The sequence below is a fragment of the Hydrogenophaga sp. 5NK40-0174 genome, assembly GCF_040372165.1.
Classification (GTDB): Bacteria; Pseudomonadota; Gammaproteobacteria; order Burkholderiales; family Burkholderiaceae_C; genus Hydrogenophaga.
Map to the genome: position 1 here is coordinate 676,750 of NZ_BAABWG010000003.1, position 55,551 is coordinate 732,300.

The following is a 55,551-nucleotide window of genomic DNA, read 5'->3' on the forward strand; positions in this document are numbered from 1 at the left end:
TCATAGTCCAGCGAAATCATGGAGAGCACGACATCTTTGGCCAGTGGGTGTGCCGAGCGGATGAACGACTCGGTACAGCACGTGCACTCAAGACCATGCAGCCACAGCACCGGGGTGCGGGGCTTGTTTTCCATGGCATGCGCAATCTGCGGCACAAACGAAGGGGCCAGTCCAAGCGACGTGGCCGTGAGCGAGCAGTACTTCATGAAGCTGCGGCGCGAGATGCCTTTGCGGCGCAATACCTCGTAAAAGGTTTCCATCAGGGAGTCTCCAGTGCGTTATCAGGGCGGACGATCAATCACATGCGGGGCATGGGATCCAGACCGCCCACGGGCAGTCATCCATCCTTCCAATTGCAATAGGCAGGCCACTTGATGGCTCATCAGGGAAACCACGGGGGGTGGTTTCCAAGCCGTTGATTTGTATGTATTTATTTCCGCCGCGTTTTCGCTCTGCCGCGGGGAGTCATGCGAAGATGGTCATTCACATTCCGGTGATCACCACAAAACGGAAGGTGTATGACCAGTTTCCAGTTGCCACGGTCGACGTGTCACGGGCGATGGCCGGAATGTGTGCGGCGCAGCATGACCTGAGAGCCGTCCGGATGAGGCTCAGGCAAAGAAAAACCCGCAAGATTGAAGGCTTGCGGGTTTGTGTGCGCTCACATCAAGCGCTTCCGACCCTGAGGCGCCTGATCGGTGATGAGGCGGTCGCTCGCTGACCGCCGGGGTGGTCAGTGACCTGCCGCGAGTTTGACACTGGGGTCGAGCTGGTAAACGGTGCCGCAGTAGGGGCAGCGGGCCTGACCGGTGTGGGACAGGTCCAGATACACCTTGGGGTGGCTGTTCCACAGCTTCATGTCGGCTTTGGGGTTGGGGCAGAAAACGCCGCCATTGGGGTTGAGATCGGCTGCGCCGACCACAACGGAGGTGTTTGTATCGCTCATGAGAGGTTGTTCCAGAGGTCCAGGTGTCGCGCAGAAGCTCAGACGGTAGTGAGCCAGTCGGCGTATTTCGGATTGCGGCCACCAACGATGTCGAAGAAGGCCGACTGGATCTTCTCCGTGATCGGGCCACGCTGGCCCTCGCCCAGCTGGATGCGGTCGAGTTCGCGAATCGGAGTCACTTCCGCAGCGGTGCCGGTGAAGAAGGCTTCGTCGGCGATGTAGATCTCGTCGCGGGTGATGCGCTTTTGCACGATCTCCAGGCCCAGATCCTTGGCGATGTGGAATACCGTGTTGCGGGTGATGCCGTTGAGGGCGCCAGCCGACAGGTCGGGTGTGTAGATGACGCCGTTCTTGATGACGAAAATGTTCTCGCCCGCGCCTTCGGAGACAAAGCCGGCTGAGTCGAGCAGCAGGGCTTCGTCGTAGCCATCGTCGGTGGCTTCCATGTTGGCCAGGATGGAGTTGGTGTAGTTGCTCACCGCCTTGGCCTGCGTCATGGTGATGTTGACGTGGTGGCGGGTGTAGCTGCTGGTCTTGACCCGGATGCCGCGCTTGAGGCCTTCTTCGCCCAGATAGGCGCCCCAGGACCATGCAGCGATCATTACATGGATGGTGTTGCCCTTGGTGGAGACACCCAGTTTCTTGTCACCGACCCAGACCAGTGGGCGGATGTAGGCGCTCTCCAGCTTGTTCTCGCGCACCACGGCACGCTGGGCTTCGTTGAGCTCGTCCTTGGAGAAGGGGACGGCCATGCGCAGGATCTTGGCGCTGTTGAACAGGCGGTCCGTGTGCTCTGGCAGGCGGAAGATGGCGGTGCCCTTCTCGGTCTGGTAAGCGCGAACACCCTCAAACGCACCACAGCCGTAGTGCAGTGTGTGGGTCAGGACGTGGATCTTGGCATCGCGCCAGTCGATCATCTGGCCGTCCATCCAGATCTTGCCGTCACGGTCGGACATTGAGGGAATTACGGGGCTCATGCTTTCACTTTCAGGCCATGGGCGCTGGCGTGGCGCCACTCTGTTGCAAGGGGGGACGGCTGGTTATGCGCCTGTCCAACCTCTCATTCTATGCTGGCAGAGCAGGTTTGCGCGCGATCTAGCGACCGGCTTTGAGGCGTCTGCCGGAGAGTCGGGTCAAAACCGGGCGTTCCAGCCAGTAATAACTGATGCTGGCCAGCACCAGGCTCCCGACCAGACTGATCGCCAGGGCCTGCAGGCTGCCCATTGGCGTGTCCCATTCATGGGTGATCAGCCGGGGCAGCATGCGCTGAATCGGAAAGTGCCACAGATACAGGCCAAAGCTGATTTCTCCGAGCCACACCAGTGGCGCTGCACTGACCCAGGCGGTCAGCCGGCTCGGCTTGAGCATGCAGGCCGTCATCAGCGCAATGGGCACCGCGAGAGCGACCTCGAACATCAGCATGTAGAGGTGATCCTGGATCTGGAACGCTCTCAACTGGTAATGAATGGCCGTCAGGACCACGCCGCTGACCATGGCGATCACAAGCCATTGGTTGCGGGACGCTTCAGTCTGGGGTGGCTGCCAGTGATTGAGCGCCATGCCGCAGGCAAACAGGAACAGCATGCCGGGCAGCACGCCCCGAATGAACAGCAGCGAGATGGCGTGAGGGCTCTGCATCAGGTGCAAGCCGGCGAGTCCGGCACGCCATCCGACCGTGATGGCGAGGCAGGAGAGCACAAATACCCAGATGCTGGTGCGCCGGTACCACCAGAGCATCACCGGCAGGAACAGGTAGAACGACAGCTCGATCGGCAGTGTCCAGTAGACGCCGTTGTAGATCCGGGCGCCGCCCGGCAGAGGGCTGAGCCACAGCATGGCGTTGCCAATGGCATTGGAGAGCTGGAAGTCCTTCATGATGCCAAAGCCCAAAACCACGGCCAGCAAGATGATCACCTGCACCCAGACGGCCGGGTAGATGCGCAAGGCACGTCGCCACCAGAAGCCGGCAAGCAGGCGGGGAGCCAGTGGCTTCTCCCATAGCGTGGCGGCCAGCAGATAGCCCGAGAGCACAAAAAACCAGGAGACACCCAGCCAGCCATACCGCAGCGGCAAAAAGAGGTCGACCTGCCCGATCAGGGGGAGGCTGATGTCCGCCATCGCTTTGGACAGTGCCGGGTAGGTCGCTTCCCAGTGAAACAGCAAGACAGCCAGCGCTGCCAGGCCCCTGAGGCCATGGAGAACAGGAACAAAGTTCATTGCCCGCCAGCCCCGCTCAGTCCAGGCTGCGAGCCAGTTCCATGGCTTCTTCGATGCGGTCTACCGCGTGAATGGTCAAGCCCTCGAAGGCCTTGTCATTTTTCTTGGGCGCGTTGGCCTTGGGCACCACCGCCACCGAAAAGCCGAGCTTGGCGGCTTCTTTCAGGCGCTCTTGCCCGCGGGGCGCCGGACGCACTTCGCCGGCCAGACCGACCTCGCCAAACGCCAGAAAGCCTTTGGGCAAAGGCTTGCCGCGCAAACTGCTGGTGATGGCCAGCATCACCGCCAGGTCGGCCGCCGGTTCGCTGATGCGCACACCGCCCACAGCATTGACGAACACATCCTGGTCCATGCAGGCCACGCCCGCGTGCCGGTGCAGCACCGCCAGCAACATGGCCAGGCGATCGCGCTCCAGACCGACCGACAGGCGCCGAGGCGATGGTCCGCCGCTGTCGACCAGTGCCTGAATCTCCACCAGCATCGGGCGGGTGCCTTCCAGCGTCACCAGCACGCAGCTGCCGGGCACCGGCTCGCTATGTTGCGAAAGGAAGATGGCACTCGGGTTGCTCACACCCTTGAGGCCTTTTTCGGTCATGGCAAACACGCCAATCTCGTTCACCGCACCAAAGCGGTTCTTGATGGCACGCACCAGGCGGAAGCTGCTATGCGTGTCGCCTTCGAAATACAGCACGGTGTCGACCATGTGCTCCAGCACGCGCGGCCCGGCCAGCGCGCCTTCCTTGGTCACATGACCAACCAGCACAATCGCCACGCCGCTGCTTTTGGCGGCGCGCGTCAGGTGGGCCGCACATTCGCGCACCTGGGCCACCGAGCCTGGGGCGCTGGTGAGTTGTTCTGAATAGACCGTCTGGATCGAATCGATGATGGCGATCGCCGGCTTTTGCGCGTCCAGCGTGGCGAGAATTTTCTCCAGCTGGGTTTCGGCCAGCACCTTGACCTGCGAGCCGTCGAGGCCCAAGCGCCTGGATCGAAGAGCGACCTGGGCGCCGCTTTCTTCACCTGTGACGTACAACGTGCCCCCACGCTCCGCCGCTGCGCGGGTCGCTGCCCCCCTAGGGGGCTGATCTGCCTTGGGGCGGCCCGGCGGAAGATCGCTTGTTGATCTTCCAAAGCCGTTGCGCTCTAAGGCATCCACCGCCTGCAACAGCAAAGTCGATTTGCCAATCCCCGGGTCGCCGCCGATCAGCACCACACCGCCTTCGACAATGCCGCCGCCCAGCACACGGTCGAGTTCGCCAATGCCGGTGGGCGTGCGTTGCACGTCGGTCGCCTCAATGTCGGCCAGCGTGGTCACGGCACTGGCAGGCGCCAGGGCGGCGAAACGGTTCTTGGACGCGCTGGCAGACCCCGTTTCCGCCACGGTTTCCACCAGCGTGTTCCAGGCACCGCAAGCCGGGCACTTGCCCAGCCATTTGGGGCTGGTGCCACCGCAATCAGTGCAGCTGTAAAGCGTTTTTTCTTTGGCCATCCTGCGAGCCTACCACTGCCGAGCAGGGTCTATCGCAGCCCCTGTGCCAGGCTTTGGGTAATGGCAGCCGCCGTCGCTTCCCGGCAGGCGCTGACGTTCTGGCCGGCCCAAAGCGGCGAAAAGTCGCCACTGCCTTTGGCTTCCCAATGGCTGCGCAGTGGTGTCATGCCAGCGCTGGCCAGTGGAAATGCCGGGGCAGCCTCGCTCATGGGGCCGAGCTCGCGCATGACCCGGTTGACAATGCCGCGCGCAGGGCGGCCGGAGAACAGCCGGGTCAAAGCCGTGTGCCGTGCGGCGTCGCTTTGCAAGGCGGCGCGGTGCACTGCACTGGTGGTGGCTTCCTTGCTGCACAAATAGGCAGTGCCCACCTGCACGGCTGAAGCGCCCAGGGCAAGGGCGGCCCGCACGCCCGCCGCATCGGCAATGCCGCCCGCGGCAATCACGGGAACGTCAACCGCCGCCACGATTTGCGGGACCAGGGCCAGCGTGCCGATTTGCGATGACAAGTACGTGTCCGACGAGAAGTAGAGATCTGCCGCTGGGCCGCCCCAAGGCAGATCAGCCCCCTCGGGGGGCAGCGACCCGTGCAACGGCGGAGCGTGGGGGCGCAAAAAACTGCCGCGGTGGCCGCCGGCCTCATTTCCTTGAGCAATGATGGCATCGGCCCCGTTTTGTTCCAGCCACAGGGCTTCGGCCACCGTGGTGGCGGTGGACACGACCAGGCAGCCGCACAGCTTGACCCGTTCGAGCAAATCAGGGTGGGGCAGGCCAAAGTGAAAACTGACGATGGGCGGCACGTAGCGCTCCACCAGCACGCAGGCGTCGTGGCCGAACGGTACGCGGGAAGCGTCGCCATCGAATTTGGCCAGGTCGATGCCCGCCTCCTTGTAATAAGGCGCCAAGGCGGACTGCCACTGACCCATTGCCGCTTCATCGGGCGAGGGCGTGGTATGGCAGAAGAAATTGACTGCCCACCAATCCTGCAGCTTCGCTTTTTGCCGCATGGTCTCCAGCGTGGTGGCCAGGGCGGGCAGCCCCAGCATGCCGGCGGGCACGCCGCCCACGCCACCGGCCTTGCATACCGCCAAAGCCAATCGCGTGTCCTGCGCGCCAGCCATCGGGGCCTGAAAGATGCGGGGTTTTTCGAACAGATGGTGAAGAGCGTGCTCGTTCATGGTGAATCCATCATGCCATGCCGTCTTGGGCTTGGAAGATGTGTTTTGCCAACGCGAGCAGGTGGGTCTGGCGTTTCCTTCTGAAAACATTTAATATATTAAATAAATCAGAAAACAGAGACATGAGCCGTTCACCTTCCCCGCCATTTGTTCACCGCAACCTGCCCCGCCTGCTGCTGGAAGCGCGCGAGGCGGTGATGCAGCACACCCGCCCCAGCCTGCGCGAGCATGGCCTGTCCGATCAGCAATGGCGTGTGCTGCGTGTGCTGGGCGAGCATGCCCGGGAACCCGGCGGCGTGGAGACAGGGCGCATTGCCCGCGAGGCCTTTTTGCTCGGTCCCAGCCTCACCGGAGTGCTGGCCCGCATGGAGCGCGATGGCTTGATCGTTCGCAGCCGCTGTGCAGATGACGGCCGCCGCACGGTGGTGCGGGCCACGCCAGAGGGCTTGCGCCTGGTGCGCTCCCTCTCGGCCACGATTGAGACCCACTACGCCTGGATGGAAGAGCGCCTGGGCAAGGCCCGCCTCGCGCAGCTCTACGCCCTGCTGGACGATGTGATTGCACTGGAAATCCCTGATGCGACGGGTGAGAGCGCTCAAGGGGCAGACGAACACGAAGACGCGGCCTGACCCAAGCGTTTGGCCAACAAGATTTTTTCGGAGACACCGATCATGACGATGACCTGGTTGCCGCACTACCTGCCTGAAGGCACCGTGTACGGCGTGTTGCTCAACTTCCAGCGGGAAACGGCCCTGTGGGCAGACCGCATGAACCAAGACCCCTACAAGGCACCACCCAAGGCGCCGGTCCTCTACGTGAAAACGGCGAACACCTTCACGCCCAGCGGGCACGATGTGCCGCTGGCGGCCGACGTGCCAGAAGTGGAAGTGGGGGCCGCCGTGGGCCTGATCATGGGCGAGCCCGGCCAAGGGCCGGTGGCCTGCGCGCTGTTCAGCGACTTGGCCGTTCCGCACGAGAGCTATTTCCGCCCACCGGTGAAGTTCCGTTGCCGCGACGGCTTCCTGGGTGTTGGTCGAGATGCCATCGCGCTGGCCGCTGTGGGTGGGCTGGAAGGTTTGCAGAAACACCTGTTGGAAGTGCGCGTCGATGGCGTCCTTCGCCAGACGGTCCAACTCGGCGACATGGTGCGTGAAGCCAGTGTCTTGCTCGCTGACGTGGCCGAATTCATGACGCTGCAGCGCGGCGATGTGCTGCTGCTGGGCAGCGATTGCCTGGCGGATGGCTCGCGCCCTCGCGCCAAAGTGGGCGACACCGTGGAGGTGAGCGCGGCAGGCTTCAAGCCTGTGGTGACCCACTTTGTGGCTGAAGAGGAGGTGACGGCATGAAGCGCGCACGCATTGCCTGGGCCGGCGCCGTTCATGACGCCATTGAAGTCGCTGATGCCCCTGACCAGCTCGAACTGCTCACGCCTGCCTTGCGCGGCACCCGGGTACCCATGGCAGAGGTGGTCTGGTTGCCGCCGCTGGCGCCCATGCCGGCACACCGGCCGCGGACCGTCCTCGCGCTCGGCCTGAACTACGCCGACCACGCCAAGGAACTGGCATTCAAGGCGCCAACCGAGCCACTGGCTTTTGTCAAAGGCGAGGCGTCGCTGATTGGCCACCGTGCCACCACCGTGCGCCCCGCTGGTGTGAAGAACATGCACTACGAATGCGAGCTCGCCGTGGTGATTGGCCGCAAGGCCCGGCGCGTGTCCAAGGCTGACGCACTGGACTATGTGGGCGGCTACACCGTGGCCAACGACTACGCGATTCGTGACTACCTGGAAAACTGGTACCGCCCGAACCTGCGTGTGAAGAACCGCGACACCTGCACGCCCATCGGCCCCTGGTTGGTGGATGCGGCTCACGTCCACGAACAACTCGGCGGCCCTGGAAATTTGCGCTTGCGCACCACGGTAGACGGCAAGGTCACGCAAGAGGGCACGACCGCCGCCCTGATCTTCGATGTGCCCACGCTCATCGAATATTTCAGCGCCTTCATGACCTTGCAACCGGGCGACCTGATCCTCACCGGCACGCCCGATGGCGTGGTGGATTGCCCCGCCGGCTCTGAGGTGGTGACGGAAATCGAAGGTATCGGCCGCCTGGTGAACTTCATCGTCTCCCCCGCGCAGTGAACACAGATCACAGATTCTTCCCGGACATTGACTGACATGACCCAACGCATCGACCACCTCATCAACGGCCAGACCGTGGCTGGCAACACCTACTTCGAAACCACCAACCCCGCCACCCAGGGCGTGCTGGCTGAAGTCGCCTCCGGCGGCGAAGCGGAGGTGAACGCTGCCGTGGCGGCTGCCAAGGACGCGTTTCCGAAATGGGCCGGCTTGGCCGCACCTGAACGTGCAAAGAAAATCCGTGCCCTGGGCGACCTGATCGCCAAGCACGTGCCAGAAATCGCGCGCACCGAGACCGATGACACCGGGCAGGTGATCGGCCAGACCGGCAAGGCGCTGGTGCCTCGCGCGGCCGACAACTTCTACTACTTTGCCGAGATGTGCACCCGCGTGGATGGCCACACCTATCCCACGCCCACGCATCTGAACTACACGCTGTTCCATCCGGTGGGTGTGTGTGCGCTCATCAGCCCATGGAATGTGCCCTTCATGACCGCGACCTGGAAGGTGGCGCCCTGCCTGGCCTTTGGCAACACGGCCGTGCTCAAGATGAGCGAGCTCTCGCCCATGACGGCGGCGCGTCTGGGTGAGCTGGCACTGGAGGCCGGCATCCCCGCGGGCGTGCTCAACATCGTGCACGGCTACGGCAAGGAAGCGGGCGAGCCGCTGTGTGCCCACCCGGACGTGCGCGCCATCTCCTTCACCGGCTCCACCGCCACCGGCAACCGCATCGTGCAAAGCGCTGGACTGAAGAAGTTCAGCATGGAGCTCGGCGGCAAGAGCCCGTTTGTGATCTTTGACGACGCCGATCTGGACCGAGCACTGGATGCCGCCGTGTTCATGATCTTCTCCAACAACGGCGAGCGTTGCACAGCAGGCAGCCGTATCCTGGTGCAGCAAAGCATTTACGCCGACTTCGTCGAGAAGTTCGCCGAGCGCGCCCGAGGCATCGCCGTGGGTGACCCCCAGAATGAAAAAACCATCATCGGCCCCATGGTCAGCCAGAACCACCTGGCCAAGGTCCGCAGCTACATCGAGCTCGGCCCCAAGGAAGGCGCCACCATGGTTTGCGGCGGCATTGATCGCCCGTCCTACGCCGCAGAGCTGCCCGACCGTGTGAAGAATGGCAACTACGTCTGGCCCACCGTCTTCGCTGACGTGGACAACCGCATGCGCATTGCACAGGAAGAGATCTTTGGCCCGGTGGCCTGCCTGATTCCGTTCAAGGACGAAGCGCACGCCATCGAACTGGCCAATGACATCCAGTACGGCTTGTCGAGCTACGTGTGGACGGAGAACCTGGGCAAGGCGCATCGCGTGGCCGCTTCGATCGAAGCCGGCATGTGTTTTGTGAACAGCCAGAACGTGCGCGACCTGCGCCAGCCCTTTGGCGGCACCAAGGCATCGGGCACTGGCCGTGAGGGCGGCACCTGGAGCTACGAAGTGTTTCTGGAGCCCAAGAACGTGGCGGTGTCGATGGGTTCACACCACATCCCGAAATGGTGACACCCCCGCGCCGCCTGCGGCGTCACCCCCTCAAGGGGGCGGCACGTGCGGACCGGGAAACCCGGATCTGCCGTGCCCTCGGATTGGCGGGTTGGCGTGCGATAGCAGTTGGCGTGTTCGCCGGTTGTTGGCTTGGGCATGAGCTGGTCGATGAATAAAGGAGACTGATATGGGCAAGGTTGCACTGGTGGGAAAGATCACCCACGTGCCTTCGATGTACCTGAGCGAGCTGGACGGACCGCGCAAGGGCACACGCAAGGATGCGATTGACGGGCACAAGATCATTGCCCAGCGTTGTCGCGAGTTGAACGTGGACACCATCGTGGTGTTTGACACGCATTGGCTGGTCAACGCGAACTACCACATCAACTGCGCCAGGCATTGGTCTGGCACGTACACCAGCAACGAGCTGCCGCACTTCATCAGCAACATGGGCTACGCCATTCCGGGCAACCCTGAGCTGGGGAAATTGCTGGCCAAGGTGGCGAACGAGTTCGGGGTGGAAACGCTGGCGCACGACGCCACCACGCTGGCGCCTGAGTACGGCACGCTGGTGCCCATGCGCTACATGAATGAGGACGAGCATTTCAAGGCGATCTCGGTCTCTGCCCTGTGCACCTCGCACTACCTGAACGACAGTGCGCGCCTGGGCTGGGCCATGCGGCGCGCAGTGGAGGACCACTACGACGGCAATGTGGCGTTCCTCGCCAGTGGTTCGCTCAGCCATCGCTTTGCCCAAAACGGTCTGGCGCCCGAGTACGCCTTCAAGATCTGGAGCCCGTTCCTGGAGCACCTGGATCAGGAAGTCATCCGGATGTGGCTGGCAGGTGAGTGGAAGGCTTTCTGCGAGATGCTGCCCGAGTACGCCAGCAAGGGCCATGGCGAAGGCTTCATGCACGACACCGCCATGATGCTGGGCGTGTTGGGCTGGAGCGAGTACCAGGGCCAGGCCGAGATCATCACGCCGTACTTTGGTGCGTCCGGCACGGGCCAGATGAATGCGTTGTTCCCGGTCACGCCGGTGACGGGCAATGCCATTCCGAAGGCGCAAGCTTCGTCGGCAGATGGCTACACCGCCGTCAGCACACGCCTTTGACCCACGCACTCGCATAGACAACGAGGAATCCGCCATGCCTCATCTGGTCATTCTCTACTCTGGCAACCTGGACAAGCCGGCACAAGAAGGCGGCACCGACATGGGCGCGCTGTGCCGCTCGCTGGCCGACACCATGCTGGCCCAGCGCGACGAAGACGGCATGCTGGTCTTCCCGCCGGGCGGCACACGCGTGCTGGCCTACCCCGCAGCACACTGGGCCATTTCGGACGGTGGCGCAGCCGGCCTGGCAGTGGGCAAGGGCGGCGACTATGCCTTTGTGTACATGAATCTGCGCATGGCGCGAGGGCGAAGCGCCTGGGTGCATGAGCAGGCAGGTCGCGCGCTGGAAGCCTGTGTGAAGGCGCATTTTGCCGAGCAGTTTGAGCGCCGGCCGATTGGCGTGACCTTGCAGATCGATGAAGGCGCGGAAGTCTTCGATGCCAAGAACAGCTCCCTGCACCCGCTGTTTCATCGCGACTGAGGCCCCGGGCTATCCCGAAACGGTTTTCCCTTACCCAAGTGACCCATGCTGGACAACGCACTCATTGAACAACTGGCCGCCGAGCTGCAGCAGGCGCAAATCACCCGCACGCAGGTAGAGCACTTCTCCAAGCGCTTTCCCGAGATGACCATCGAAGACGGCTACCGCGTGGGTCGGGCGTGGGTCGCACTGCAGGTAGCCAATGGCCGCAAGATCATCGGCCACAAAATCGGACTGACCTCACGCGCCATGCAGATCTCCAGCCAGATCGACGAGCCCGACTACGGCACCTTGCTCGACGACATGTTCTATGCCTGTCAGCCGGGGCAGGTGCTGGACATTCCCATGGAGCGCTTCATCAAGCCGCGCGTCGAGGTGGAGTTGGCGTTCGTGCTCAAGAAGCCGCTGCGCGGCCCTCATGTCACTGTGGAGCAAGTGATCGACGCCACCTCGTACATCACGCCCGCCATTGAAATCATCGATTCGCGCATCGAGCAATTTGACCGCGACACCAAGGCCATGCGCAAGGTGTTCGACACCATCAGCGACAACGCGGCCAATGCCGCCATCGTGCTGGGTGGAGAGAAGGTCTCGCCCGATGTGCTGGATCGACCCTGGTGCGGCGCCATTCTGCGACAGAACGATGTGGTGGAAGAGACGGGTCTGGCTGCAGGCGTGCAAGGTGACCCCGCCATCGGCATCGCATGGCTGGCCAACAAGCTGGCCCCCTGGGGTGAATCCCTGTCTGCTGGCGAAGTGGTGCTGGCCGGTTCGTTCACCCGCCCGGTGGCGGCAGCGCAGGGCGATGTGTTTGAAGCCGATTACGGGCCGTTGGGGGTGTTGCAGTTCCGCTTCGTGTAGAGAGCTGACCCCCTGCGCCGCTTTGCGGCTTCCCCCCGGAAGGGGGGCACACCTTGGACCGGCGAAGCCGGATCATCGGTGTGTTTGGGTTGAGTGCTTTTGGCCCTCGCAGGTCCAATGGCGAATGATTTGGTGGGGGCGTTCCAGTCAACCCTGGACGGTAGCCCGAAGAAACGACAGGAGACAGAACCATGGCAGACGCATTTCTCAAACCCGCCCGCTTCAGCGATGAAGAATGGCAAGCCCGTGTGCAACTCGCGGCCTGCTACCGCATCTTCGCGCACCTGGGCTGGGAAGAGCTGATCTACAACCATATCTCGCTGCGGGTGCCGACAGAAAAACCTGGTGAGTGTCACTTCCTCATCAACCCCTTTGGCTTGCACTACACCGAGGTCACAGCGTCGAATCTGGTGAAGGTCGATGCCGATGGCAACATCATTGGCAACGACGACTGGCCCATCAACCCGGCGGGCATCACTTTCCACGGCGGTATCCATGCGGCCTTGCCGGATGCGCATTGCGTGATGCATGTACACACCACGCCCACCATGGCCGTGTGTTGCAGCGAAGAGGGGTTGAGCTATACCAATTTCTATGCGGCGCAGTTGTGGAACCAGGTGGCCTATCACGACTTTGAAGGCATCACAGTCCACCCCGAAGAGCGCGATCGCATTCTGGCCTCTGCCGGCGACAAGCGAGTGCTGCTCTTGCGCAACCATGGCCCGGTGGTCATCGGGCAATCGCTGGCCCATGCGTTCAATCTCATGTGGCTGGTGCAGCGTGCCTGTGAGATCCAGCTGGCGTCCTCAGCTCTGGGCGCCTTGCGGCAGATTTCCGTGCCAGTGCTGGAGAGCTGTGTGCGCGACTCGCTCAACTTCAACCCCAAGTTCGGCGCGGGTGAAGATTCCTTCGCCGCCTTGCAACGACTCATTGACCGCATCGACCCGGGGTACCGCGCATGACCATCCCTTCCTCATCCTCTTGCTCCGCTGCGCCTGGGCTGCAACGCGTCGCCATTGTTGGCGTGGGCGCCATCGGTGGATTGTTTGGCGCATGGATGGGCACACGATTGCCCGCAGGACAGATTGCGCTGTCGGCCTTGGCCAGAGGACAAACGCTGGACGCCATCAAGTCCCGGGGCATTGTCTGGACCGACGACGCAGGGCAAGACCACAGTGCGCCGGTGAACGCATCGGACGATGCAGCGGTTTTGGGGCAGCAAGACCTCGTCATCGTCTCAGTCAAAGGCCAGGCCATGCCAGGCGTGGCCGCGCAAGTGCGTCAGCTGATGGGCCCGCATACGGTGGTGCTGGTGGCGATGAACGGCGTGCCGTGGTGGTTCTTTCAAGGGCTCGGGGGCGAAGCCGACGGCTGGCTGCTCGATGCCGTTGATCCGGGCAGTCGCACGGCAGCCGCCATTCCGGCCAGCCAGGTGCTCGGCTGCGTCGTGCACGCCAGTGCGCAGGCGCCAGCGCCTGGTCATGTGGCTCGCGTCAAGAACAACCAGCTCATCATTGGCGAACCTGCGGGAGGGGCGTCTGATCGTGTGAGCGCCGTGGCGGAGTTGCTCAGCGCCTCGGGTTTTGACGTCAAGGTATCAGACCGCATCCAGCGCGACATCTGGTTCAAGCTCTGGGGCAACATGACCATGAACCCTGTCTCTGCCATCACCGGAGCCCCGTGCGACCGCATTCTGGACGACGAGCTGGTGCGCGGCTTTTGCAGTGCAGTGATGCGCGAAGCCCAGGCCATCGGCGCGCGCATTGGTCTGCCCATTGACCAAGACCCGGAAGAGCGCCATGCCCTGACGCGCAAGCTCGGCTCTTTCAAAACCTCCATGTTGCAAGACGTGGAAGCAGGGCGCTCCATCGAACTCGATGCACTGGTGGCTTCCGTGCGCGAAATCGGTCAACGTCTGGGTGTGCCCACCCCATCCATGGACGCACTCATGGGCCTGACACGTTTGATGGCGCAGGAACGCGGCCTCTATCCACAGCCGCAGCCACAGGCATGATGTCTTGATGCAGGGCGTACACTGATTGATCACTCGCGAAGTCCTCGCCATTCCACTTCATTCACGCTTCTCTGAACCATGAAAATCGCTCCCAATGTCTTTCGCAATGCCATGCGCAACGGCGAAGCGCAGATCGGCTACTGGTTGGGTTTTGCCAGTGCCAACGTGGCCGAAGCCATGGCTGGCTGCGGCTATCACTGGCTGCTGATCGATGGCGAGCACGCACCCAATGATCTGAATGTGACGCTGGAACAGTTGCGTGCCGTGGCACCTTACGCCACCCACCCCGTGGTGCGCATCGTCGAGGCCAATGTCGCGCTGGTGAAACGCTACCTCGACATCGGCGCGCAGACATTGCTGGTTCCGATGGTGGATACGCCCGAGCAGGCTGCGCTCATGGTGCAAGCCATGCGCTACCCGCCCGAAGGCATTCGCGGCATGGGCTCCGCGCTGGCACGTGCGTCGCGCTGGAACCAGGTGGACGACTATCTCAACCAGGCCAACAACGAGATGTGCCTGCTGGTGCAGGCCGAAACCGTCGAAGCCATGGGCAACCTCAAGGCCATTGCCGAGGTCGATGGTGTTGACGGCGTTTTCTTTGGACCTGCAGACTTGTCGGCCAGCATGGGATACCGGGGGCAACCCAGCCATCCCGAGGTCAAGAAAGCCATATTGGATGGCATTGCCACGGTGCGTGCGGCGGGCAAGGCGCCGGGCATTCTGGCGGCCGACCCCAAGCTGGCGCGCGAATACCTGGATGCCGGTGCGCTCTTCGTGGCGGTGGGCGTGGACACCACCATGCTCGTCAAGGCTGCAACGGCGTTGCGCCAGCAGTTTGTCCAGACGGCGGAAGATGCCGCTGCCGCACCTCGCGCTTCTGGCGGGTACTGAGCGCCGGTCCCTGTCCGGAAGGTCTGGGTCCTGATGTACAGTTGCAAGCGATCGAGCCTGGGCGTGAGAGAGACAAGGCGTCGTCCAGCCATGTGAACGACTTGCGCCAGGCACCCCGTCCGCGCCCTATGGAGACTGGTCACTTGCGCATCCTGCTCGCCGAAGATGAAACCGAACTGGGCACATGGCTGGTCAAGGCCCTGGGCAAGTCCGACTTTCAGGTCGACTGGGTGAACGATGGCCGGATGGTGCGTCGCAGCCTCAAATCCACCCGATACGACGCGCTCATTCTGGATCTGGGGCTGCCGGGTTTGAGTGGGCAGGATGTGCTGACAGATCTCAGAGAAGCGGACGAACGGCTGCCTGTCCTCATCCTCACCGCGCGCGATTCCCTGATGGAGCGCGTGAGTTGCCTGCACGGCGGGGCAGATGATTTTCTGGCCAAGCCTTTCGACATGGCCGAGCTGGAGGCGAGGTTGATTGCCCTGATTCGCCGTTCGCGCGGCCAGGACCACCCGCGTTTTGCGTGCGGACCCCTGGTGTACGACAGCGCATCCAGACAGTTTCGCCTCAGACACGAAGCGCTTGTGCTCACACCCCGCGAGCAAGCGGTGCTGCGCGCGCTGATTCAGCACCCGGGCGAGCCACTGTCCAAGCGGGAGTTGCTCGATCGCGTGTTTTCGGACGAGCAGGACGTGAATCCGGAAGCCATTGAAGTGCTGATCCACCGTTTGCGCAAACGCCTGGATGGCTCGCCGGTTCGCATCGCCACTTTGCGGGGGCTGGGCTACCAGCTCGAAGCCTTGCCATGACGGCAGGCGCCTGGGCCCGGGCCAGCATCCGCCGGTTTCTGCTGGTTCTGCTCCTGCCGGGACTGGTCGCCGTAACGGCCAGTGAACTGTGGCTGAGCTGGCGTACCGCCACAGACGCCGCTGATGCTGCCTATGACCGTTCGTTGCTGGGAGCTGTCAAGTCCATCGACTCCAGTATTTCCACCGCCAGTGGCGGGCTTGGCGTCGAGTTGCCTTATCGCATGCTGGAGTTTTTCGAACTGACGGCGCAAGGGCAGGTGTTCTACCGGGTGGCCACTGAGGACGGCCTGGTGGAGATTGGCAGCACCGACCTGCCTGCACCGAAGCGCAAGCTGGTGACCGGCGTTCCGCAGTTTCATGAGGCCGAGTACTTTGGCCAGGCGGTGCGCGTGGGCAGCTATGCCAGAGAGTTGAGCCCGCCTCTGGCAGGTCAGTCTGGTACGCAACGCGTGGTGATACAGGTGGCGGAAACCATGGAGGTGCGCAACGAGTTTCGTCGTGCCCTTGTGCTGCAATCTCTGGCGCGCGATGTGCTGCTGATGCTGGCGGCCACGGGGTCACTCGCGCTGGCGATCACCTGGGCGATGAGGCCATTGGATCGGCTGCGTGAGGAAGTCGCAGCGCGTGATCCACAAGACCTGACGCCAATGAACGATGCGGGCGCGCCAGCCGAAGTGCAGCCGCTGGTGCAGGCCATCAATCACCATGTGGCCCGCCACCGTGAACAGACCGAAGCGCGTCGCCGCTTCATCGACGACGCCTCGCACCAGTTGCGCACCCCACTGACCACGCTGGCCACCCAGGTGTCCTATGCCCAGCGGGAGACCGACCCTGGAGCCGTGCGTGAAACGCTGGACACCATCAGGGAGCAGCTGGACGAAACCATCCGTCAGACCAACCAGATGCTGTCGCTGGCCCGAGCTGACAGCGCGCCGCCACAACACCAGGAGTTTGATGCTGTCGATCTGGCTGAATCACTGATGCGCAAGTGGTGGAGGACGGCGCGTGAGCATGGTGTGGATCTGGGGCTGGATGTTCCCGGTCAGCCATTGCCCGTCAGAGGTGACGCGGGCCTGCTCGCAGAGGCGTTGTCCAACTTGCTGCACAACGCCATTCGACATGGTGGTGCCGGCTGCCATGTGACATTGATGGTGCGTGCCGAGCCGGACGCCAGCGTGGTCATCAGCGTGACAGATGACGGACCGGGCTTGCCGGCCGACGAGCTGCCCCGGGCTGGTGAGCGGTTTTTCAGAGGGCGGTCAAACGCGGTGCCGGGCTCCGGGCTGGGCCTGGCGATCGTGCGTACCGTGGCCGAACGCCACGGAGGGCAAATGCGGGTGAGCGCCGGTGTGGCGGGGCGAGGTCTGGCGGTGGTGTTGCATCTGCCAGCTCGGTAGCTTCCCACAGCGGTCTCGGGTTAACCCGTATCTTTTGGCCGTTTTTCTGAAAGCCCATTGAAAGTACCGATTCCCTACAGTGCCCTCGTCGCACCGTTTCGGGCGAAAGACAAACACACCCACGAGGAGACACTTTCATGAGCATTGCTGCCAAGTTCATCGCCGCCGCCGTATCGGCCACCGCCATGGTGGCCGTCACCAGTGTGGCGGCCAATCCGCTGGAAAAGACCGAGTGCATTGCACCGGCCAAGCCCGGTGGCGGTTTTGACCTCACCTGCAAACTGGCACAAAGTGCGCTGCAAGACGGCAAGTACATCGACAACCCGATGCGCGTGACCTACATGCCCGGTGGTATCGGCGCAGTGGCCTACAACACGGTCATTGCCCAGCGACCCGACGATGCCCACGCCATCGTGGCCTTCTCCGGCGGCTCCCTGTTGAATCTGGCGCAAGGCAAGTTCGGGCGTTACTCGGAAAACGATGTGCGCTGGCTCGCTGCCATCGGCGCAGACTACGGCGCGGTGGTCGTTGCTGACAGTTCGCCGTACAAGTCCCTCAATGATGTGCTGGCCGCCATGAAGGCCGATCCCACCAAGGTGGTGCTCGGCGCAGGTGGCACCGTGGGCAGCCAGGACTGGATGAAGGCCGCACTCGTGGCCCGCGCTGGCGGCGTCAATCCCAAGACCATGCGATACGTTGCCTTCGAAGGCGGCGGCGAAGCGTTGACAGCCTTGCAAGGTGGCCATATCCACGTGTACAGCGGCGATGCGGCCGAAGCCATGCAGCAGATCAAGGCTGGCGCCAAGGTGCGTATCCTGGCTGTGATGAACGACAAGCGCCTGCCGGGCGACATGGCCGATGTTCCAACGGCTGTCGAGCAAGGCTTTGACGTGCAGTGGGCCATTATCCGTGGCTTTTATGTGGGTCCCAAGGTCAGCGACGCCGACTACAAGGTGTGGGCAGACACCTTCGCCAAGATGATGGCAACCCCTGCCTACGACAAATTGCGAAGCGACCGTGGGCTGTTCCCTCTGGCCATGACCGGCGCACCACTGGATGCCTACGTCAAGAAGCAGGTGGGCGAGTATCGCAAGCTGGCCGAAGAGTTTGGCCTGAACGTGGTGCCGGCCAAGTAAGCACTGCTTCTCTCCCAGGAGTTTCATCACCATGAGTGACCGCGTCCTCGGCGCGGTGTGTGTTGTCGCGTCCGCCGCCATGGCGTGGGCCGCGCAAGACTATGCCGCTGCCATATCCTACGAACCGGTTGGCCCCCGGGCATTCCCGCTGCTGCTGGCCTGCGGCCTTGGCCTCTCGGGTCTCTGGCTGGTGCTGAGACCCAGCGCCGGCGCCCAGGCCTTTCAGTCTGTTCCCTGGAGGGCCACAGTCCTGTGCGCTGCGGCCGTGCTCGGCTACGCCATGCTGTTCCAGTGGCTGGGCTTTCCGCTGGCCACTGCCATGATGGCCTTGCCCGTGGGCATGGCCTTCGGCGGCAGCTGGAAGCAGTCACTGATCGGTGGTGCAGCCCTGGGTGGCGTGCTCTATCTCTTGTTCGACAAGCTGCTGGATGTGGTGCTTCCCGCCGGTCCACTGGCCACCCTGTTGGGAGGAGGCTGACATGGAAGTCCTTCAACACCTGATCGACGGATTCGCTGTCGCGCTCACGCCCACCAATCTGCTCATTGCCGCCTTTGGCTGTTTTGTGGGAACGGTTGTGGGCCTGTTGCCTGGGCTTGGCCCCATCAATGGCGTTGCGATTCTCATGCCGCTGGCCTTTGCCATGCGCTTGCCGGCAGAGACTTCGCTCATCCTGCTCGCTGCGGTCTACATCGGCTGCGAGTACGGCGGACGCATTTCTTCGATTCTGCTCAACGTGCCGGGCGATGCGGGAGCGATCATGACGGCCATTGACGGCAACCCCATGGCCCGCAATGGTCTTGGCGGGGTCGCCTTGTCCATCTCTGCCTGGAGCTCGTTCGTCGGGTCGCTGATCGCCACGGCAGGCATTGTGCTGTTCGCGCCCTGGCTGGCGAGCTGGGCGCTGTCCTTCGGCCCGGCCGAGTACTTCGCGCTCATGTGTTTTGCCTTCGCCTGCATCGCTGGGCTCATGGGAGAGGCGCCCGTCAAGGCGGGCCTGGCAGCCATCATCGGTTTGTCCATGTCCTGCATCGGCCTGGATTCCAACTCCGGGGTCTACCGGTTCACCGGTGGTGACGTGCACCTCTCCGATGGCATCCAGTTCGTGGTGGTGGTCATTGGTGTGTTCTCCATCAGCGAGCTGCTGCTCATGCTGCAGGAGCAACACAAGAACACAGGGCCCATCACGCAGACCGGGCGCATGCTGTTCAACCTGAAGGAACTGACCCACACCTGGTGGGGGACGGTTCGTTCCAGTGTGGTGGGCTTTGTGGTCGGCGTCCTGCCCGGCGCAGGTGCCACCATCGCCAGTGCCATGACCTACTCCATGGAGCGCAGGCTGACAGACACCGAAGGCACCTTTGGCAAGGGCGACATCCGGGGTGTCGCAGCGCCCGAAGCCGCCAACAACGCATCGGCCACGGGATCGTTTGTGCCCATGCTCACGCTGGGCGTTCCCGGCTCGGGTACCACGGCTGTCATGGTGGGGGCGCTCTCCCTGTACAACATCACCCCGGGGCCAGCACTGTTCAGTCAACAGCCAGGCCTGGTGTGGGGACTGATCGCATCACTGTTTCTGGCCAATGTCATTCTGGTTGCCCTGAACATTCCCCTGGTCGGCGTGTTCACCAAGGTGTTGAGTGTGCCCAACTGGCTGTTGGTGCCGGGCATTGTGGCGGTGAGCAGTGTCGGGGTGTATGCCGTGCATGCCACCACGTTCGATCTGATGCTGATGACGGGCCTGGGCTTTGCTGCCTACCTCCTGCGCCAGCAAGGCATCCCCATGGCGCCATTGATCCTGGGCTTTGTGCTCGGCGACATGATGGAGCAGAACCTGCGCAGGGCACTGTCGATCAGTAACGGAGATCCGGCCATCCTGATCGAAAGTCCGATCGCCATCGGCCTTTGGGTGGCGGCGATCATCATGCTGGTGGTTCCCTTGACCATGCGACTGCTCACGCGCCGTCGGAACGCACCCGTGCCTGCTGACCAGGTCAAGCCGGCATAACGGCGCTGCCTGGTTTCACTGCACACTCGGAGCGCAGTTCAGCGCCGGGGCTTGCGTCTGGTTTCAGCCTTGCCGTTGCTCTTCGCTCCTGCCGGCGCCTTTGTCTTCTTTCCAGCTGAAGACGGTGAGGCGGTGGCATTGGCACTGGCGCGGCATGCCTTGACCACTGCAGCACAGAGCGTGCTCAGATCCTGAGAGGTATCGCCCACGCGCGTCGTCATCAGCACGGGCGAGACCACGCCCAGGTTGCTGATGGGGCGATAGGTGATGTCGTCGCGCGTGAGGCGCTGCACCGATTGCGGCACCACCGATGCACCCATACCTGCGGCGACCAGACCGATGGCCGTTTGCAGTCCGTTGGTTTCATAGCTGTGGAGTATGGGGAAGCCATGGGCGCGGAACTGCGTGGCCACCTGGTCTGCAAAGCTGGGACGCGGTGTGGCCGGGTACAGGATGATGGTCGTCTCTGAAAGCTGTTTGAGCGAGAGTGACTTGTAGCGGGCGAGCGGACTGCTCGCTGGCAGAGCAGCCACCATGGTCTCTTCAAAAATCATGGTGTTGAGCAGGCCATCGGCGTTGACAGCGAGTCGTCCAAAGCCCACGTCAATGCGGCCCGCCTGCAATGCTTCGGCCTGTTGCACCGAGGTGAGTTCCTTGAGCACCACATCGATGTCGGGATTTTGTGCCATGAAGGCTTGCACCACCTTGGGCAGGGCGCCGTACAGCATCGACGGTACAAAGCCCACCCCCAGCCATCGCCGTCGGCCCGCGCCCAGGCGTCGTGTGGCTTCGCACATCTCTTCGATGCGTGCCAATACCTGGGTGGACTGCTCAAAGAAAAATGAGCCTGCACGCGTGAGTGCCAGCGGGCGTGAAGACCGGTCGATGAGCATTACGCCCAGCTCGTCTTCCAGCTGTTGAATCTGCCGCGACAGGGGTGGCTGCGCGATGTGCAGCTGCTCGGCGGCGCGTGTGAAGTTCAGCGTATTGGCCAGAACTTCGAAGTAGCGGAGATGTCTGAGTTCCACAATACCTCACAGGTATAAATAGAGAGCCATTCGATATTGGACACCCTTTTACCTGCATGTGATCATTTCTGCCGGCATCAAGTGCATCCACTTTCATGCACGACAAAGATTCTAGGAGACACAAACATGCAAGGTGAGATTTCCCGCCGCACGCTGCTGAAATCAGCGTCGGCCACCGCGGCTGTGGCCACTCTCGGCGCCACCAGCCTGGCCCGTGCGCAAACAGCCGGCACCATCAAGATTGGTTACGTGAGCCCCAAGACCGGGCCACTGGCCGCCTTTGCCGAACCCGATGACTTCACGCTGGCGCAAGTGCGCAAGGCGGTTGCCGGCGGCATCATGGTCGGCGGCAAGAAGTATGCAGTCGAGATCATCTATAAGGATTCACAGTCCAGCCCCAACAAGGCCGGTACGGCCGCCGCAGAACTGATCTTGCGCGACGAGGTGGACCTGGTGGTCGCCTCCGCCACGCCAGCCACCACCAACCCGGTGGCCGACCAGTGCGAACTCAACGGCGTGCCTTGCATCACCAACGATGCACCCTGGCAGCCCTACTTCTTCGGCCGCAAGGGTGATCCGAAGCAGGGCTTCGAGTGGACCTACCACTTCTTCTGGGGTCTGGAGGACGTGATCGGTGCCTTCACCGGCGTATGGGACAAGAGCGGTGCCAACAAAGTGGTTGACGCGCTGTGGCCCAACGACGAAGACGGCAACGCCTGGGGCGATGCCAAGCTGGGCTTCCCGCCTGTGCTGGCCAAGAAGGGCTTCAAGGTCGTGGACCGTGGTCGTTTCCAGTCCCCCATCAACGACTTCTCTTCCTTTATCTCGGAATTCAAATCGCAAGGCGTGGACATTGTCACTGGGGTGGTGCCGCCACCGGACTTTGCCAATTTCTGGAACCAGGCCGGCCAGCAAGGCTTCAAGCCCAAGATGGTCACCGTGGCCAAGGCCACCGAGTTTCCTGCTGCCATTTCTGCCTTTGGCGATCGCGCTGAAGGCCTGACGGTCGAAGCCATGTGGACACCAGGCCATCCGTTCAAGTCCACTATGACCGGCCAAACCTCCAGGGAGTTGGCCGACGCCTACATGAAGGCCACGGGTCGTCAGTGGCTGGTCACGCTGGGCTTCAAACAGGCTTTGTTCGAAGTGGCACTCGATGTGCTCAAGCGCGCTGCCGAGCGCAGCCCGGAGGCGATTCGCGACGCCATTGCCGCCACCGATATGACCACCACCGTGGGCAAGGTCAACTTCAAGAAGGGTCCTGTGCCCAACGTGGCCAAGACGCCGCTGGTTTGCGGCCAATGGCAAAAGCGTGGCAAGGGTCTGGAACTCGTCGTGGTGGACAACACGCTGGCGCCTGAGATTCCCAAGCAAGCCGACCTGCTTCCGATCAAGTACGCCTGATCGGTCGAACGGAATATCCAGCACAAGAAAGAAAGCGGTTTGTTGTGAGTGCTACTCCGCTACTGAAGTTGGCGGCGGTCAGCAAGCGCTTTGGCGCCGTGACCGTCACCAACGATGTCAGCCTGTCAGTCAGGGAAGGTGAAACGCTAGGGATTCTGGGGCCGAACGGTGCGGGCAAGACCACGCTGTTCAACCTGATCTCGGGCGACGTCGCCGCCGATGGGGGGCGCATCGAGTTCGATGGGAAGGACATCAGTGACCTCAAACCCCACCAGCGCTGCCGCGCGGGGATTGGGCGGAGCTACCAGGTGCCCCAGCCGTTTGGTCACATGAGTGTTTTCGAGAACCTGGTGACGGCAGCCTGCTTTGGCGGCGACCAAAGCGAGAAGCAGGCCTGGGCCACGGCCGTCGAGGTGCTGGAGAAGACCGGCCTGAGCGATCAGGCCAACCAGCCCGCCGGCGGCCTGACCTTGCTCAATCGCAAACGCCTTGAATTGGCGCGTGCCTTGTCGACTCGTCCCAAGCTTTTGCTGCTGGACGAGATCGCGGGTGGCCTCACGGAGCACGAAGCACGCGAGCTGGTCGATGAGCTCAAGCGCATCAAGGCCGAAGGCGTGACCATGGTCTGGATCGAGCACGTGGTGCATGCGCTCCTCTCGATTGCCGATCGCTTGTTCGTCATCAATTTCGGCTCCAAGCTTGCTGAAGGTGAACCGCAAGCAGTGATGAACGACGAGGACGTTCGCCGTGTCTACATGGGGATGGAAGCATGACGGGCGATGTGCCAACTGCAATGAACAACCCAGTCGTCCTCACGACCCATGGCCTGCAAGCCTTTTATGGCGACGCGCAAGCCTTGTTCGGTATCGACTTCGAGCTGCGTCGCGGCGAAGTGGTGGCCATCATCGGCGCCAATGGTGCTGGCAAGAGCACATTCCTCAAATGCCTCACAGGATTGGTCAAGGCTGAACGCGATGCCATTCGCTATGCCAAGGAGGGTATCGGTGGCATCCCGCCGGGCGAGATTGTCAAGAAAGGCATCGCCATGGTGCCCGAAGGGCGTCGTCTGTTCCCCAGCCTCACCGTGGAAGAAAACCTGTTGATGGGGGCTTTCGCCGGACGCAAAGGCAGCTGGAACCTGGAGCGCCTGTTCGCCATGTTCCCCATCCTCAAGGAAAAGCGGGCACTGCCTTCGGGTGCGTTGTCTGGTGGCCAGCAGCAAATGGTCGCCATTGGCCGCGCGCTGATGAGCAACCCCGACGTGCTGCTGTGCGACGAGCTCTCGCTCGGCCTCGCCCCCATTGTCATCAAGGAAATCTACGACGCGCTGCCATCCATCATCGGTGATGGCATGAGCGTGGTCGTGGTCGAACAGGATGTGAGCCTTGCACAGCAAGTCTCGCAACGTGTGTATTGCTATCAGGAAGGCCGCGTGTCGCTGGAGGGAGCGAGCCAATCGCTGACCCGCGAGCAGATCAGCGAAGCCTATTTTGGTGTCTGAACATGATGGAAGTTTTGGTTCAGGGCATCTTGCTCGGCGGTCTGTACTGTCTGTTCGCGCAAGGATTGTCCGTGATGTTCGGGGTCATGCGGCTGACCAATATTGCACAGGGCGATTTCATCGTGCTGGCAGCATTTGTCGGCGTGGCGCTGGCCGCCCAGTTCGGTGGCGGCTTCATGCTCGCCTTGTTGGCGCTGTTGCCCGTGAGTTTTGTCATTGGTCACCAGTTGCAGGCCCGCGTGCTCAATCCCACCATGGGCAAAGATCCGTTGCCATCACTGGTGGTGACCTTTGGTTTGTCCATCGTCATCCAGAACGGCTTGCAGGAAATCTTCTCGGCCGACCCGCGCTCGCTACCGTCCGACGGGCTCAACACCCAGAGCTTTGAGTTGGCTGGCATGTACATTGGCGTGCTGCCCGTTCTGATTTTTGTGGCGGCGCTGATGTGTACCGGTTTCTTGCAATGGCTGTTCTCCAGCACCAAGCTCGGCCGTGCGTTTCGTGCAGTGTCGGATGACCGGGAGATTTCCGAGATCATGGGCTTGCATGCCAAGCGCATCTACGCGCTGGCCACCGGCATTGCCTTCGTGCTGATCGCCATCGCCGGCTGGTTCCAGTCATTGCGCACCACGGTCGCGCCAACGGATGGCCCCATGTTGCTTTTGTTCGCCTTCGAGGCCGTGATCATCGGCGGCATGGGTTCGTTCTGGGGAACGCTGGTTGGCGCCATGGTGCTGGGCGTGACGCAGCAGATCGGCTTCCGCCTGGATCCGGGCTGGGGCCTGTGGCTGGGTCACCTGGTGTTTTTGTTGGTCCTCGTGGTGCGTCCGCAGGGTCTCTTTCCCAAGACGCGAGGCTGAAAGCAAATGGATTTCAAGGTTGTTCGTGGCTCACGGGCCAGCACGGTTGCATTGGTGCTGGCACTGGTGTGGCTGGTGTTCGCGGCGTCTTTGCCGCTGTGGGGCTCTTCCGCATGGAAGCGCGAGTTCGTTGAATTCTCCTGCTACTTCATCTTCGCGATGATGTGGAACCTGCTGGCCGGCTATGGCGGCATGGTGTCGGTGGGTCAGCAGGCCTTCTTTGGACTGGGCGGCTACGCCATGCTGGTGCTGGCCGACTTTGCGGGCATCAACCCCTTTGTCTCCATCGTGCTGGCCGCGCTGGTGGTGGCGGTGGCCGCTGTGCCGGTGTCGTGGGTGGCCTTCCGTTTGCAGGGCGGCTACTTTGCAGTGGGTACCTGGGTGATTGCCGAAGTGTTTCGCCTCAGCGTGGCCAACGTCTCGGCCATCGGTGGCGGATCGGGCACCAGCTTGCAGGCGCTTCGAGGCATCAGCCGCATGACGCGCGAGAACACCACCTACTGGATGGCGTTGGCCTGCGTGGTTCTGTGCATCGGTGGCGTCTACCTGTTCCTTCGCAGCAAGGAAGGCTTGGCTTTGCAGGCCATCCGGGACAACGAAGTGGCCGCCGAAAGCCAAGGCATTGCGGTGGGCCGCATGAAGCTGGCGGTCTATGTGGTGGCCGCGATGGGCTGCGCGCTGGCGGGGGCACTCTACTTTGTCAGCAACATCCGCATCAGCCCGGATGCCGCCTTTGGTGTCAACTGGACCGCGTTTGCCATCTTCATTGTGGTCATTGGTGGCATCGGCCGCATCGAAGGGCCCATGCTCGGTTCCGTGATCTTCTGGCTGCTCAACAAGTTCTTTGTCGACTACGGCACCTGGTATCAGCTGGGCCTTGGCGCTCTGGCCATTGTGGTGACGTTGACCTTCAAGCGCGGCTTGTGGGGGGCGCTGCAAAGTCGCACCGGTCTGAACCTGTTCCCGACGCAGCGACGGCTGCAATTGCCTTCCAGCAATTGACTTCATGTCTCCTTATCCACCCTGTCGGTCCCTAGACCTTCAGGGTGTTTTTTATCAACGAACATGGCCCGCACGGTGCATCAGACGCCGGTGGGAGACAAGCATGCCCTCGTACAACATCACCATTGAAGACACCCGGGAAACCTATCCTTGCGCAGATGAGCGCGATTTGCTCAAAGGCATGGAACGCCTGGGCAAAAAGGGCGTCCCCGTGGGGTGCCGCAACGGTGGCTGCGGCATTTGCAAGGTGCACATCGAGTCGGGTGAATTTCGCACCCGCGTCATGAGCCGCGCGCATGTGACTGCTGAAGAAGAGCAGGCCGGCACCGTGCTGGCGTGTCGGGCTTATCCGCTCAGCGATGTGCGCCTGAGTGTGATTGGCCTGATGAAGAAGAACGTGTGCCGCACGAACGCTTGAGGCAATGAACCCGAGGTGTCTTCTCAATCCCGGGTGAACTGGACAGGCGCCGACTTTTTGGCATGGCAGTGTTCAGGTGGCCACTTGCAATGGCGAGGTCACCGGGATCATAAGGTAGCGTGAATTGTCCACCACTTCCAGAATCCAGCGCCCCTTGTCGTTGCGTTGCCATTGACCACCCACGGCAGGTGTGGTGCAGACATTGCGGTTGGGGTGCCGGTCGCGCCAGTTCACCGGCCCCACCACGGTGTGGACCCTCAGGCGCTCGATGGTTTGGCGAACGTCTTCGCGCGAAGTCGATGGCGTCTCCCGGAAAATGGCTGCCGCCACGTCTACCAGTGCGTGGGAGAAGCCCAGTGCCTGCACCCATGGCTTGCCGGTCTTCTCCTCGTATTCCTGTGCCACCTGCTCGGCCTTCTGGCCGGTAAGGGTGGAGCGGAACGGCCATGCAGGGGACCACCACACTTCGTTGGTCAGCGTCAGGCCGGGGCGGTGCACTTGCGCTGCCGTCTCCGGGAATACAAAGGCCTTGGCGATGGAGGCCATGGCGGGCTGGTAGTCCACCTTGCGCGCTGCGTCAAAGAAGGCGATGGCCGCCGGCGGCGGCAGCACGCCAGTGACCATGCGCACGCCGTCGCGTTTGAACTGCAGTGCCAGTGCAGACCAGTCTGGTTGCGCCAGGTCCACGCGGTACGGCACGGACAGCGACAGCCCCTTCTTGTCGAATGCGCCCGGAAAAGCTTTCAGAAAGGCGTCTGCATCCAGATCGTTGCCGTACAAACCGCCGACGGTCTTGCCCAGGCGAGCTTTGGCCAGCAAGCTGGAGTACACGTCCGCGAAATCCTCCAGGCCACAGAAAAAGTGGAAGGTCCAGTCGAATCCTTTGGTGGGCGTGGCACCCCGTCCGTAGTACCAGGCCTGCCAGGGCGCGTTGGCTGTCACGCATGGCATGGCGGCGGCTTCGCACACGTCTGCCACCGGATTGCACATTTCCGGCGTGGCCGTGGCCACCACCAGGTGAGCGCCAGCGGCAATCGCTTCCTGCGCGAGTTGTGCGGCGCGTGGCGGTGAAGACGCTGCGTCCACCAGCGTCAATTCGATGCGACGCTGGCGGCCGTCGGGTGCCGGCACGCCTGCCGAGAGCATCGGCGCCAATGCCTGGCTGACGTATCGGTCACTGACGCCGAACGGGGCCAGTGGACCGGTTTGCGGACTCACCCAGGTGACTTTGATGACGTCGATCTCTGCCGCGGCAGACAAAGTCGGGCAAGCGGCGGCTGCACCAGTCGCGGCGGCACTGATCAGGGCGTGACGGCGCGTCCACCCTGGGGGCTGAGTTTGGTCGGTCATGTTTGTCTCCTGATGTTTGTGGTCGGCACCCGTGTCTCCAGGTGTCCGGCCAGACCGATGGAAAGGACCCCTCCCTCCCGGCAGCAGTGGTGTTCTGCTGCTGTTTCTATGTCATTGCCGCAGCTATCGCTTCAAGCGGCACGACGCTCCAGCAGGGCATCGCGCTCTTTGGCCATCGTCATGGCGGTGTCTTCGATCATGTCTTCCTGGCCACCGACCATCTTCTTGCGGCCGAGCTCGACCAGGATGTCGCGGGCCGAGAGCTTGTACTTGGCCGCTGCGCGCTTGGCGAACAGCAGGAAGGAGCCGTACACACCGGCATAACCCAGCGTGAGCGCATCGCGATCAATGCGAATGGGGAAGTCCATGATCGGGAAGACCAGGTCTTCGGCCACGTCCTGGATCTTCCAGACGTCCACACCGGTGATGACGTTCATGCGGTCGAGCACCGCCACCAGCACTTCCATCGGCGTGTTGCCCGCGCCAGCGCCCAGGCCAGCGGCTGCCGCGTCGATGCGGGTGGCGCCACACTCGATGGCGGCAATGCTGTTGGCCACACCCATGGCCAGGTTGTGATGGCCGTGAAAGCCCAGCTCCGTCTCCGGCTTGAGAGCCGCGCGCACAGCGGCCAGGCGCTCTTTCACGCCTTCTGGCAGCAGGTAGCCAGCCGAGTCCGTCACGTAGATGCAGTTGGCGCCGTAGCTCTCCATCAGCAGGGCTTGCTCCACCAGCTTCTCGGCACTGGCCATGTGGGCCATCATCAAAAAGCCAACGGTGTCCATCTCCAGCTTGCGGGCCATGGTGATGTGCTGCTCCGACACATCGGCCTCGGTGCAGTGGGTGGCGACGCGAATGGTGTTCACGCCCAGACCGTGGGCCATCTTGAGGTGGTCAACGGTGCCAATGCCGGGCAACAGCAGCGCAGACACCTTGGCCTGCTTCATCAGCGGGATCACGGCCGAGAGGTATTCCTCATCGGTGTGGGCCGGGAAGCCGTAGTTGACCGAAGACCCACCCAGCCCATCGCCGTGGGTCACTTCGATCAGCGGCACGCCGGCAGCGTCCAGGCCGCTGGCAATGCTCTTCATCTGGTCCAGGGTCATCAGATGACGCTTGGGGTGCATGCCATCGCGCAGCGTCATGTCATGCAAAGTGATTTTCTTGCCTTCAATGCTCATGATTCATTTCTCCAGTGTCTGAACTCAGTCCTGCTCAATGTCGAAAGAACGGTGGACTGAAGAAGCGCCAATGCGTGGCAGCCGTGGAACCGGCTTTGCCGGTCCAAGGGAGCGTCCCCCTCCCGCCGAAGGCGAGAAAGAGAGGGGGAAGACGCGAAGCGGCGCAGGGGGTGTTTCATCCTCACAGCTTTATCGTTCCAGCGAGGATTTCTTCAGCGAACATTTCGGCTGTTCTGGCAGCGGCGGCGGTCATGATGTCCAGGTTGCCGGCGTACTTGGGCAGGTAGTCGCCCAGGCCTTCCACTTCCAGGAAGACAGACACACGCTGACCATCAAACACAGGGCCGTTGACCAGCTTGTAGCCCGGCACGTACTTCTGCACCTCGGCGATCATGTCGTGGATGCTCTTGGTGATGGCCGCCTCATTGGGCTTGCCAGCAGACTCGTCCACCAGGCAGTGCACGGTGTCGCGCATGATCAGTGGTGGATCGGCAGGGTTGATGATGATGATCGCTTTGCCTTCCTTGGCGCCGCCGACTTTCTCCACAGCACCGGCAGTGGTGCGGGTGAACTCGTCGATGTTCTTGCGGGTGCCGGGGCCAACCGATCGGCTGGACACCGTGGCCACAATCTCGCCGTAGGCCACAGGTTGCACGCGAGAAATCGCAGCCACCATCGGAATCGTGGCCTGACCTCCGCACGTCACCATATTGACGTTGAAAGCCTGGCCCCCACGCTCCCCCGCTGCGCGAGGTGCGCTGCCCCCCGAGGGGGCTGAGCCGCCTTGGGAGCGGCCCTGCGCCGGCTCGCTCATGAGCTGTTTCAGGTTCACGGGCGGCACGCAGTAGGGGCCGATGGCCGCGGGCGTGAGGTCGATCATCATCGCGCCTTGCTCGATGACCTTGCGGCTGTTCTCGGCGTGCACGTAGGCGCTGGTGGCGTCAAAGACAATCTGCACGCCGTCGGCCTTCATGTGGGGCACCAGACCGTCCACACCGTCGGCGGTGGTCTTGATCCCCATTTCCTTGGCGCGCTTGAGGCCGTCGGACTGCGGGTCGATGCCCACCATCCACACCGGCTCCAGCACGGGGCTGCGCTTGAGTTTGGCCAGCAAGTCGGTGCCGATGTTGCCCGGCCCGATCAATGCGCATTTGATTTTCTTGTCACTCATGATGCGATGAACTCTTGAACGATGATGTCGAGAAGGAATGAATTGAAGGTAAGGCGAGGAAAACGCATACAAGTGGCAGTCAGCGCAACCGGCGAAGAAGCGCCCAACCTCCAGGGCACCGAAGATCCGGCTTCGCCGGTCCAACGGTGCCGCCCCCCTCCCGCCGAAGGCGGACCAAAGAGGGGGGGCCGCGCAGTGGCGCGGGGGGTGGCGCTTTCAGCGCCCCAAGTCTTTCGCCGTCTTCCCCGCAATGCCCCAGTTGGTTTTGGGCACCTCGTCAATCCAGACGCGGATCGCCTCTTGCGGCGCACCAGTGGCTTCCACCAGAGCGGTGCTGACCTTCTCAATCACGGCGCGCTTTTGTTCTTCCGTGCGGCCTTCCATCATGTAAATCTGTGCGAATGGCATGTTTGATTGACTCCTTGAATGTTGTGTCTATGGGGCTGTGCTGGCCTGGGTTGAATGGAGTGATGTGCTCAGACGAAACGGAGACTGGTGCTGCCCATGCCCTGCACGCGCAAGGTGACGTTGTCGCCCGCCTGGACGGGCACGGCTTCTGTGATGCCGCCGGAGAGGATCAGGGTGCCGGCCGGAATGGCCTGGCCCCTTGCGCCCAGGTGGTTGGCCAGCATCGCAATCGCGGTGGCAGGGTGGCCCAGCACGGCAGCGCCCGCGCCGAAGGAAACGGGCTCGCCGTTCTTTTCCATCACGATGCCCACCGTGCGCAGGTCCAGTCCGTCCAGGCGCGTCGGCGTGCCGCCGATGACGAAACGCGAAGCCGAGGTGTTGTCGGCGATCACGCTCTTGAGGTCGAACTTGAAATCGCGGTAGCGGCTGTCAATCACCTCGATGCCGGGAATCACAAAGTCGGTGGCTTCGAGCACGGTGCCGATGTGGCAGCCCGGTCCGCTCAGCGACTTCCTGGTCACGAACGCTATCTCGGGCTCCACTTTGGGATGAATGAGCGAACGCGTGTCGCACTCGCCACCGTCGGGGACGATGTAGTCGTCCGTCATGAAACCGAACACGGGCGACTCCACGTCCATTTGCTTCATCTTGGCAAATGAGGTCAGGCCAGCCTTTAGCCCGGCCAGCCGTCGGCCACGGCCGAGTTTGCGCTTGAGGATGCGCTCCTGAATCGCATAGGCATCGTCCCAGTCCATGTCCGGGTGGTCGTTGGTGATCTTCTCGGTGTCCTTGGCTTCAAGCTGGCAAGTCTCCAGCCGTTCAGCGAGCGCATCGAGGATGTTGGAATCAAGTGTGGTCATATTCGGTTCAGATCAGATCAGATCAGGTCAGATCAGGTCGGATGAGGTTCAGCGGGTTCGGCAGCGTCAGGCAATCGAGCGAACCACACCGCCATCCACGCGCACGGCAGCGCCATTGGTGGCCGCAGCGAACGGGCTGCACAGAAAGGCAACCGTGGCGGCCACTTCGGCCGGCTCGATGAAGCGTCGCAGCAGCGATGAAGGCCGGTCGTCGGCAAAGTAGCGGCGCTCCACCTCTGCCACCGTGATTTGCTGCTCGTTGGCCAGCCGGTTGAGAAACGCCACCGATCCGTCGGTGCGTGTCGGGCCCGGCAACACCGCATTGACCGTCACGCCCGTTCCCGTGGTCAGCTCGGCCAGGCCGCGCGACACAGACAACTGCGCCGTCTTGGTCATGCCGTAGTGCAGCATCTCCGTCGGCGGGTTGAGTGCCGATTCGCTGGAGATGAAAACAATGCGGCCAAAGCCGCGACTCTTCATGGCCGAGAGCGCCTGGCGTGAAAGGCGAACGCCGCTCATCACGTTCACATCAAAGAAACGCTGCCACACGGCGTCTTCTGTGTCGTCGAACTCACCGGGCTCGTAAATGCCCAGGTTGTTGACCAGAATGTCGGCCTGGGCGTTGGCTTCCGCCAATGCGGCACAACCTTCTGCCGTGCCCAGGTCAGCCAGCACGGCCGAGACCTTGTCTGCACCACCTTGCGCGACCAGCGCTTCCTCTGCAGTGCGCAAGCGCTCGGCATGATGGCCGCAAATGGTGACGTGCGCGCCTTCTTGCAGCAGGCGTTGTGCAGTGGCAAATCCAATGCCGGCTGTGGAGCCGGTGACGACGGCGCGGCGTCCTGAAATCTGAAGATCCATGGGTGATCGGTCTCCAGGCAATCAGTGAAAGCGAACCGAGCAATCGCCCAGCCCGCCAATGCTCACCCGGAAACTGTCGCCCTTGGCAGCAGGGGCCATGGCGGCCAGCGCACCCGAGAGCACCACTTCTCCAGCCTTGAGGCCACCGCCCAGCGAGCCCAGTGTGTTGGCCAGCCAGGCCACTGCATTCAGCGGAGAGCCCAGCGCAGCAGCACCTGCGCCGGTGTAAAGCACTTCGCCGTTCTTTTCCAGCACCATGCCGCAGGTTTGCAGGTCAATGTCCATGGGGCTGACCGCCTGGCCTCCGAGCACAAACAAGCCGCACGAAGCGTTGTCGGCCACGGTGTCAGCGATCTTGATCCTCCAGTCGCGAATGCGTGAATCCACAATCTCAAAACACGGCATCACGCATTCGGTCGCGGCCAGAACGTCGGCCACTCCCACACCCGGGCCGGCCAGGTCGCGCTTGAGCAGGAAGGCAATCTCCCCTTCCGCCTTGGGCTGGATCATGCGGCTGGCATCAATGGACTCACCCTGGTTGACCACCATGGCATCGGTCAGGTAGCCGAAGTCTGGTTGGTGCACGCCGAGCATGTTCATCACGGCGCGAGAGGTCACGCCAATCTTCTTGCCGATGATGCGTTCACCGTCTTGCTGACGCCGCATCATCAGGCGCGCCTGAATCTGGTACGCCTGCTCGATGCTCAGGTCAGGGTGCTGGTCCGTCAGCGGGTCCAGCGGCTGGTTGTTGCGCAGTGCCTGGTAGAGCGCATCGCCCAGCGCGTCGAGGTTGGCCATTGAAATGCTTTCCTTTTCTTTTGCTTTGCTTTGCTTTTGCCTTCTCTCGCACGCGGTCACTCGGTCACGCGCGCGAGAGGGGGCGGGAGATCAGGTCACCACCGTGAGGAATCGTTCGTTGAGTTCACGGGTGTGATAGAAGATGCCGCGTCCGATTTCGTCCCAGGTCCAGACCACCGTGTCCATGTCCGGGTAGTAGTCGTAGCCGCCGCAGAAGGTTTCGAATCGGTTGCCCGATGGGTCGAAGGCGTAGATGGTGGTGCCGCGCGTGATGCCATGGCGCAGCGGGCCGATGTCGAGCGACGCGCGGTGAATGGTGAGGATGTCTGCCGCCTTGAGCACCTGCTCCCAGGTCTCCAGATAGTAGGAGGCATGGTGCAAGGTGTCGTCGCGCTCGTCGCGCACGAAGGCAATGTCGTGCGCCTTGTTCGAGCAGGAGAGCCACACGGCCATGTCGGTCTTGCCGTCTTCCATCAAGATGCGCTCCACCAGCGAGAAGCCCAGCACATTGATGAACAAATCGCGGCTGCCATCCAGATCGCTGCCGTGGATCTGCCAGTGGTCCAGACGCACAGGCGAGATGCCTTTGCGGCCGTCGATGATGGCTTCCGGGTTCAGGTTGCCCAGGCCGTTGCCCACCTTGGTCTTTTCGGCATAGAGCTCGAAGGTATGGCCCGTAGGTGCCTTGAAACGCACGCGCTCGCCGGTTTCCAGCAGCTCGCCCGCCGGAATGCGCTCGGTGCTCACACCATAGGCCTTGAGGTCGGCTTCGAGCTGGTCCAGCGTCTTGGCGTCGCGCACCTTGAAGCCATAGAAGTCCATGCCCGCACGGTCGGCCTGGCGCAGCACCACGCTGTGGTGATCAAATTCGTCCAGTGCCTTGAAGTAGGAACGGCCCGAGGCATCTCGCCCCATGGCCTGCAGCCCCATCACATTGGTGTAGAACTTCTCGGACTCTTCCAGGTCCAGCACGCGCAGCTGGCAGTGGCCAGGTCGCATCACGCCGCAAATTGCCATCTTTTTTGTCTCCTTTGGTATGGGGTTTGTCTGCGGCATCGGGCGCCGCATCGCCAGACAACACTGGCACGGTGCAAATCATCCCGGCTCTGCAAAAGTGTGTCCAATACTGTTGGGGCCTGCCAAAATACCTCAGAGGTATGAACGCCCGGAACCGCAGACAACACTTCTCACGCCATGTCTTGCATGCCCGGGTGATGGCTCAAACAAAAATGCCAAACAAAAAAAAGGCCGACTCCTGTCGAGTCGGCCCTTTGTGTTGCCAGCTTCGTTCAGACCAATTCAATTCCTGTCAATTGAATGCTCATCAGAACGCGATCAGTCGCTGGCGCAGCATGTCTCACCGCAGCGGTTTGTCGTTCACGGTGAACTGGCCGTTCTGCAGCTTCAGCTCGGCCACATAGTCACTGCCATTCTTGGCCAGAAAGCCTTGCTGCTCCAGCTGGGCGCTCATGCCAGAGCTCAGCTTCTCAAGCCTGGGCATGACGCCTTCGGCAATGCGCACTGTGCCGTTGCCCTGCAGCTGCTGCATCAGCGAATACGGGAATGCGTTCATGTCCACCTGCTCGGGCAGGCCGAAATGCAGGTCGGCAGCCACTTTGCCTTCCGGCATCTTGAAGCTGAGCTCATTGATGTTGAACTTGGGAGAGCGCTCGACAATCGCCTTGAACTCGTTGAGCATGGCTTCCGGTACGGCTGCCGGATCTTCAGTGTTTGTCTTCTGGATGCGCAGCACGGCTTGCGTGTCCACGTTCTCGAACGTGTATTCGAGCACGAAGTCTTCCAGCGCCACATCCGGCCCGGTGACTTCGCTCACCTTGACCACCTGGGCCGCCGTGAACGCGGTGTCGTTGCCGTCAACGTCGGCCCTGAAAGACATATCCTTGAAGGAGAACTGCTGGCCCTGTGGCCCCGTGATGCTGAGTTGCTCCATGTCCATGCCGCTGGTGCCAAACCAGAGGCCATGCGCCTTGTTCATGTCGGCCTCGATCCGGGCGTCCTTGAACTGCACCGAGTCGCCCTTGGCACCCTTGAGGCTCAAGGTGCCCATTTCGCCCTGGGCCTTGACGGCGTTGCCGTCATCGTCGATGTCGAACTCGATGTCCACGGCATGCAGCCCCAGCAGCGTGCCCTTGATGTCCTTCTGGAATTTGTCGACCACATAGATGGCCTTGCCGCTGCCACCGCCCAGGCCCACTTGCGAGAAGAGGGTGCCGGGAATCTCGACGGTGTCCTGGCCAGACTTGAGCTCAAAAGTGGACTCGCTCACCGCTGCCAGGGGCAGGAAAGAGCCGCCGCGCGAACCCAGCGCCGAGAAGGCGATGGGGCCATGGTGAATTTTGGAGTTGATGATCAGGTCCACCTCTCCATCGGTCGCAGTGCCCGGCCCATCGTTGGGTACGTGAGGCATCCGCTCGCTCAGCACCTCCTCGCTGATCCTGATGTGGTGCCTTCCCTCCGAGCTGAACCAGCCTTCGTCCAGCTTTTCTGTCTCCACCACCGCGCCTGGCAAGGTGGCTGCCACCTGCTGCCGGATCGCTTCGTCATAGGCCTTGGCCCCACGCGAACCGATGACCTTGGGCAAGATCAGCAACGCGCCGGCCACAACGACCACAACCCCTGTGAGTAGTTTTTTCACTATCCGCTCCCAAAACCATCGAGCATACCAAATGCCCGGAGCAGAATAATGAATTGTGATTACGTGTGCGAGGCCGCCGCACCACCCCCCGTCGCCAACACCAGCACCCGCCGATAGCCTGGCTGCACCTCCATGCGCTCGGCCGTGCCGTTGGCCTGCAGCAGCGCATGTGCCTTCGGCAGTTGCCAGCAAGGCAGACTGGTGAACAAGTGGTGCTCAAGGTGAAAGTTCACCCAATAGGGCGCCAGGAAGGCGCGCTCCAGCCAGTTGGCGTGTGTGGTGCGTGCCTGACGCAACGGGTCCGGCTGCGGTGCGCCCACCATGGCGTGCTCGGCGATGTTGCGAATGCGCGTGACCAGCGGCAGCCAGCACACCATGGGCAGGGCCCACATCGCCCACCACACCCAGCCCCAGCCCGCCGCTGTGAAGGCGGCCATCCCGATGGCATTGCCCACCCAGAAGCGCAGGCTGCTCGGTGCCACTTCCTGTTCCTTGAGGTGGCCTTGCGCGTTGACCCTGGCGTCTGCGTTGTCATGCCTGGCCGGTGAATCGGAGCGCCAGCTCAACACCCAGCGCTTGAGCTCCGCCACCGAAGGCAGCACCCGCTGCTTGAAAAATGTCTGGCCAGACAGGTCGCGCCACAGCTTTCGCTTGAGCGAGGCCCGTGTGATCGGGAACGGTTTGGACAGCACCAGATCCGGGTCCTCCGGCTGCTGCACAAAACGGTGGTGCTTGAGGTGATACGGGCGGTAGACATCGAGCGCATACGAACACAGCCAGCGGCCCACCCAATCGTTGACCTTGCGGTTCGGGTGCAGCAGCGCATGGGCGGCATCGTGCATCAGAATGAACAAGCCCAGCTGCCGCGTACCGATGACCATCACGCACAGTGGAATCAGCACCGGCCAGGTGGCGCCCACTGCCATGGTGATGCCGATCACCCCCCAGCAATGCGCCACCAGCCACAGTCCGCGCCAGCGCGAACGCTCGCTCAAGGCCCGCCATTGCGCAGGCGGGAAAAAAGCTTCGGGGTTGGCTCGTGGGGCGACTGGCATGTTGAAACCATTTTGCGAGCCGCTTCAATGGGAAGCAGTGGGGGAATCCCGGGTCTCGGGCGCGGGACGTGGCCGCACGTTGACGCTGTTTCTCTCCGATACACGAATGAGGTAGGTGTCGACCGCGGTGTAGTACGAAATCATCTAAACTGACGCTTTTCCGTATTCACCTGCGCCCTGGCCATGATGAAGCGTCGGGGTGCAGATCGACCATCCATATGCCTATCCATACTTGCTCACACGTCACCACTGGTGGGGGCTGGCTCCAGCGGTCTCGCCACCTGATCGCGCTCGGCCTGGTCTCGCTTTCTTTTTCATTCGTGCTCTCGGCGTGCAACATGCAACAACAACAGGAACAACCAACACCATCCGCATTCGATTCCGCTGCCTGGAAAGCACAGCGCGGCGTGAGCCCTGTGGACAACAAGCGCGTGCAAATGGTCTCGGCGCTTCAGTCGGCTGTTCAGGTGGGCATGAAACGTTCGGAAGTCATTGCATTGCTTGGCGAGCCGGACTCAAGCGATGCGGCGTCTGGCGCAGACAAGTACCGCCTGGGCCTGGCCATGGGGCCTGACGAGCAGTTTTACGAGATCCGCTACGAGGCCGATGTGGTCAAGTCGGCGGCACTGGGGCAATTCTGAACTGCGCTCGTCGAAAGGGCGGGTTGAGCAGATTGACCAAGAGGGAGGCATCAGAAGACCATGGCAGACGAAACGCAAGAAACAACTGGCGCACCGGCATCCGCGCGCCCCGACCTGAGCACGGTTCGCACGGAGTACCAGGTGCCGGCCGACGAGGTGGTCCAATACCGGCCACGGGTCTTCGGGGCAGTGGATTTGCCTTTCACTGAAGACTACGAGGTGAGCGTCACGAAGACGGAAGCGCAGCTGCTGGATCAGTTGACCTTCGATCGGGGCTTGCTGGGCCTGCGCGAATTTGAAGGTATTTCCAAGGAAGCCTTTCGGCAGGCCGAATCGGAGTATCCCGACAACACCGTGCCCGCGGGCGTGCCTGCAGACCGCGAGTGGGAGTGGCAAGGCAACGACGGACACCGCGACGCGTTTCGCCACACCTACTGGAGCGCTCGTCTGAGCCAGGAATACGGCCCCGAGTGGGCACGGGCATTCACCACCGCGCACGAGGGGTTGCCGGGCAACATTGCCAATCGCGAAGCAATGGACCTGTACAACAACTCGGTGGGAATCGAGATCGGCGCTCAGCACCCAGATGCCTCACCCAGTGAGCTGGCTGCGCTTGTTCGCGAAGCCGTGACGCAGGGCAAGAGCGTTGTGATGGACGGCAGTGGAAACCTGGAGTGGAGTGATCGCGTCCGCGTGGGCGAACACGGCCTCTCACCCAATGATGTCATTGGCCCGAACCTGCCCACACCCCAAGTGGTTTCTACCAAGTTCGCTGCACTGGAGCCAGAGCTGCAAGCACCAGGTGCGCAGGGCGTCCAGCACGCCTCAGCCAATACCCATGCCAGTGACTTGTCGCCCTTGGCGCAGACCCTGTTGACGGACGCCGAGAGACACGTTCGCCAGTTCTGCGAAGCAAATGGTCTGCCCTGGGATCAGGGCATGGAGAACTCGGTGGCTGCGCTGGCATGCCGCGCGGGCGAGGGGGGCATGACTGGAATTGACCATCTGACAGTGCGTGACGGCAACATCCTCATTTGCCAAGACGATGGCTATGGTCTGAAGACCGAAAGTATCCCAGCCCAAACGGCAGCCAACACCACGGTCGAGGAATCCATGCGTGGCTTGAATGACGTGGAACGCCTGGCCGCGGTGGAGCAGGCGCAGCGCGATACTGCGCTGGCGCAGGACCGAGACGAACCCTCATATGCAATGGCCATGAACGCCTGAGTTGGGTGGGGGCGCCTTCGTGCGCAGGGGAAGACTGGTGGAGCAGTCAGCCAGCCGCAGCGCCGGATCGGCTCAGTCCAGCGTGATCAGCGGACGAATGGCTCTGAGCAGCTTCTCGCCAATCCCCTTCACTTCCACCAGACGCTTGATGTCCTTGTGGGGGCGGGTGGCCACGATTTCCTTGGCCAGCTTGGGTGAAACGCCTTTGAGGGATGCAATCTCATCCACAGTCGCGGTGTTGAGATTCACCGGAGCGCCCGGCACAACGCTTGCCTTGCTCTTCTTGCCAGCTGTCTTCGCTGCGCTTTCAGCGAGTTCGGCGGATTCGGCGGGGCTTGAGGCTTTGGCGGCAGGCACTGTGGGCGGAACACCGGGCTTTGCCTTTGCTTCTACCTTCGCCTTGGTGTCCGCTTCTGTCGCTTTGGTCTCGGGCAAACCCACGTCCACCTGAAAAGGCACCGGGAAATACACAACACTGCGCGTGGTGTAGCCGTGGCCGTTCCACTCCCTGAGCAGCAGCGACATCTGCCACGCGCCCGGCAATGGCTGCTCGAACAGCAGGTCGTAGCGGCAATCAGGCACGAAGTGCTGGCCACTGATTTCGCCAATGGTGGTGGCCGCCACGCGTTTGGCACCCGGCTGCCCCTCTGGCTCCACTCGGTCCAGTGGATGGTGCAGCGCCCACAGCTCCACCGCCAGAGAGCCGCTGAGGTTTTCAATGCCGCGCAGGTTCCGGATGGCCCCCACACGCACCACCACACGGTCAGCGTTCACTGAAAACTCGCAGCTCCCGTCCAGCACAAGGCTGTTGTCCAGGTCGAGATCAAGAGGGAAAGCTGAATTCATGGCGGTCGGCTCCTGATGCGGGTGTGTGTCGGTGCGGCCAAGACAAAACAAAACAAGACATGACAAATCAAAACTAGACAAGAAAAACAGAACCACGCGTACGCGCGTCCCTGCGCTTGCCTTACGGAGTTATAGCCTGAATCGAAGTGCCAATGGAGCCGAAATACGCTGCAACGCCTGACACGCAATGACACGTACCGGTGTTCAGTTCGTCCAACTCGTCCAGCTCGTCTGACCGGTTCCTTGGCTCCGCTGTACGTCTACGGCTGATACCGCGCCGAGGTGATGAACTCTTCAAAGCTCTCGCACCAAACAATCACGGTGGCGTACTTCGCTGGGTCAATCCCCGCTGGCACCGGTACCACAAAGTTCTTGAACGTTTGCACATCGCCCACCTGCACCATCACGCTTTGCGCTTTCAGGCGTTTGAAATCGGCCTCGGTCTCCACAAACTCGGGCGAGAGGTAGAGCTTGTAGTTCGGCCCCGGCGCTATTTCGCCCATCAGCGCAATCGCGCCAGGCCCGACCGACACCGTGCCTTCACCCCAATGCAGCGCGTCACTGTCTTTCCTGTTGCGGTCAAACTTGGCTTTGAACTGCGCTTGCGCCATCACGGTGTTCACCTCGCTCGCAGTGGGCGAGGGCGGTGCAGTCAGTATGGGCAGCGCATAAATGCCACCGGCAAATCCAACGGCAGCAAAGGCGATGTGGGAGACGAGGAGCAGCAGGGCTTTGGTGAGGCGCATGGCGTGGGTTGTTCGGTTGTCGGGCCCCTATTGTGCAAACAGACGTGCGAACAGATAGCTTTGGCACCCAGGCCCTTCGCCAACCGCCCGGCACCCTTTCGGCTTAAAGGTCGCACCTACCCGTCAACATTGCCGATCTGTCGCCAGTAAAAGTGTTTCTCATTATTGACATTAATGGCCAAATGTTCATAATGAGAATCAAATGTCTGCAAAAATCCCAACGCCTACCGACAAAGCCGCCCAGCAACTGAAGCTTCTGGGTGAGCAAATACGCGCGCGGCGCAAAGCGATGAAGGTCAGCAGCACCGCCACCGCAGAGGCCGCCGGGATCTCGCGCGTGACCTTGCATCGCATTGAAAAGGGCGAGCCCAGTGTCGCGGCTGGCGCTTGGGCGAGCGTGGCAGCGGTCCTCAACCTGGTGTTGGATGCATTGCCCGCTGAAGCGGCGCTTGAGCGAAAGCGGGCCAACCGCTACCCACCTTTCACCGCAGGCGGTGGTGAGGATGGTGCAGAAGGCACAGAACAGGGCCTTGATCAATGGATGCCCGTGCGCATTCGCCTGGCGGACTATCCGCAACTGCGCGCCTTGGCCTGGCAGGTCAACGCCTCTGAAAGCCTCAAGCCCCGCGAAGCCCTGGACATTTATGAGCGCAATGCACGCCACCTCGATCTCGCGGCCATGACGCCCGATGAAGCGGCTTTGCTCGCTGCCTTGCGAGAAGGGCTGGGCGAGCCGCCTGCCCGGCGCTAGTGCCTGGCGAAGCCAAGAAGACAAGAAGACAAGAAAAAGAGAAAGTTTTGTTCCAGCGCCCCCATCACCAACGCATTGCACATGTCTTGCAAGCACTCGATGCCGAGTTGCTCAAGGCGCACGGCTGCCTGTTTGGTGGTGGCACCTGCATTGCCCTTCGGTACGGCGAATACCGGGAGTCTGTCGATATCGACTTTCTCGTCTCCGACACCAACGGCTACCGGGAGTTGCGCCAACGGCTCACCGGGCAACAAGGTATCCAGGCCATCGTTCGGCCGGGTGCCATGCCACTCGAGACAACACGTGACATCCGGGCAGACCAATACGGGCTGCGCACCGTCGTGCGCATGGACCATATGGACATCAAATTCGAAATCGTGCGGGAGGCGCGAATTGCATTCGACGCGCCAGGCAAAGACGATGACGTCTGCGGTATCGCTACCCTCACGCCAGTCGATCTGGCCGCCAGCAAGCTGCTGGCCAATGCCGACCGCCTGGGCGACGACGGAAGCTTCAACCGCGACGTCATCGACCTGGCCATGATGAACCTCAGGCTACCCGTCTTGCGCAAAGCCTTGGCCAAAGCAGAGCAAGCCTATGGCGCATCCGTCGCACGCGACCTGGCCAAGGCCATTGCCCGCATTCAAGACCGCCATGGTTGGCTGGAACGTTGCATGCAGGTCATGTCCATGACCTTGCCGCAGGCCGTGGTGTGGCAAAAAATCCGTTCGTTGCGAAGGTTGGTGCCGACGCCGGACTCTGCTGAAGGTGGAAGCTGAGCGCCCGGCTACATGAAGATGCCAGCGCGGTTTCAGACTTGCCCAAAGTTTGCATGATTGGGGCAAAAGACAAGACTTGACCCTCGGCAACTCGCACGAGGCAGAGAGCGAGACCGCTAGGCTTGATCGCATCATTTGTCTTGTGCCAGTAGATGTCCACCGTGCGGATTGTCGATCACCATCTTCCATCCCCCGTCGGGTTGCCTGCGCAGAACCGCTATGGAAAGTCCCGATTGTTCGACAGCCTGGCCGTCAGGGCCATGAGCCTTCATCTTCCACGGCGCGATATGTACCGCGATATCGCCACTCACGACAACTTCGTGCCCGGCAGGGTAGGTGAACTCAGGGCTCATCGCTGCCATTCCTGCGAACATACGCTTTAGCTGAACTGCATCTGAGACCGGAGTCTCCGGCCCGAAAACCACGGTAGCCTCCGGTTCATAACTTTGCATGACCTTGGTCATATCGCCGGCTTGAAATCCGGCTGTCATGGTTTCGATGGCGGTGAGTACGTCTTGTTGGTCCTGTGTCATGTGTTGTCCTTGCGCGGTTGAGATGATGGGGAACGTGACGGCAAGCGCTACCAGCCACGTTATTGCGTGTTTCATTTTTTCTCCGTTGCTGGGTTGGGGTGGTATAGGCTCTGGCCAGGTGGGTTCACGACCTCGAGAACCTCGGCAGCGTAGTCGTGCAGCGGCGTCAAAGGGCCCGTGGCCCGCTGCAGTTTGGCCGCAACCAGGCTTGCCTGCGTGTGCAAAGCCTGCGCTTCGACTTCAGCAAAAGTGGGCGCTTGCGCAAACTCGGCAGACGGCGCGGTACCGACACGCCCCATCGCCACTGCCGCGGGCAGGCGCTTTCGGCACGTGCAGCGCGCTTTGGTGTCAGCCAGGCCGCAATACTCGACAGTAAAAGCTTGCACCATGGAACGCGCGCGCGACAGGCGCTTGCGAAAGCTCCCCGGGGATATGTCGAGCGCCTCAGCCGCCTCGGCGTGATCGAACTCGATGATTTCGCCAAGAACATAGGCTGCGCGATGCGGCGGATCGAGACAGAGCAGCATAGCCATCGTGCAGCGCAGCCGAAGTTCGTTGAGCATGATGTGGTCTTCTGGTGAAGCCTGCGCCTCGTCAACCAAGCCACCCAGCAAGTCTTCGCCAAAAGCCTGAAACGAGAGGTCGGGATCATTGGCAATGATCTTGCGGGCGGTCAGCAGGTAGTTTGTCGCAACCCGATACACCCAGGTCTCAAACCGGCTGTCCTCTCGGAAAGTCGAGAGTTTCGTCACGATCCGAATGAGAATTTCCTGTGTGGCATCCTGCGCGGCAGCGGGGTTGACCAACATGCGCAACGCCAACCTGTATATCCGGCCCTGCACGCCGCGCACCAGTGTTTCAAGGGCTTTGGCGTCGCCTTGCTTTGCAGCCTCGATGTCCGTTGTCTGAATGTCGTTCATGGGTGGGGTTGCGCCTTTCGTCGTGTTGTTACTTCGTTAGACACTGGCGCGAGGCAATGTGTGACAAGAATGTTTGCCTCGGGTCCAATGAAATGAAATCGACCCTCAGATCGCCTTCAAGATCTTGCCCACGTGATCACGGATATCCGTGGCTACTGCCGCGATCACTTTCGACCCGCGACTGTCCTGGTTGCGCAGCAGCCAGACAGAGCGTGCCGCGCTCAGTGGGGTCGTCTTGCTACATACCGCGCCACCCAAACGACTACCCACCACTCTTGGCAAAGCCGCTACCCCTATCCCATGATTGACGGCACTTGCCAGGTTCGAGAAATCATCGACAACAACGACCGATTGAAACTTGTCAGGGGCCACCGGCCATATCTGCCCGTGACGATCCGCCTTCATACGAACGAGGCAAAGCGTGTCATACGCGCCCCGATCCAAAGCGGCGATAAGGCCCGGATGACCGAAGACCCCCATGGACAGGGCGCCAAGCCTTCGGCCCAAGAGATCCGCCGGCGGTGCTTCCGTAAAGCGCAGGGCCATATCCGCCTTGCCGCTTTGAACGTCCACCGGGTCGTCGCCAGAGATCAAATCGAACGACAAAGCCGGAAACCGGCGGCGAACAGTGGCCAAAGCCGGGAGAACCAGCAGGTCGAACCCCCAGGGGTTGCAGGCGATGGATATGCGGTCGATGGCATCCGGATGCTCGCGGCGCGCAAACGCGGCCATATCGCCCACCACAGCGTTCATCTTGTCCGCGTGATCGCAGATGACCTTTCCCTTCTCGGTCAGGGTCCAGGGATGGCGCTCCCGATTGACCAGGCGCAGCCCTAAAGCACGCTCTAGTGCAGTGATGCGCCGCGACACCGTTTGATGGCTGAGCCCCAGTGCACGCCCAGCTGCGATCGCACCGCCACAGGTGCGCAGCATCAACAGTACGCGCAGATCAGACCAGTTCAGACCGTTGAGTATGTCCATTTTTGCACCTTCTTTGTCCGCGTGTTTCTATTCTTGCATCAAAGGTGCCGTGATAAAAAAGTCAAAGAAAAGAAAGGACGCGTTGATGAGCATGTCAGTTATCTTGATGGTCTCGGGCCTCTTGCACCTGGTCCTCTTGATCGGTCATGGCACCCAGATCGCGTTGAGCCACGGAGTGTCATGGGGCACGGGGCGGCGCACAGTCACGCCTGTGCGGGGCGACCTTGATCGGCGATTTGAAAGAACGGTCACAAACAATACGGAAAGCATGATCGCGTTTGTGCCCGTGACCGTCGCGGCCCTGACCCTTGGCGCCGAAACGGCCGTCGCGGTGTTGGCAGCGAAGGCCTTCATCGGCGCGCGCATTGCCTTTGCCGGGTTCTACCTTTGCAACGTCCCCTATGTGCGAACGGTGGTCTGGTTTGTCGGAAACCTGTGTATCGCAGCCATAGCGTATGAGACCTTCGCGGTGTTGGCTGGGACAGCAGCGTAGTGCACCGTAAAGCGCCGCGCTGAATGCGCACCGTTCGAACGGCGTTCAAATAGCAAAGAACAAGGGAGCAAAACATGATCTCTACCCGCTATGTCGATGAAATGGCGAAGTACTCGCGCTGGCAAAACGACGGCATCTACCAGTGTTGCGAAGACATCGGGTCGGAAGAGCGCGGGCGGGACCGCGGGATGTTCTTCGGCTCCATCCACAACACGTTGGACCATATCTGCGTGGTCAATCGAGCGATCCTGACTTTTCTGGATGGCGCGGTGCCCAGTCAGAACCCGCCCGGCCATGTCGCCTGGACAAGCTGGGAGGAGCTGAAATCTGTCAGGCTTGCCCAAGACAATGCGCTGGCGCTCGGCGCCAGAAAATGGACGGATGCTTGGCTGGAGGAAAAAACGTTCAAGAACGACCCGAACGCGCCCGACCTGCCCGCAATTCCGCGCTGGATCATGGTCGTACAGCTCTTCAACCACCAAACCCACCATCGAAGCCAGGTGACCAGCGCTCTTCACGCCATGGGCGTCGAATATGGATCGACGGATATTCCGTGGCGCCCAGGGGCGGGCTTCTTCGAAGCATGATTTTTTGCGCGCCCGAAGCGCGCAGGCCTGGTGTCGCCTAAGCGGTTCGCGTTCGTTATTTCCAGCCGCACGAGCGTCTTCTCCAAAACGCTCATACGAGGACCTTGCGAAGCTGCGAGGGATCCCGGAAAGGCGAGCGCTCAGCTGGCAATGAATCGGTACCTCTTGATTCAGAGCCGCCGTTTGCAAGGGTTGTTGGCCACCGATTGGATCAGGTTGCCGAAGTGGTCTCAAATGGGCCCGCCCCCCGTAAAACGCCGTGCGCCGATAGCATCGCCGTCGTGGCGTGCTGTTGCACTGTTCGCGCTCACGACCAGGCGTGGGTTTGCCCTGCCGCCGTGTTGTGGGGGGCGCCAGGTCACAGGGCTTTGACTTCCTTGTGCCTGAAGCAAGAAACCAGGTGGTCATTGACCATGCCGACAGCTTGCATGAACGCATAGCATGTTGTCGGCCCCACAAATTTGAAGCCCTTCTTCTTGAGGCTCTTGCTCATCTTCTCCGACTCCGGTGAGCTCGAAGGTACTTCCGACGATGTTTTCCAGGCGTTCTGGATCGTTTTACCGTCCACAAACGACCAGATGTAGTGGTCGAAGCTTCCGTACTCAGCCTGGACCTCCAGAAAACGCTTGGCGTTTTCGATCGCAGCGTTGATCTTGAGTCTGTGTCTGACGATGCCCGAATCGTTGAGCAGGGACTCGACCTTCGCCTGTGAGTATTTTGCGATCTTCTTTGCGTCGAATTGATCAAACGCCCTGGAATAACCTGCACGCTTCTGAAGAATGGTTGCCCAGCTCAGGCCGGACTGAGCCCCTTCCAGAATCAGCATCTCAAAAAGCTTCCGATCATCGTGCAGGGGAACGCCCCATTCCAAGTCGTGGTGTTCAAGCTCCAATGGGTTGGAGTTTGCCCATTCGCAACGCCTCATACATAGCTCCTTCGTAGAAAACAACCAGTGGAGGAGACTTTGTCTTCCCCTCCCGGATCGACCTTAGAGGAGGGCGACGAAAGGTCCAATGGAATTGCGTCGCCAGCCTTCCCAGTCGGACTATCGACTGGCGCCGATAGTTCAATGTGCCTTCAGGCAGACTTGGTACCGATGCCCGTTGCTCTCCTGTTTTGTTGAGGGTTGGCGAGGCCTGAAGCAGCGCCAGAGAGGGCAAAAGGCAAGACCTCGTATCTTCCCCCTGTCGACCCAATAGAGGTTAAAACAACCGATGTTGAGCTGGCCGGTCGGGATGATGCTGGCAAGACTTGGGGCCAGGGTTCTTCGCCTTCCCTTCATGAGGGTGGTGAACCCCAAGCCCGTGGGTCAGATAGGTGCTCCCTGCCGTTTCTTCGTTTCAACAAGACGGAACGGTAACTTGGGATGCCCGGCAATGCCTTGTTGCTTTGCTGGCAGCATACCCGCATACGAGGAAGGTCCGATGCGATGAACGGCAAATCTGACGAACACTTTCACCCCGGCGCCCATGTCTCTCATGTGCTGGGAATCGACGTGTCCAAAGCCAAGCTTGATGTGGCGCTGCTCAGCAGCGCCTCGGGCAAAGTGAAGTCCCGCGTGTTCAAGAACTCGCCCCAGGGCTTCGAGCAGCTTCACCAATGGTTGATCGACCGTGACTGCAGCGCAGACCAGTTGCATGTCTGCATGGAGGCCACCGGCCCTTACTGCGAAGGCGTGGCGACGTACCTGTGCGACCAGGGCTGGAGCGTGAGCGTGGTCAACCCTGCTCGAGTCAAAGGCTTTGCCCAAGGCACCATGCAACGCAACAAGACCGACAAAGCAGACGCGAGCTTGCTCGCACGCTTTGCACTGCTCATGCAGCCCGAGGCCTGGCAGCCAGCACCTGTTGAAGTGCGAGAGCTGCGCTCCTTGATCGACCGCTTGCAGGCCCTCAAGGACATGCTGCAGCAAGAGAGAAACCGCCTGGAGGCCGTGGGTGAGCAAGACGCCATGCGCGAGTCACTGCTCAGCCATATCGATTGGCTCAAGCGCAGCATTGCGGAGCTGGAATCCAAGATCGATGACCACATCGACCGCCATCCTGATCTCAAGCGCGACGCTGAACTCATTGCCAGCATTCCCGGCATGGGCAGCATCACGGCAGCCAAGGTACTGGCCTATTTGGGGGACGTGCAACGCTTCAAGAACGCCAAGGCCCTGGCAGCGTTTGTCGGTGTCACGCCCAAGCTCAAAGAGTCGGGTACGTCGGTGCGAGGAAGAAGCGTGATCGCCAGAAGCGGGCATGCCGCCGTGCGCCATGCTTTGTTCATGCCTTCAATGGTGGCCCGCCGTCACAACCCATTGCTCAAGACCTTTGGGGACCGGTTGGCCGCTGAAGGCCTCAGGCCCAAGGCCGTCATCCTGGCCTGCATGCACAAGCTGGTTCGAATGATCTACGGGGTACTCAAGTCAGGTCGGGCATTTGACGCCCGATTCCTAGTTGGAAAGCTTGACATTCAAGACGGTATCTGACCCTCGGCACCCCTCGCAAGACGGTATCTGACCCTCGGTACTGGTCAGATGGTCCCAATTCGTACCTAGGTTGCAGTCTACTTAGCCAACAAGCAGCCGAAATGAATCGGTAGGCACAACATTCAGAAAGTTGGTTCGTGCAGTAACATGATGCAGACGAGTTGAATATGAGGATAGATCGAAGGGAGAGGCACTTGGCGAGTCTGGCGTTGAAAAGCGTCTCGCGGGAAGCGCATGTAACTCATGTGAGTTTTTCAGCGATTCGATCAGAGCTCCGGTTTTCGACCGCCTATGAGGCGTGTATTTGGCTTGGGCTTGGACATGAATAACGAGGCTGCTGGTTTGTTGGAAGTAGTCGGGAAGCGGGTTCGCCAAATTGCTGAGCCCGCGTCGTCATTGCCCCGCTCGTCGAATGAGTCAGATCTGGCTCTTGTACCTTTTCTTAAATGGCCGGGCGGTAAGCGGTGGTTCGTCTGCAACCACGCTGAGCTACTACCAACAGAGTACGGTACATACGTAGAACCGTTCTTGGGTGCTGGAGCTGTCTATTTCTACCTAAAGCCAACGATTGCACTGCTCGGCGACGTGAACGCTGAACTCGTAGATGCGTATCGCGTAATTAAAGACAACTGGCAAGGGCTCGACGCCAGTTTGCACTATCGTCATCGTCGGCATCGCGAGGATCCAGACTATTACTACTATTGGCTTCGTGCCAAGGTGCCAACCAATTTAGTACAGCGGGCATCGAGACTTATCTATCTCAACCGGACATGCTTCAACGGGATCTACCGAGTAAACCAACAAGGCCAGTTCAATGTTCCAAGGGGCTCCAAAGACAAGGTGGTGATTGAGTCTGACAACTTCGAGTCAATGTCCAAAGTCCTTGCGGGTGCGGAGTTGGTTGCCGGTGATTTCGAGTCGCTCATCGACAGATCTAAGGGTGGGGATTTTGTCTTTTGTGATCCGCCCTACACCGTCCGGCATAACTACAACGGATTCCGGAAATATAACGAAGTGCTGTTTTCTTGGGCGGACCAAGTGCGTTTAGCACAAGCGCTAGCTCGTGCGGCTTTGCGTGGGGTGAAGGTGGTCTGCACTAACGCGAATCATCAGTCGGTCCGTGAACTCTACCAAAGCAAAATTTTTGAGCAAAGGGTTGTGTCGCGATACTCGCATATCTCGGCTGGCAACGCTGGGAGAAGCTACTTTGAGGAGCTCGTCATCCGAGCCAACGTCTAGAAAATATAGGGAGGTTCTATGCCTGATCTTGGCAGTCTTATCAACGTTGCGGCAACACAAAGCAATCCTATCGATGCGCTTCGTTCATTTATGGAACGCGAAGAGCAGATGGAAGCGGCGCGTCGTACTAGCGATATGCGCTTTGTCGGCTATGTATTGGAGTTGGGCTTTGAAGTTGCGAAGATCATTACGAGCGACCCTTACAAGGTCGCGGTTGGTGGGATTCCTCGAGGCTCTTTCCTCATCATGACGCCGACTGCCACCAGCGGCGGTGCCCAGCCTGCGCCACCACACTTCACGCTCCTCAGAGTTACTGGCGTGTCGCCCACTCCGCTGTCCAATCAAGTGCAGCAGACTTACTTTGAGTTGCATAAGAAGTCCATGCCTGAGCTGGATGTGTGGACCCAGAGTGAGCTTCAATGGGGGGCTCTGGATTGTGATGTGCTTGGCATGTTCTACGCGAATCCGGAAAACATGTCTGAGCTAAATTTCTCCGGTGATGTCAATAACGTGGTTAGTGCACATCGCTATAAGGTCTTTGCTCCTGATGAGGCCCTGCTCGGACTAATTGTCAACGGTATGGTCAAACGCGAGCAGCAGGCAACCATAGGCACTCTACGCACGATGGAGTGTGGGCTTTTCAGTCACGGGGCTGTAGCAGGCATAGAGGTCTCGATCTCCATGAAGGACTTCAAGGGGTGTCGAACAGCTATGTTTGGCAAGACTCGCTTGGGCAAATCCAACGTAGTCAAACTGCTTTCTCAGGCGATGCTTGACACCACCGAGGGGGATAGCTCAGTCGGCCAACTCATCTTTGATATCAACGGCGAGTACGCCAACGACAACCCGCAGGATGGCAATCGTTCGCTTCGCTCTGCAAACGAGGCAAGATGCCAAGTCTATGCACTGACTGATCGCCCAGGAACCCCATCGCGACCGCTTCGATTGAACTTTTATGAGCAGCCGGCTGCGTGCTTAGAAGTTCTTGCTTCTCTTCTAGAGCAAGATAATCAGCGATCTAACTACATCCGGGCATTTGCAGCAGTTCAACTACCCGAAATTGGTGAGATAGCCGCAATGGATCAAAGTGATGGAAGTAGGGCCGTCCGCAAGATCCAGGCCTATTGGGCCTGCTTGAATAAGGCTGGATTTCGCGTAGATGAGAGTAGGCTCAGAGGTCTGCGACTGCGCGCAACTCAACATGTCAAAGGCTTTGACTGCCACTACAAAGACCCAATTCGTACAGCTGCGTATGCCTCAGTGCGTCCCAATGAGCAACCTCCTGGCAACCCCACCAACCTAGACGAATTGCAGGCGGAGCTGGAGGTGTTGGCAAGGTGGAGGAGGGAAGACGCCGACAACAGTCTATTGAGGAGCAATGGTCGTCCGGTTTTCGACGCAGAGATGGCAGCCTTGCTTGACTTCCTCAATCCAGCCACTGGGTCGGGACCATCGTTACTTCGGACCTACCAGCAGTATCACGCTCCAGATGCTGGCGACTTTCAAACCGAAATCCTCGAGCTTCTTGACGAAGGTAAAACGGTCATACTCGATCTGGGCAACGCGACGGATAGTACTAGAAGGTATTTTTCGAATTTGCTTTCAACGGCAGTCTTTCGAGCACAAGAAACGAAGTTTGTATCCAACACCCTCGGTAATCACTACGTACAGCTCTACTTCGAGGAAGCCCATAATCTTTTCCCGCCAGAAAGTAAGGACCTGACAGGGGTCTACGCGCGTTTTGCCAAAGAAGGAGCCAAGTTTCACATCGGCATGGTCTATTCGACACAGTCACCTTCGACGATCAACAAGGAGTTGCTGGCCCAAACGGAGAATTTTTTCGTTGGACATCTTTCAAGCCAAGACGAAGTGAGAGCTTTGGCTCGCGTGCAGATTGCCTATTCAGGCGCCGAGGAAGACATTTTGCGTGCGAAGACGCCTGGCTACATGCGGATGCTGACTATGTCTCATCGGTTCATCATCCCGACTCAGGCCTTCAAGTTTGAAGCGCAACCTTCGGCTACGCCCGTGCAGGGTTAAAAAGGGGATTCGGCAATGCCCTACGCACAAGGAACGCGCTTGCCTGGAGAGTCGGCGTCTAAGCTGGGCCACTTGGCTGTTATCGAGAGCCCTTGGGTGCGCTCACTGGTCGATGACTTCGAGGGAGCTACACCTGTTGATGGTGACCCCTCAAACACGCAGTGGCATAACTTCAGCCCGACTGGCATCGAGCCGTTGAGGAACATTTGGGCTGTGGACGGTTCGTTTGTTCCTGTCCGCTCTGAGCAGATGCCTCCACGGGAAGTTGCTTTCGTCAAAACGGCACTCTTAATGCTTGATCGGGTCAAGCTTGATGCTATCGACAATGACCTGCCACATCCCCTGCTTTTGCGTGACGCTCTTAAAGACTCAGGCGTACAACATGCCACAGTTTTTCCGCTTAAAAACGTGCGAACCAGCATGGGGACGAACTTCGAGGCGGTTCGTAACATCGTCCGCGACTCTATTCGCGCTGACCAAGGGGGCTGCTTTCATGAGACCATGAAGTGGTTGGCCTACAAAAAGTGGGAACCTGAGGGGCAAGCGAGTTCTCCAGCCTTTCAGTGTCCCCATTGTCGGGTAGACATTCTGGGTGGCCTAGCGCACGACTGTGACGACGGGAGTTGCCCTCAGTGCGGAGGCCAAGTCTACCTGTCTGATATCTGGGGCTTCCACATGGAGATGGGAGAGGATAGCGCGCCGGAATCGATAGCATCTTCTTATATGCTGGTGATGGAGCATCTAATGCTCTTCACCGCAATACGGCTGATGTGGGCCCACAGCGATCGCGCGCTGGTTTCAAACACGCTTTTCATTAAGGATGGACCGCTGACGTTGCGGAGTCAATATTCCAAAATGGTTCCAAGCGTCCGAGAATTCCTACAGTTCGCCAAAGATGTTGGTCGGCCTGTTCATGTTATTGGCCAGGAAAAGACCGGAACATTCGCCGATCACCTTGGCTCAATCGTTCGATTCGCAGCACCACATAGCCGCGGTGAACCGATGACCTACTCGCCCCTGCCGCACGGCTATGTGCACAAGGAGGTCTATCGAACCCCTGCCGCGGCAAACCCCTACGGTCTCAAGACCAACTGGGGAGAAAAACTTTACGTCAAAGTCGATCCGGGTGCTTATATGGTTCTGAACGTCCCGACGGGAAACTACTTTCCGGCTGACGATAGGCCTCTCGCCGGGGATCTAATTGGGCTCGATCGCATACTCGCCACGCTTCCCGCACTTGTGAGTCACAAGTTTGAAGGGGCACTCTATCCAGTTGAGCTCGCAAATGGTATTGCTTCTATGTCAAGCTATCCATCAGCAGCGATTCTTCAGAGGTTTATGGAAAGCTCATGACGCAGCCTAGCGGAGAGTTTGAGCAGCTCGCGTAATCTTCGATCGTCTTCGGATGTCCAAGATGGCGGATTTTGTGTGAGTGGCTGCGCAAGAACCCAGAAAAGGAACTCCTCGTGCCACTTGATCTCTCCAAAACACTTGTTGTTGGTATTTCTGCAACCGCGCTCTTTGACCTCAAAGAGGCGGATGCTATGTTTAGAGCTAAGTTTCGCGAGGACAAAGAAACGGCTGTCGCCGAATATCGCGCCTACATGTTGGAACGAGAAAGCGAACCTCTAGAAGATGGCACGGGCATGCTCCTCGTGAGGGCTCTTTTGGCGCTAAACAAATACCAAAAGCAGGGAGAAACGAGTCCACTTGTAGAAGTGGTCGTGATGTCTCGCAACAGCCCAGAAACAGGCGTGAGGGTATTTAATAATATTCGGACTCGCGACCTCCCTATCAGCAGGCATGCCTTCACGGGAGGTGAGTCGGTCGTCGACTACCTAGAAGCCTTTGATGTTGATCTCTTTCTAACGACGAATGCAGAGGATGCGCAGCGGGTCATAGACGGCGGAACCTGCGCGGCGGCAGTCCTGAAAGCCCCGCCGAGCGATAGACTAATGCCGCCGGAAAACCAAGTGAGGATAGCCTTTGATGGTGATGCGGTGCTCTTTGATGACAGCAGTGAGATCGTCTACAAGACAAAAGGTCTAACTGATTTTCATGAAAGCGAAGATGCCCAGCAAGATGTCCCGATGCAGCATGGCCCATACGCCACTCTAGTTGGTAAGTTGTCTCAATTGCAGGAAAGACTGCCTTTCAGTGTAGAGTTTTCTCCTGTTCGTATTGCGATCGTCACCGCAAGAAACGCCCCGGCAGAAATGCGAGTAATTAAGACCCTTCGTTCATGGGGTGTCTATGTGAACGAGATATTTTTCCTTGGCGGCGTTGAAAAGACGAAAGTTGTGAAGGCTTTTCGTGCACATATCTTCTTTGATGATCAAGATCTTCATCTCGAGCTTGCGGCACAGCACGTTCCCTCGGGTCGCGTGCCTTATAGGTCAGACTCCCCGCTGTACGTCCCGCCTGTTAGCGAAGAATAGGAGGTGTAGTTTTCCAGGCCGGGCTGCACAACTTTTTGAGTGAGCTTGTCATCGTCGCCAAACGCAGCAGCCAATCTGACTTGCCCCCATGCCCCCCAACAACCACAGCACCCCGAAAGACCGCGTCCTACAAGGCTTGGACACCATCCCCGTTGACCGCACGGTGGAGGTGTCGCTTCGCGACCTGATGTTTGTCCATCAAATGCTGGGTGAGTTTGTGCAGTTCTTTCGCCAGCCCACGCATTGGCCAAACCTGGATGCTGTTCAGCGCTTCATGGGTGGGCGGGATACGGGAGGTGGAACAGAAGTGCTGTTCGAGGCGTACTACGAGCGCATGCGGGACATGATTCCTGCAGACATCGACGATGCCATGAACGACACCAGCCGATTTGAACACCCGTTGCCGCCGGACTACTTTGTGGAAGACTGGTCGTCAGATAAAGAGTGACAGCCAGTTCGCAGGCACGTAGGCAGGTAGGCCATCCGAGCCGAAGGGAAGAGGAGAGAAGGCGAGGCGAGAGGGAATCAGGACAAAAGAAAGGCGGCAAGCCCCCAAAGACCTGCCGCTTCCCATTTCTTCTTGTCAATCAACCGAGAAGAACTGAACCCTACTTCCCCACCACCCGCCGCCTCACCGGGAACAAATGCCAGTCCCACCGCTTGGTGATGGACCCCCACACACCGCCCGGTGCCCACAGCACAATCACCACCGTTAGCACGCCCAGTGCGATCAGGTACCAGCTGCCGAAGTCGCTTAACCACTCCCTCAAAAAGAAGTAGACCAGCGCGCCCAAAATTGGGCCTTCGATGGTGCCGATGCCGCCGATGACGACGGCGAAGAACATCAACGCGGTCCAGTTCATGGAGAAGGCTGCATCAGGCGACACACGCAGCTTGGTGATGAACAGCAGCGCACCGGCCATGGCGGCGGCGCCGCCGGCGGCGATGTACACCGCCCACTTGATGCGCGGCACGCTCACGCCCAGGGTTTCAGAGGCCACTTCGCTGTCGCGCACGGCCGTCAAGGCTAGGCCCCAGCGGGTGCGCAGCAAGGCGTACAGCGCCAGCGTGCCGCCCACGCCCAATGCAAGGGCCAGCCACAGCGTGATGGAAAACCGTGTGTCGACCGACATGCCCTTCAGCAAGGGCGCAATGCTCACGCCCGAGCCGCCGCTGACTTGCGGCAGGTTGGTCACAATCAGGCGGATGGCTTCGGCCATGACCCAGGTGCCAATGGCGAAGTAGGCGCCGCGCAGGCGGAAGGCGATCATGGCGGCGGGAATGGCCAGCAGTGCGCCGGTGATGCCGGCGGCCGGGATCACCCAGAACACCGGCACGCCGCCGTGCAAGCCAAAGATGACCAGGCAATACGCGCCAATGCCGATAAAAGCCTGCTGGCCCATGGACGCCAGGCCGCCGTAGCCGGCGAGCAGGTTCCACATTTGCGCCAGTGCCAGGATGCACAAAAATTCGGTCACCAGCCGGATGTCGCCTTTGGAGCCCCACCAGGGCATGGAGGCAATGGCGGCCACCAGGATGAGGCCGCCAATGGCCGCCGCAAAGCCCAGCGGCGTGGCGCGGGTGACGCGGTAGGAACCCGCTGCCGTGGCTGTCGCAGCCGTGTCCGGCGGGGATGACGATGAAGAAGGTGATGATGAAGGATTCAATGTCTCGGTACTCATGATGAGGACTGCCTGTTCTTATCTGTCTGTCGATTTGCCTGTCTGTCTCTGTCTCTGTATCTGCCTGCTTGTCTGGCTGGCTGTTCAGATCAGCGGTCGCGCGTCTTGGGGAACAAGCCGTTGGGCTTGAGCACCAGCACCACCAGAAACATCAGGTGGCCGGCCAAGATGCCCCAGCCGGGGTCGAACGCGGCGCCAATGGCTTGAGCAATGCCGAGCAGAATGCCGCCGGCCAGCGTGCCCCAGAGCGAGCCCAGGCCGCCGATGATGACGGCCTCAAACGCGTAGAGCAGGCGCGCCGGGCCGTCCATGGGGCCCAGCGTGGAGCGCATGATGAGAAAGGTGCCGGCCAGCGCGATGATGGCGCCGGCAATGGCCATGGCCAGGCCGTACAAGTGCTTGTGGTGAATGCCCATGAGCTGCGCGGTGACCGGGTCGTCCGACGCGGCGCGGAAGGC

At 60.7% G+C, this 55,551-nt stretch carries 58 protein-coding genes (2 of these 58 cut by a window edge); 33 read left to right on the forward strand and 25 right to left on the reverse strand.

From position 1 onward, the window contains the following. The 6 genes from ABWV89_RS12815 to ABWV89_RS12840 all read right to left on the reverse strand — a co-directional run. Window positions 1-260: the start of a hydrogenase small subunit gene (locus tag ABWV89_RS12815; protein ID WP_353397265.1), read on the reverse strand. 826 nt of this gene lie to the left of the window's left edge; the window shows 260 of its 1,086 coding nt (coding positions 1-260); the start codon lies at window positions 258-260; its stop codon lies off the left edge, out of view. A 473-nt stretch (window positions 261-733) separates the two neighbouring features. Then, the gene (locus tag ABWV89_RS12820; RefSeq protein WP_353397267.1) at window positions 734-946 is read right to left on the reverse strand and encodes a zinc-finger domain-containing protein; all 213 of its coding nucleotides are present in this window, start codon (window positions 944-946) and stop codon (window positions 734-736) included. A 38-nt stretch (window positions 947-984) separates the two neighbouring features. Then, the gene (locus ABWV89_RS12825; protein ID WP_353397268.1) at window positions 985-1,923 is read right to left on the reverse strand and encodes a branched-chain amino acid transaminase; all 939 of its coding nucleotides are present in this window, start codon (window positions 1,921-1,923) and stop codon (window positions 985-987) included. A 118-nt stretch (window positions 1,924-2,041) separates the two neighbouring features. Further along, the gene (locus ABWV89_RS12830; protein ID WP_353397270.1) at window positions 2,042-3,163 is read right to left on the reverse strand and encodes an acyltransferase family protein; all 1,122 of its coding nucleotides are present in this window, start codon (window positions 3,161-3,163) and stop codon (window positions 2,042-2,044) included. Between the two features lie 16 nt (window positions 3,164-3,179). Then, window positions 3,180-4,652, reverse strand: a complete 1,473-nt coding sequence (radA, locus tag ABWV89_RS12835; RefSeq protein ID WP_353397272.1) for a DNA repair protein RadA — start codon at window positions 4,650-4,652, stop codon at window positions 3,180-3,182. A gap of 29 nt (window positions 4,653-4,681) precedes the next feature. Further along, window positions 4,682-5,827: an NAD(P)H-dependent flavin oxidoreductase gene (locus tag ABWV89_RS12840; protein WP_353397273.1), complete on the reverse strand. Its 1,146-nt coding sequence runs from the start codon at window positions 5,825-5,827 to the stop codon at window positions 4,682-4,684. Between the two features lie 122 nt (window positions 5,828-5,949). Between ABWV89_RS12840 and hpaR the strand changes: the two genes are divergently transcribed. The 15 genes from hpaR (at window position 5,950) to ABWV89_RS12915 (ending at window position 20,167) form a co-directional block, all read left to right on the forward strand. After that, window positions 5,950-6,456: a homoprotocatechuate degradation operon regulator HpaR gene (gene hpaR / locus ABWV89_RS12845; protein ID WP_353397275.1), complete on the forward strand. Its 507-nt coding sequence runs from the start codon at window positions 5,950-5,952 to the stop codon at window positions 6,454-6,456. A 42-nt stretch (window positions 6,457-6,498) separates the two neighbouring features. Continuing rightward, window positions 6,499-7,173, forward strand: a complete 675-nt coding sequence (locus tag ABWV89_RS12850; protein WP_353397276.1) for a fumarylacetoacetate hydrolase family protein — start codon at window positions 6,499-6,501, stop codon at window positions 7,171-7,173. Further along, the gene (locus ABWV89_RS12855; protein WP_353397278.1) at window positions 7,170-7,967 is read left to right on the forward strand and encodes a fumarylacetoacetate hydrolase family protein; all 798 of its coding nucleotides are present in this window, start codon (window positions 7,170-7,172) and stop codon (window positions 7,965-7,967) included. The genes ABWV89_RS12850 and ABWV89_RS12855 overlap by 4 nt, the downstream gene beginning before the upstream one ends. Before the next feature lie 36 nt (window positions 7,968-8,003). Next, window positions 8,004-9,473 (forward strand): 5-carboxymethyl-2-hydroxymuconate semialdehyde dehydrogenase, encoded by a 1,470-nt coding sequence (gene hpaE, locus ABWV89_RS12860; protein WP_353397280.1) that lies wholly within the window; start codon window positions 8,004-8,006, stop codon window positions 9,471-9,473. 169 nt (window positions 9,474-9,642) lie between these two features. Further along, entirely contained in the window at window positions 9,643-10,569 is a 927-nt protein-coding gene (hpaD, locus tag ABWV89_RS12865) for a 3,4-dihydroxyphenylacetate 2,3-dioxygenase (RefSeq protein ID WP_353397282.1), read from the forward strand. A 34-nt stretch (window positions 10,570-10,603) separates the two neighbouring features. Further along, on the forward strand, window positions 10,604-11,050 hold the full coding sequence (locus tag ABWV89_RS12870) for a 5-carboxymethyl-2-hydroxymuconate isomerase (protein ID WP_353397284.1): 447 nt from the start codon (window positions 10,604-10,606) through the stop codon (window positions 11,048-11,050). A gap of 45 nt (window positions 11,051-11,095) precedes the next feature. Continuing rightward, entirely contained in the window at window positions 11,096-11,911 is an 816-nt protein-coding gene (gene hpaH / locus ABWV89_RS12875; RefSeq protein ID WP_353397286.1) for a 2-oxo-hept-4-ene-1,7-dioate hydratase, read from the forward strand. Window positions 11,912-12,102: 191 nt separating this feature from the next. Further along, window positions 12,103-12,873, forward strand: a complete 771-nt coding sequence (locus tag ABWV89_RS12880) for a class II aldolase/adducin family protein (protein WP_353397288.1) — start codon at window positions 12,103-12,105, stop codon at window positions 12,871-12,873. A gap of 38 nt (window positions 12,874-12,911) precedes the next feature. Then, window positions 12,912-13,925, forward strand: coding sequence for a 2-dehydropantoate 2-reductase (locus ABWV89_RS12885; protein WP_353397538.1), 1,014 nt, complete (start codon window positions 12,912-12,914; stop codon window positions 13,923-13,925). Window positions 13,926-14,003: 78 nt separating this feature from the next. Further along, a complete protein-coding gene (hpaI, locus tag ABWV89_RS12890; RefSeq protein WP_353397290.1) occupies window positions 14,004-14,816 on the forward strand; it encodes a 4-hydroxy-2-oxoheptanedioate aldolase in 813 nt (270 codons plus the stop codon). A gap of 143 nt (window positions 14,817-14,959) precedes the next feature. Beyond that, window positions 14,960-15,628 (forward strand): response regulator, encoded by a 669-nt coding sequence (locus ABWV89_RS12895; RefSeq protein WP_353397292.1) that lies wholly within the window; start codon window positions 14,960-14,962, stop codon window positions 15,626-15,628. Continuing rightward, window positions 15,625-17,025 carry a sensor histidine kinase gene (locus tag ABWV89_RS12900; protein WP_353397294.1) on the forward strand — a complete coding sequence of 467 codons (1,401 nt, stop codon included), beginning with the start codon at window positions 15,625-15,627 and terminating at the stop codon, window positions 17,023-17,025. The genes ABWV89_RS12895 and ABWV89_RS12900 overlap by 4 nt, the downstream gene beginning before the upstream one ends. A gap of 185 nt (window positions 17,026-17,210) precedes the next feature. After that, the gene (locus ABWV89_RS12905; protein WP_353397541.1) at window positions 17,211-18,161 is read left to right on the forward strand and encodes a Bug family tripartite tricarboxylate transporter substrate binding protein; all 951 of its coding nucleotides are present in this window, start codon (window positions 17,211-17,213) and stop codon (window positions 18,159-18,161) included. A 31-nt stretch (window positions 18,162-18,192) separates the two neighbouring features. After that, a complete protein-coding gene (locus tag ABWV89_RS12910; RefSeq protein WP_353397296.1) occupies window positions 18,193-18,639 on the forward strand; it encodes a tripartite tricarboxylate transporter TctB family protein in 447 nt (148 codons plus the stop codon). Between the two features lies 1 nt (window position 18,640). Continuing rightward, window positions 18,641-20,167: a tripartite tricarboxylate transporter permease gene (locus ABWV89_RS12915; protein ID WP_353397298.1), complete on the forward strand. Its 1,527-nt coding sequence runs from the start codon at window positions 18,641-18,643 to the stop codon at window positions 20,165-20,167. A gap of 38 nt (window positions 20,168-20,205) precedes the next feature. On the opposite strand, the gene ABWV89_RS12920 is transcribed toward ABWV89_RS12915, so the two are convergent. Further along, the gene (locus ABWV89_RS12920) at window positions 20,206-21,195 is read right to left on the reverse strand and encodes a LysR family transcriptional regulator (protein WP_353397299.1); all 990 of its coding nucleotides are present in this window, start codon (window positions 21,193-21,195) and stop codon (window positions 20,206-20,208) included. A gap of 126 nt (window positions 21,196-21,321) precedes the next feature. On the opposite strand from ABWV89_RS12920, the gene ABWV89_RS12925 reads away from it, so the two are divergent. The 6 genes from ABWV89_RS12925 to ABWV89_RS12950 all read left to right on the forward strand — a co-directional run bounded on the left by ABWV89_RS12925 (window position 21,322) and on the right by ABWV89_RS12950 (window position 26,380). Then, window positions 21,322-22,599, forward strand: a complete 1,278-nt coding sequence (locus ABWV89_RS12925; RefSeq protein ID WP_353397301.1) for an ABC transporter substrate-binding protein — start codon at window positions 21,322-21,324, stop codon at window positions 22,597-22,599. Window positions 22,600-22,643: 44 nt separating this feature from the next. Next, window positions 22,644-23,372 carry an ABC transporter ATP-binding protein gene (locus ABWV89_RS12930; RefSeq protein WP_353397303.1) on the forward strand — a complete coding sequence of 243 codons (729 nt, stop codon included), beginning with the start codon at window positions 22,644-22,646 and terminating at the stop codon, window positions 23,370-23,372. A 20-nt stretch (window positions 23,373-23,392) separates the two neighbouring features. Continuing rightward, the gene (locus tag ABWV89_RS12935) at window positions 23,393-24,100 is read left to right on the forward strand and encodes an ABC transporter ATP-binding protein (protein ID WP_353397305.1); all 708 of its coding nucleotides are present in this window, start codon (window positions 23,393-23,395) and stop codon (window positions 24,098-24,100) included. A gap of 2 nt (window positions 24,101-24,102) precedes the next feature. Further along, on the forward strand, window positions 24,103-24,960 hold the full coding sequence (locus ABWV89_RS12940) for a branched-chain amino acid ABC transporter permease (RefSeq protein WP_353397307.1): 858 nt from the start codon (window positions 24,103-24,105) through the stop codon (window positions 24,958-24,960). A 6-nt stretch (window positions 24,961-24,966) separates the two neighbouring features. Next, entirely contained in the window at window positions 24,967-25,962 is a 996-nt protein-coding gene (locus ABWV89_RS12945; RefSeq protein ID WP_353397309.1) for a branched-chain amino acid ABC transporter permease, read from the forward strand. Window positions 25,963-26,065: 103 nt separating this feature from the next. Next, the gene (locus tag ABWV89_RS12950; protein WP_353397311.1) at window positions 26,066-26,380 is read left to right on the forward strand and encodes a 2Fe-2S iron-sulfur cluster-binding protein; all 315 of its coding nucleotides are present in this window, start codon (window positions 26,066-26,068) and stop codon (window positions 26,378-26,380) included. 72 nt (window positions 26,381-26,452) lie between these two features. Here the strand turns inward: ABWV89_RS12950 and ABWV89_RS12955 are convergent, their stop codons facing one another. From ABWV89_RS12955 to ABWV89_RS13000, 10 genes are all read right to left on the reverse strand, one after another. Beyond that, the gene (locus ABWV89_RS12955) at window positions 26,453-27,730 is read right to left on the reverse strand and encodes an ABC transporter substrate-binding protein (protein ID WP_353397313.1); all 1,278 of its coding nucleotides are present in this window, start codon (window positions 27,728-27,730) and stop codon (window positions 26,453-26,455) included. 131 nt (window positions 27,731-27,861) lie between these two features. Further along, a complete protein-coding gene (gene dmpG, locus ABWV89_RS12960) occupies window positions 27,862-28,908 on the reverse strand; it encodes a 4-hydroxy-2-oxovalerate aldolase (RefSeq protein ID WP_353397315.1) in 1,047 nt (348 codons plus the stop codon). 181 nt (window positions 28,909-29,089) lie between these two features. Beyond that, entirely contained in the window at window positions 29,090-30,079 is a 990-nt protein-coding gene (locus ABWV89_RS12965; protein WP_353397316.1) for an acetaldehyde dehydrogenase (acetylating), read from the reverse strand. A gap of 216 nt (window positions 30,080-30,295) precedes the next feature. Further along, a complete protein-coding gene (gene thmT / locus ABWV89_RS12970) occupies window positions 30,296-30,487 on the reverse strand; it encodes a 2-hydroxymuconate tautomerase (RefSeq protein WP_353397318.1) in 192 nt (63 codons plus the stop codon). Between the two features lie 68 nt (window positions 30,488-30,555). After that, the gene (gene dmpH, locus ABWV89_RS12975; RefSeq protein WP_353397320.1) at window positions 30,556-31,347 is read right to left on the reverse strand and encodes a 2-oxo-3-hexenedioate decarboxylase; all 792 of its coding nucleotides are present in this window, start codon (window positions 31,345-31,347) and stop codon (window positions 30,556-30,558) included. A gap of 66 nt (window positions 31,348-31,413) precedes the next feature. Then, entirely contained in the window at window positions 31,414-32,208 is a 795-nt protein-coding gene (locus ABWV89_RS12980) for an SDR family NAD(P)-dependent oxidoreductase (protein WP_353397322.1), read from the reverse strand. A gap of 21 nt (window positions 32,209-32,229) precedes the next feature. Further along, window positions 32,230-33,006 (reverse strand): 2-oxopent-4-enoate hydratase, encoded by a 777-nt coding sequence (gene dmpE / locus ABWV89_RS12985; RefSeq protein ID WP_353397324.1) that lies wholly within the window; start codon window positions 33,004-33,006, stop codon window positions 32,230-32,232. 90 nt (window positions 33,007-33,096) lie between these two features. Beyond that, window positions 33,097-34,023, reverse strand: a complete 927-nt coding sequence (locus ABWV89_RS12990; protein WP_353397326.1) for a catechol 2,3-dioxygenase — start codon at window positions 34,021-34,023, stop codon at window positions 33,097-33,099. Between the two features lie 340 nt (window positions 34,024-34,363). Beyond that, window positions 34,364-35,662 carry a DUF945 family protein gene (locus ABWV89_RS12995; protein ID WP_353397328.1) on the reverse strand — a complete coding sequence of 433 codons (1,299 nt, stop codon included), beginning with the start codon at window positions 35,660-35,662 and terminating at the stop codon, window positions 34,364-34,366. A 59-nt stretch (window positions 35,663-35,721) separates the two neighbouring features. Beyond that, window positions 35,722-36,717, reverse strand: coding sequence for a fatty acid desaturase family protein (locus ABWV89_RS13000; RefSeq protein ID WP_353397329.1), 996 nt, complete (start codon window positions 36,715-36,717; stop codon window positions 35,722-35,724). Between the two features lie 338 nt (window positions 36,718-37,055). On the opposite strand from ABWV89_RS13000, the gene ABWV89_RS13005 reads away from it, so the two are divergent. Together ABWV89_RS13005 and ABWV89_RS13010 are read left to right on the forward strand one after the other, a co-directional pair. Next, complete coding sequence (locus ABWV89_RS13005; RefSeq protein ID WP_353397331.1) at window positions 37,056-37,358, forward strand: hypothetical protein; 303 nt, start codon at window positions 37,056-37,058, stop codon at window positions 37,356-37,358. A gap of 60 nt (window positions 37,359-37,418) precedes the next feature. Further along, on the forward strand, window positions 37,419-38,585 hold the full coding sequence (locus ABWV89_RS13010) for a DUF6973 domain-containing protein (RefSeq protein WP_353397333.1): 1,167 nt from the start codon (window positions 37,419-37,421) through the stop codon (window positions 38,583-38,585). A gap of 72 nt (window positions 38,586-38,657) precedes the next feature. On the opposite strand, the gene ABWV89_RS13015 is transcribed toward ABWV89_RS13010, so the two are convergent. Further along, window positions 38,658-39,431 (reverse strand): helix-hairpin-helix domain-containing protein, encoded by a 774-nt coding sequence (locus tag ABWV89_RS13015; protein ID WP_353397335.1) that lies wholly within the window; start codon window positions 39,429-39,431, stop codon window positions 38,658-38,660. A 260-nt stretch (window positions 39,432-39,691) separates the two neighbouring features. Continuing rightward, window positions 39,692-40,177, reverse strand: a complete 486-nt coding sequence (locus ABWV89_RS13020; RefSeq protein WP_353397337.1) for a DM13 domain-containing protein — start codon at window positions 40,175-40,177, stop codon at window positions 39,692-39,694. A 202-nt stretch (window positions 40,178-40,379) separates the two neighbouring features. On the opposite strand from ABWV89_RS13020, the gene ABWV89_RS13025 reads away from it, so the two are divergent. After that, window positions 40,380-40,928 (forward strand): helix-turn-helix domain-containing protein, encoded by a 549-nt coding sequence (locus ABWV89_RS13025; RefSeq protein ID WP_353397338.1) that lies wholly within the window; start codon window positions 40,380-40,382, stop codon window positions 40,926-40,928. 47 nt (window positions 40,929-40,975) lie between these two features. Continuing rightward, window positions 40,976-41,707 carry a nucleotidyl transferase AbiEii/AbiGii toxin family protein gene (locus ABWV89_RS13030; protein ID WP_353397340.1) on the forward strand — a complete coding sequence of 244 codons (732 nt, stop codon included), beginning with the start codon at window positions 40,976-40,978 and terminating at the stop codon, window positions 41,705-41,707. Between the two features lie 131 nt (window positions 41,708-41,838). Here the strand turns inward: ABWV89_RS13030 and ABWV89_RS13035 are convergent, their stop codons facing one another. The 3 genes from ABWV89_RS13035 to ABWV89_RS13045 form a co-directional block, all read right to left on the reverse strand. Then, window positions 41,839-42,315, reverse strand: coding sequence for a YybH family protein (locus ABWV89_RS13035; RefSeq protein ID WP_353397342.1), 477 nt, complete (start codon window positions 42,313-42,315; stop codon window positions 41,839-41,841). Continuing rightward, window positions 42,312-43,160 carry an RNA polymerase sigma factor gene (locus ABWV89_RS13040; protein WP_353397344.1) on the reverse strand — a complete coding sequence of 283 codons (849 nt, stop codon included), beginning with the start codon at window positions 43,158-43,160 and terminating at the stop codon, window positions 42,312-42,314. The genes ABWV89_RS13035 and ABWV89_RS13040 overlap by 4 nt, the downstream gene beginning before the upstream one ends. Window positions 43,161-43,265: 105 nt before the next feature. Then, entirely contained in the window at window positions 43,266-44,141 is an 876-nt protein-coding gene (locus ABWV89_RS13045) for a LysR family transcriptional regulator (RefSeq protein ID WP_353397346.1), read from the reverse strand. Here ABWV89_RS13045 and ABWV89_RS13050 point away from each other — a divergent pair. Beyond that, entirely contained in the window at window positions 44,134-44,634 is a 501-nt protein-coding gene (locus ABWV89_RS13050) for an MAPEG family protein (RefSeq protein ID WP_353397348.1), read from the forward strand. The genes ABWV89_RS13045 and ABWV89_RS13050 overlap by 8 nt on opposite strands. 74 nt (window positions 44,635-44,708) lie before the next feature. Beyond that, complete coding sequence (locus ABWV89_RS13055) at window positions 44,709-45,221, forward strand: DinB family protein (protein ID WP_353397350.1); 513 nt, start codon at window positions 44,709-44,711, stop codon at window positions 45,219-45,221. Between the two features lie 358 nt (window positions 45,222-45,579). On the opposite strand, the gene ABWV89_RS13060 is transcribed toward ABWV89_RS13055, so the two are convergent. Further along, the gene (locus tag ABWV89_RS13060; protein ID WP_353397352.1) at window positions 45,580-46,146 is read right to left on the reverse strand and encodes a DNA-3-methyladenine glycosylase I; all 567 of its coding nucleotides are present in this window, start codon (window positions 46,144-46,146) and stop codon (window positions 45,580-45,582) included. A 504-nt stretch (window positions 46,147-46,650) separates the two neighbouring features. Between ABWV89_RS13060 and ABWV89_RS13065 the strand changes: the two genes are divergently transcribed. From ABWV89_RS13065 to ABWV89_RS13090, 6 genes are all read left to right on the forward strand, one after another. Next, complete coding sequence (locus tag ABWV89_RS13065; RefSeq protein WP_353397354.1) at window positions 46,651-47,694, forward strand: IS110 family RNA-guided transposase; 1,044 nt, start codon at window positions 46,651-46,653, stop codon at window positions 47,692-47,694. 321 nt (window positions 47,695-48,015) lie between these two features. Beyond that, entirely contained in the window at window positions 48,016-48,933 is a 918-nt protein-coding gene (locus ABWV89_RS13070; protein ID WP_353397356.1) for a DNA adenine methylase, read from the forward strand. An 18-nt stretch (window positions 48,934-48,951) separates the two neighbouring features. Beyond that, window positions 48,952-50,973 carry an ATP-binding protein gene (locus ABWV89_RS13075; protein ID WP_353397358.1) on the forward strand — a complete coding sequence of 674 codons (2,022 nt, stop codon included), beginning with the start codon at window positions 48,952-48,954 and terminating at the stop codon, window positions 50,971-50,973. 15 nt (window positions 50,974-50,988) lie between these two features. After that, window positions 50,989-52,326: a hypothetical protein gene (locus ABWV89_RS13080; protein ID WP_353397360.1), complete on the forward strand. Its 1,338-nt coding sequence runs from the start codon at window positions 50,989-50,991 to the stop codon at window positions 52,324-52,326. 113 nt (window positions 52,327-52,439) lie between these two features. Further along, the gene (locus ABWV89_RS13085) at window positions 52,440-53,411 is read left to right on the forward strand and encodes a 5'-nucleotidase (RefSeq protein WP_353397361.1); all 972 of its coding nucleotides are present in this window, start codon (window positions 52,440-52,442) and stop codon (window positions 53,409-53,411) included. An 88-nt stretch (window positions 53,412-53,499) separates the two neighbouring features. Next, window positions 53,500-53,859 (forward strand): hypothetical protein, encoded by a 360-nt coding sequence (locus tag ABWV89_RS13090; RefSeq protein WP_353397363.1) that lies wholly within the window; start codon window positions 53,500-53,502, stop codon window positions 53,857-53,859. Between the two features lie 160 nt (window positions 53,860-54,019). On the opposite strand, the gene ABWV89_RS13095 is transcribed toward ABWV89_RS13090, so the two are convergent. Both ABWV89_RS13095 and ABWV89_RS13100 read right to left on the reverse strand, forming a co-directional pair. Beyond that, window positions 54,020-55,093: a branched-chain amino acid ABC transporter permease gene (locus tag ABWV89_RS13095; protein ID WP_353397365.1), complete on the reverse strand. Its 1,074-nt coding sequence runs from the start codon at window positions 55,091-55,093 to the stop codon at window positions 54,020-54,022. A gap of 89 nt (window positions 55,094-55,182) precedes the next feature. Beyond that, window positions 55,183-55,551 carry the end of a branched-chain amino acid ABC transporter permease gene (locus tag ABWV89_RS13100; RefSeq protein WP_353397367.1) on the reverse strand. It continues 525 nt past the right edge of the window, so 369 of the gene's 894 nt are visible here — the last part of the coding sequence; the start codon falls outside the window, past its right edge; it ends in the stop codon at window positions 55,183-55,185.

Coding starts and splice junctions, on each gene's coding strand:
- ABWV89_RS12935 (WP_353397305.1), top strand. CDS start 23,393: ATGAACAACCCAGTCGTCCTCACGACCCATGGCCTGCAAGCCTTTTAT.
- ABWV89_RS12900 (WP_353397294.1), top strand. CDS start 15,625: ATGACGGCAGGCGCCTGGGCCCGGGCCAGCATCCGCCGGTTTCTGCTG.
- ABWV89_RS13035 (WP_353397342.1), bottom strand. CDS start 42,315: ATGAAACACGCAATAACGTGGCTGGTAGCGCTTGCCGTCACGTTCCCC.
- ABWV89_RS13015 (WP_353397335.1), bottom strand. CDS start 39,431: ATGAATTCAGCTTTCCCTCTTGATCTCGACCTGGACAACAGCCTTGTG.
- ABWV89_RS12945 (WP_353397309.1), top strand. CDS start 24,967: ATGGATTTCAAGGTTGTTCGTGGCTCACGGGCCAGCACGGTTGCATTG.
- hpaE (WP_353397280.1), top strand. CDS start 8,004: ATGACCCAACGCATCGACCACCTCATCAACGGCCAGACCGTGGCTGGC.
- ABWV89_RS12840 (WP_353397273.1), bottom strand. CDS start 5,827: ATGAACGAGCACGCTCTTCACCATCTGTTCGAAAAACCCCGCATCTTT.
- ABWV89_RS13010 (WP_353397333.1), top strand. CDS start 37,419: ATGGCAGACGAAACGCAAGAAACAACTGGCGCACCGGCATCCGCGCGC.
- ABWV89_RS12910 (WP_353397296.1), top strand. CDS start 18,193: ATGAGTGACCGCGTCCTCGGCGCGGTGTGTGTTGTCGCGTCCGCCGCC.
- ABWV89_RS13060 (WP_353397352.1), bottom strand. CDS start 46,146: ATGAGGCGTTGCGAATGGGCAAACTCCAACCCATTGGAGCTTGAACAC.
- ABWV89_RS12955 (WP_353397313.1), bottom strand. CDS start 27,730: ATGACCGACCAAACTCAGCCCCCAGGGTGGACGCGCCGTCACGCCCTG.
- hpaD (WP_353397282.1), top strand. CDS start 9,643: ATGGGCAAGGTTGCACTGGTGGGAAAGATCACCCACGTGCCTTCGATG.
- hpaR (WP_353397275.1), top strand. CDS start 5,950: ATGAGCCGTTCACCTTCCCCGCCATTTGTTCACCGCAACCTGCCCCGC.
- hpaI (WP_353397290.1), top strand. CDS start 14,004: ATGAAAATCGCTCCCAATGTCTTTCGCAATGCCATGCGCAACGGCGAA.
- ABWV89_RS12825 (WP_353397268.1), bottom strand. CDS start 1,923: ATGAGCCCCGTAATTCCCTCAATGTCCGACCGTGACGGCAAGATCTGG.
- ABWV89_RS12940 (WP_353397307.1), top strand. CDS start 24,103: ATGATGGAAGTTTTGGTTCAGGGCATCTTGCTCGGCGGTCTGTACTGT.
- ABWV89_RS13065 (WP_353397354.1), top strand. CDS start 46,651: ATGAACGGCAAATCTGACGAACACTTTCACCCCGGCGCCCATGTCTCT.
- ABWV89_RS13070 (WP_353397356.1), top strand. CDS start 48,016: ATGAATAACGAGGCTGCTGGTTTGTTGGAAGTAGTCGGGAAGCGGGTT.
- dmpE (WP_353397324.1), bottom strand. CDS start 33,006: ATGGCCAACCTCGACGCGCTGGGCGATGCGCTCTACCAGGCACTGCGC.
- hpaH (WP_353397286.1), top strand. CDS start 11,096: ATGCTGGACAACGCACTCATTGAACAACTGGCCGCCGAGCTGCAGCAG.
- ABWV89_RS13095 (WP_353397365.1), bottom strand. CDS start 55,093: ATGAGTACCGAGACATTGAATCCTTCATCATCACCTTCTTCATCGTCA.
- ABWV89_RS12990 (WP_353397326.1), bottom strand. CDS start 34,023: ATGGCAATTTGCGGCGTGATGCGACCTGGCCACTGCCAGCTGCGCGTG.
- ABWV89_RS12925 (WP_353397301.1), top strand. CDS start 21,322: ATGCAAGGTGAGATTTCCCGCCGCACGCTGCTGAAATCAGCGTCGGCC.
- ABWV89_RS13050 (WP_353397348.1), top strand. CDS start 44,134: ATGTCCATTTTTGCACCTTCTTTGTCCGCGTGTTTCTATTCTTGCATC.
- ABWV89_RS12980 (WP_353397322.1), bottom strand. CDS start 32,208: ATGGATCTTCAGATTTCAGGACGCCGCGCCGTCGTCACCGGCTCCACA.
- ABWV89_RS12880 (WP_353397288.1), top strand. CDS start 12,103: ATGGCAGACGCATTTCTCAAACCCGCCCGCTTCAGCGATGAAGAATGG.
- ABWV89_RS13080 (WP_353397360.1), top strand. CDS start 50,989: ATGCCCTACGCACAAGGAACGCGCTTGCCTGGAGAGTCGGCGTCTAAG.
- ABWV89_RS12905 (WP_353397541.1), top strand. CDS start 17,211: ATGGTGGCCGTCACCAGTGTGGCGGCCAATCCGCTGGAAAAGACCGAG.
- ABWV89_RS12830 (WP_353397270.1), bottom strand. CDS start 3,163: ATGAACTTTGTTCCTGTTCTCCATGGCCTCAGGGGCCTGGCAGCGCTG.
- ABWV89_RS13005 (WP_353397331.1), top strand. CDS start 37,056: ATGCAACAACAACAGGAACAACCAACACCATCCGCATTCGATTCCGCT.
- ABWV89_RS13045 (WP_353397346.1), bottom strand. CDS start 44,141: ATGGACATACTCAACGGTCTGAACTGGTCTGATCTGCGCGTACTGTTG.
- ABWV89_RS13020 (WP_353397337.1), bottom strand. CDS start 40,177: ATGCGCCTCACCAAAGCCCTGCTGCTCCTCGTCTCCCACATCGCCTTT.
- ABWV89_RS12855 (WP_353397278.1), top strand. CDS start 7,170: ATGAAGCGCGCACGCATTGCCTGGGCCGGCGCCGTTCATGACGCCATT.
- ABWV89_RS12915 (WP_353397298.1), top strand. CDS start 18,641: ATGGAAGTCCTTCAACACCTGATCGACGGATTCGCTGTCGCGCTCACG.
- ABWV89_RS13090 (WP_353397363.1), top strand. CDS start 53,500: ATGCCCCCCAACAACCACAGCACCCCGAAAGACCGCGTCCTACAAGGC.
- ABWV89_RS13075 (WP_353397358.1), top strand. CDS start 48,952: ATGCCTGATCTTGGCAGTCTTATCAACGTTGCGGCAACACAAAGCAAT.
- thmT (WP_353397318.1), bottom strand. CDS start 30,487: ATGCCATTCGCACAGATTTACATGATGGAAGGCCGCACGGAAGAACAA.
- dmpG (WP_353397315.1), bottom strand. CDS start 28,908: ATGAGCATTGAAGGCAAGAAAATCACTTTGCATGACATGACGCTGCGC.
- ABWV89_RS13040 (WP_353397344.1), bottom strand. CDS start 43,160: ATGAACGACATTCAGACAACGGACATCGAGGCTGCAAAGCAAGGCGAC.
- ABWV89_RS12965 (WP_353397316.1), bottom strand. CDS start 30,079: ATGAGTGACAAGAAAATCAAATGCGCATTGATCGGGCCGGGCAACATC.
- ABWV89_RS12870 (WP_353397284.1), top strand. CDS start 10,604: ATGCCTCATCTGGTCATTCTCTACTCTGGCAACCTGGACAAGCCGGCA.
- ABWV89_RS13055 (WP_353397350.1), top strand. CDS start 44,709: ATGATCTCTACCCGCTATGTCGATGAAATGGCGAAGTACTCGCGCTGG.
- ABWV89_RS12850 (WP_353397276.1), top strand. CDS start 6,499: ATGACGATGACCTGGTTGCCGCACTACCTGCCTGAAGGCACCGTGTAC.
- ABWV89_RS13000 (WP_353397329.1), bottom strand. CDS start 36,717: ATGCCAGTCGCCCCACGAGCCAACCCCGAAGCTTTTTTCCCGCCTGCG.
- radA (WP_353397272.1), bottom strand. CDS start 4,652: ATGGCCAAAGAAAAAACGCTTTACAGCTGCACTGATTGCGGTGGCACC.
- ABWV89_RS13025 (WP_353397338.1), top strand. CDS start 40,380: ATGTCTGCAAAAATCCCAACGCCTACCGACAAAGCCGCCCAGCAACTG.
- ABWV89_RS12820 (WP_353397267.1), bottom strand. CDS start 946: ATGAGCGATACAAACACCTCCGTTGTGGTCGGCGCAGCCGATCTCAAC.
- ABWV89_RS12950 (WP_353397311.1), top strand. CDS start 26,066: ATGCCCTCGTACAACATCACCATTGAAGACACCCGGGAAACCTATCCT.
- dmpH (WP_353397320.1), bottom strand. CDS start 31,347: ATGACCACACTTGATTCCAACATCCTCGATGCGCTCGCTGAACGGCTG.